Annotated in this window: 57 protein-coding genes (1 of these 57 cut by a window edge); 29 read left to right on the plus strand and 28 right to left on the minus strand. The window is 72.7% G+C overall.

Going from position 1 to position 55591, the window contains the following annotated elements; genetic code table 11:
* The first annotated feature begins 103 nt into the window (after positions 1 to 103).
* Positions 104 to 709 (plus strand): acVLRF1 family peptidyl-tRNA hydrolase, encoded by a 606-nt coding sequence (locus ACFPGP_RS09480; RefSeq protein WP_378589539.1) that lies wholly within the window; start codon positions 104 to 106, stop codon positions 707 to 709.
* 67 nt (positions 710 to 776) lie between these two features.
* Positions 777 to 1682, plus strand: coding sequence for an aminoglycoside phosphotransferase family protein (locus ACFPGP_RS09485; protein WP_378589541.1), 906 nt, complete (start codon positions 777 to 779; stop codon positions 1680 to 1682).
* 26 nt (positions 1683 to 1708) lie between these two features.
* On the opposite strand, the gene ypfJ is transcribed toward ACFPGP_RS09485, so the two are convergent.
* A complete protein-coding gene (ypfJ, locus tag ACFPGP_RS09490) occupies positions 1709 to 2662 on the minus strand; it encodes a KPN_02809 family neutral zinc metallopeptidase (protein WP_378589542.1) in 954 nt (317 codons plus the stop codon).
* Between the two features lie 58 nt (positions 2663 to 2720).
* On the opposite strand from ypfJ, the gene ACFPGP_RS09495 reads away from it, so the two are divergent.
* The 4 genes from ACFPGP_RS09495 to ACFPGP_RS09510 all read left to right on the plus strand — a co-directional run bounded on the left by ACFPGP_RS09495 (position 2721) and on the right by ACFPGP_RS09510 (position 7896).
* Positions 2721 to 4319: an ABC-F family ATP-binding cassette domain-containing protein gene (locus tag ACFPGP_RS09495; RefSeq protein WP_378589543.1), complete on the plus strand. Its 1599-nt coding sequence runs from the start codon at positions 2721 to 2723 to the stop codon at positions 4317 to 4319.
* Between the two features lie 75 nt (positions 4320 to 4394).
* Entirely contained in the window at positions 4395 to 5189 is a 795-nt protein-coding gene (locus ACFPGP_RS09500; protein ID WP_378589545.1) for an enoyl-CoA hydratase/isomerase family protein, read from the plus strand.
* Positions 5190 to 5231: 42 nt separating this feature from the next.
* Positions 5232 to 7115 carry an ABC transporter ATP-binding protein gene (locus ACFPGP_RS09505; RefSeq protein WP_378589547.1) on the plus strand — a complete coding sequence of 628 codons (1884 nt, stop codon included), beginning with the start codon at positions 5232 to 5234 and terminating at the stop codon, positions 7113 to 7115.
* Between the two features lie 25 nt (positions 7116 to 7140).
* The gene (locus tag ACFPGP_RS09510; RefSeq protein WP_378589549.1) at positions 7141 to 7896 is read left to right on the plus strand and encodes an SDR family oxidoreductase; all 756 of its coding nucleotides are present in this window, start codon (positions 7141 to 7143) and stop codon (positions 7894 to 7896) included.
* Here the strand turns inward: ACFPGP_RS09510 and ACFPGP_RS09515 are convergent.
* A complete protein-coding gene (locus ACFPGP_RS09515; protein WP_378589551.1) occupies positions 7828 to 8658 on the minus strand; it encodes an SURF1 family cytochrome oxidase biogenesis protein in 831 nt (276 codons plus the stop codon). The genes ACFPGP_RS09510 and ACFPGP_RS09515 overlap by 69 nt on opposite strands.
* A gap of 76 nt (positions 8659 to 8734) precedes the next feature.
* On the opposite strand from ACFPGP_RS09515, the gene moaA reads away from it, so the two are divergent.
* A complete protein-coding gene (gene moaA, locus ACFPGP_RS09520; protein WP_378590110.1) occupies positions 8735 to 9736 on the plus strand; it encodes a GTP 3',8-cyclase MoaA in 1002 nt (333 codons plus the stop codon).
* A gap of 13 nt (positions 9737 to 9749) precedes the next feature.
* Here moaA and ACFPGP_RS09525 read toward each other — a convergent pair whose 3' ends face one another.
* Positions 9750 to 9968 (minus strand): hypothetical protein, encoded by a 219-nt coding sequence (locus ACFPGP_RS09525; protein WP_378589552.1) that lies wholly within the window; start codon positions 9966 to 9968, stop codon positions 9750 to 9752.
* Between the two features lie 187 nt (positions 9969 to 10155).
* Entirely contained in the window at positions 10156 to 10476 is a 321-nt protein-coding gene (locus tag ACFPGP_RS09530) for a DUF3099 domain-containing protein (protein WP_378589554.1), read from the minus strand.
* Positions 10477 to 10552: 76 nt separating this feature from the next.
* On the opposite strand from ACFPGP_RS09530, the gene ACFPGP_RS09535 reads away from it, so the two are divergent.
* The 3 genes from ACFPGP_RS09535 to fabI all read left to right on the plus strand — a co-directional run bounded on the left by ACFPGP_RS09535 (position 10553) and on the right by fabI (position 12334).
* Entirely contained in the window at positions 10553 to 10765 is a 213-nt protein-coding gene (locus ACFPGP_RS09535; RefSeq protein ID WP_378589556.1) for a dodecin, read from the plus strand.
* Positions 10766 to 10826: 61 nt separating this feature from the next.
* Positions 10827 to 11561 carry a 3-oxoacyl-ACP reductase FabG gene (fabG, locus tag ACFPGP_RS09540; protein ID WP_378589558.1) on the plus strand — a complete coding sequence of 245 codons (735 nt, stop codon included), beginning with the start codon at positions 10827 to 10829 and terminating at the stop codon, positions 11559 to 11561.
* A 2-nt stretch (positions 11562 to 11563) separates the two neighbouring features.
* Positions 11564 to 12334, plus strand: coding sequence for an enoyl-ACP reductase FabI (gene fabI / locus ACFPGP_RS09545; RefSeq protein WP_378589560.1), 771 nt, complete (start codon positions 11564 to 11566; stop codon positions 12332 to 12334).
* Between the two features lie 72 nt (positions 12335 to 12406).
* Here the strand turns inward: fabI and ACFPGP_RS09550 are convergent, their stop codons facing one another.
* Complete coding sequence (locus ACFPGP_RS09550) at positions 12407 to 12883, minus strand: putative molybdenum carrier protein (RefSeq protein WP_378589561.1); 477 nt, start codon at positions 12881 to 12883, stop codon at positions 12407 to 12409.
* 32 nt (positions 12884 to 12915) lie between these two features.
* On the opposite strand from ACFPGP_RS09550, the gene ACFPGP_RS09555 reads away from it, so the two are divergent.
* Positions 12916 to 14604 (plus strand): Mur ligase family protein, encoded by a 1689-nt coding sequence (locus ACFPGP_RS09555; RefSeq protein WP_378589563.1) that lies wholly within the window; start codon positions 12916 to 12918, stop codon positions 14602 to 14604.
* Positions 14605 to 14620: 16 nt separating this feature from the next.
* Here ACFPGP_RS09555 and ACFPGP_RS09560 read toward each other — a convergent pair whose 3' ends face one another.
* Genes ACFPGP_RS09560 through ACFPGP_RS09570 form a run of 3 tightly spaced genes read right to left on the minus strand, consistent with a single transcriptional unit; the run spans position 14621 to position 18923 of the window.
* Positions 14621 to 15136, minus strand: a complete 516-nt coding sequence (locus ACFPGP_RS09560) for a hypothetical protein (protein WP_378589565.1) — start codon at positions 15134 to 15136, stop codon at positions 14621 to 14623.
* A 44-nt stretch (positions 15137 to 15180) separates the two neighbouring features.
* Positions 15181 to 17952, minus strand: a complete 2772-nt coding sequence (cphA, locus tag ACFPGP_RS09565; protein ID WP_378589567.1) for a cyanophycin synthetase — start codon at positions 17950 to 17952, stop codon at positions 15181 to 15183.
* The gene (locus ACFPGP_RS09570; RefSeq protein WP_378589569.1) at positions 17949 to 18923 is read right to left on the minus strand and encodes a cyanophycinase; all 975 of its coding nucleotides are present in this window, start codon (positions 18921 to 18923) and stop codon (positions 17949 to 17951) included. The genes cphA and ACFPGP_RS09570 overlap by 4 nt, the downstream gene beginning before the upstream one ends.
* 33 nt (positions 18924 to 18956) lie before the next feature.
* On the opposite strand from ACFPGP_RS09570, the gene ACFPGP_RS09575 reads away from it, so the two are divergent.
* A complete protein-coding gene (locus ACFPGP_RS09575; protein WP_378589570.1) occupies positions 18957 to 19472 on the plus strand; it encodes a SixA phosphatase family protein in 516 nt (171 codons plus the stop codon).
* Positions 19473 to 19569: 97 nt separating this feature from the next.
* Here ACFPGP_RS09575 and serB read toward each other — a convergent pair whose 3' ends face one another.
* Together serB and ACFPGP_RS09585 are read right to left on the minus strand one after the other, a co-directional pair.
* Positions 19570 to 20802, minus strand: coding sequence for a phosphoserine phosphatase SerB (gene serB, locus ACFPGP_RS09580; RefSeq protein WP_378589572.1), 1233 nt, complete (start codon positions 20800 to 20802; stop codon positions 19570 to 19572).
* Positions 20803 to 20839: 37 nt separating this feature from the next.
* Positions 20840 to 21550 (minus strand): hypothetical protein, encoded by a 711-nt coding sequence (locus ACFPGP_RS09585; RefSeq protein ID WP_378589573.1) that lies wholly within the window; start codon positions 21548 to 21550, stop codon positions 20840 to 20842.
* A 34-nt stretch (positions 21551 to 21584) separates the two neighbouring features.
* On the opposite strand from ACFPGP_RS09585, the gene ACFPGP_RS09590 reads away from it, so the two are divergent.
* Genes ACFPGP_RS09590 through ACFPGP_RS09610 form a run of 5 tightly spaced genes read left to right on the plus strand, consistent with a single transcriptional unit; the run spans position 21585 to position 25725 of the window.
* Positions 21585 to 22385, plus strand: coding sequence for an ABC transporter ATP-binding protein (locus ACFPGP_RS09590; RefSeq protein ID WP_378589575.1), 801 nt, complete (start codon positions 21585 to 21587; stop codon positions 22383 to 22385).
* Positions 22386 to 22412: 27 nt separating this feature from the next.
* A complete protein-coding gene (locus ACFPGP_RS09595) occupies positions 22413 to 22874 on the plus strand; it encodes an NfeD family protein (RefSeq protein ID WP_378589578.1) in 462 nt (153 codons plus the stop codon).
* A 28-nt stretch (positions 22875 to 22902) separates the two neighbouring features.
* A complete protein-coding gene (locus ACFPGP_RS09600) occupies positions 22903 to 24051 on the plus strand; it encodes an SPFH domain-containing protein (RefSeq protein WP_378589580.1) in 1149 nt (382 codons plus the stop codon).
* 10 nt (positions 24052 to 24061) lie between these two features.
* Entirely contained in the window at positions 24062 to 24826 is a 765-nt protein-coding gene (locus ACFPGP_RS09605; protein WP_378589582.1) for a sulfite exporter TauE/SafE family protein, read from the plus strand.
* 17 nt (positions 24827 to 24843) lie between these two features.
* Positions 24844 to 25725, plus strand: coding sequence for an alpha/beta fold hydrolase (locus ACFPGP_RS09610; protein WP_378589584.1), 882 nt, complete (start codon positions 24844 to 24846; stop codon positions 25723 to 25725).
* 21 nt (positions 25726 to 25746) lie between these two features.
* Here ACFPGP_RS09610 and ACFPGP_RS09615 read toward each other — a convergent pair whose 3' ends face one another.
* The 8 genes from ACFPGP_RS09615 to ACFPGP_RS09650 all read right to left on the minus strand — a co-directional run bounded on the left by ACFPGP_RS09615 (position 25747) and on the right by ACFPGP_RS09650 (position 32905).
* Positions 25747 to 26301, minus strand: coding sequence for an RDD family protein (locus ACFPGP_RS09615; RefSeq protein WP_378589586.1), 555 nt, complete (start codon positions 26299 to 26301; stop codon positions 25747 to 25749).
* 102 nt (positions 26302 to 26403) lie between these two features.
* Entirely contained in the window at positions 26404 to 26760 is a 357-nt protein-coding gene (locus ACFPGP_RS09620) for a DUF4267 domain-containing protein (protein WP_378589588.1), read from the minus strand.
* Between the two features lie 79 nt (positions 26761 to 26839).
* Complete coding sequence (locus tag ACFPGP_RS09625) at positions 26840 to 27787, minus strand: alpha/beta hydrolase (RefSeq protein ID WP_378589590.1); 948 nt, start codon at positions 27785 to 27787, stop codon at positions 26840 to 26842.
* Positions 27784 to 28536 (minus strand): gamma-glutamyl-gamma-aminobutyrate hydrolase family protein, encoded by a 753-nt coding sequence (locus ACFPGP_RS09630; RefSeq protein ID WP_378589592.1) that lies wholly within the window; start codon positions 28534 to 28536, stop codon positions 27784 to 27786. The genes ACFPGP_RS09625 and ACFPGP_RS09630 overlap by 4 nt, the downstream gene beginning before the upstream one ends.
* A 7-nt stretch (positions 28537 to 28543) precedes the next feature.
* Positions 28544 to 29323 (minus strand): 3-oxoacyl-ACP reductase, encoded by a 780-nt coding sequence (locus ACFPGP_RS09635; RefSeq protein ID WP_378589593.1) that lies wholly within the window; start codon positions 29321 to 29323, stop codon positions 28544 to 28546.
* 35 nt (positions 29324 to 29358) lie between these two features.
* Positions 29359 to 30729, minus strand: coding sequence for an aldehyde dehydrogenase family protein (locus tag ACFPGP_RS09640; RefSeq protein WP_378589595.1), 1371 nt, complete (start codon positions 30727 to 30729; stop codon positions 29359 to 29361).
* Between the two features lie 7 nt (positions 30730 to 30736).
* Positions 30737 to 32104 (minus strand): glutamine synthetase family protein, encoded by a 1368-nt coding sequence (locus ACFPGP_RS09645; RefSeq protein WP_378589596.1) that lies wholly within the window; start codon positions 32102 to 32104, stop codon positions 30737 to 30739.
* A gap of 45 nt (positions 32105 to 32149) precedes the next feature.
* The gene (locus ACFPGP_RS09650; protein ID WP_378589598.1) at positions 32150 to 32905 is read right to left on the minus strand and encodes a FadR/GntR family transcriptional regulator; all 756 of its coding nucleotides are present in this window, start codon (positions 32903 to 32905) and stop codon (positions 32150 to 32152) included.
* Positions 32906 to 33054: 149 nt separating this feature from the next.
* On the opposite strand from ACFPGP_RS09650, the gene ACFPGP_RS09655 reads away from it, so the two are divergent.
* Genes ACFPGP_RS09655 through ACFPGP_RS09665 form a run of 3 tightly spaced genes read left to right on the plus strand, consistent with a single transcriptional unit; the run spans position 33055 to position 38054 of the window.
* The gene (locus ACFPGP_RS09655; RefSeq protein WP_378589599.1) at positions 33055 to 34635 is read left to right on the plus strand and encodes an amino acid permease; all 1581 of its coding nucleotides are present in this window, start codon (positions 33055 to 33057) and stop codon (positions 34633 to 34635) included.
* A gap of 34 nt (positions 34636 to 34669) precedes the next feature.
* Positions 34670 to 35581, plus strand: coding sequence for a phosphotransferase (locus tag ACFPGP_RS09660; protein WP_378589601.1), 912 nt, complete (start codon positions 34670 to 34672; stop codon positions 35579 to 35581).
* Positions 35571 to 38054, plus strand: a complete 2484-nt coding sequence (locus tag ACFPGP_RS09665; protein ID WP_378589602.1) for a GcvT family protein — start codon at positions 35571 to 35573, stop codon at positions 38052 to 38054. The genes ACFPGP_RS09660 and ACFPGP_RS09665 overlap by 11 nt, the downstream gene beginning before the upstream one ends.
* Before the next feature lie 36 nt (positions 38055 to 38090).
* On the opposite strand, the gene ACFPGP_RS09670 is transcribed toward ACFPGP_RS09665, so the two are convergent.
* The 5 genes from ACFPGP_RS09670 to ACFPGP_RS09690 all read right to left on the minus strand — a co-directional run bounded on the left by ACFPGP_RS09670 (position 38091) and on the right by ACFPGP_RS09690 (position 42331).
* Positions 38091 to 38531 (minus strand): hypothetical protein, encoded by a 441-nt coding sequence (locus tag ACFPGP_RS09670; protein WP_378589603.1) that lies wholly within the window; start codon positions 38529 to 38531, stop codon positions 38091 to 38093.
* A complete protein-coding gene (locus ACFPGP_RS09675; RefSeq protein WP_378589604.1) occupies positions 38528 to 39697 on the minus strand; it encodes a serine/threonine-protein kinase in 1170 nt (389 codons plus the stop codon). The genes ACFPGP_RS09670 and ACFPGP_RS09675 overlap by 4 nt, the downstream gene beginning before the upstream one ends.
* A gap of 85 nt (positions 39698 to 39782) precedes the next feature.
* Positions 39783 to 40730: an ABC transporter ATP-binding protein gene (locus tag ACFPGP_RS09680; RefSeq protein ID WP_378589606.1), complete on the minus strand. Its 948-nt coding sequence runs from the start codon at positions 40728 to 40730 to the stop codon at positions 39783 to 39785.
* A 1-nt stretch (position 40731) separates the two neighbouring features.
* Complete coding sequence (locus ACFPGP_RS09685) at positions 40732 to 41541, minus strand: ABC transporter permease (protein WP_378589608.1); 810 nt, start codon at positions 41539 to 41541, stop codon at positions 40732 to 40734.
* On the minus strand, positions 41534 to 42331 hold the full coding sequence (locus ACFPGP_RS09690) for an ABC transporter permease (RefSeq protein WP_378589609.1): 798 nt from the start codon (positions 42329 to 42331) through the stop codon (positions 41534 to 41536). Before ACFPGP_RS09690 ends, ACFPGP_RS09685 begins: the two co-directional genes overlap by 8 nt.
* Positions 42332 to 42497: 166 nt before the next feature.
* Between ACFPGP_RS09690 and ACFPGP_RS09695 the strand changes: the two genes are divergently transcribed.
* Positions 42498 to 43376, plus strand: coding sequence for a hypothetical protein (locus ACFPGP_RS09695; protein WP_378589611.1), 879 nt, complete (start codon positions 42498 to 42500; stop codon positions 43374 to 43376).
* Between the two features lie 133 nt (positions 43377 to 43509).
* Here ACFPGP_RS09695 and ACFPGP_RS09700 read toward each other — a convergent pair whose 3' ends face one another.
* The gene (locus ACFPGP_RS09700) at positions 43510 to 44028 is read right to left on the minus strand and encodes a CAP domain-containing protein (protein ID WP_378589613.1); all 519 of its coding nucleotides are present in this window, start codon (positions 44026 to 44028) and stop codon (positions 43510 to 43512) included.
* Between the two features lie 507 nt (positions 44029 to 44535).
* Between ACFPGP_RS09700 and ACFPGP_RS09705 the strand changes: the two genes are divergently transcribed.
* Both ACFPGP_RS09705 and ACFPGP_RS09710 read left to right on the plus strand, forming a co-directional pair.
* Complete coding sequence (locus ACFPGP_RS09705) at positions 44536 to 45480, plus strand: hypothetical protein (RefSeq protein ID WP_378589614.1); 945 nt, start codon at positions 44536 to 44538, stop codon at positions 45478 to 45480.
* A gap of 55 nt (positions 45481 to 45535) precedes the next feature.
* Entirely contained in the window at positions 45536 to 46183 is a 648-nt protein-coding gene (locus tag ACFPGP_RS09710) for a class F sortase (protein ID WP_378589616.1), read from the plus strand.
* 2 nt (positions 46184 to 46185) lie between these two features.
* Here ACFPGP_RS09710 and ACFPGP_RS09715 read toward each other — a convergent pair whose 3' ends face one another.
* Entirely contained in the window at positions 46186 to 46710 is a 525-nt protein-coding gene (locus ACFPGP_RS09715) for a YbhB/YbcL family Raf kinase inhibitor-like protein (protein WP_378589618.1), read from the minus strand.
* Positions 46711 to 46848: 138 nt separating this feature from the next.
* On the opposite strand from ACFPGP_RS09715, the gene cobA reads away from it, so the two are divergent.
* The 4 genes from cobA (at position 46849) to ACFPGP_RS09735 (ending at position 50324) form a co-directional block, all read left to right on the plus strand.
* Positions 46849 to 48072, plus strand: coding sequence for a uroporphyrinogen-III C-methyltransferase (cobA, locus tag ACFPGP_RS09720; protein ID WP_378589619.1), 1224 nt, complete (start codon positions 46849 to 46851; stop codon positions 48070 to 48072).
* A complete protein-coding gene (locus tag ACFPGP_RS09725) occupies positions 48072 to 48962 on the plus strand; it encodes a TrmH family RNA methyltransferase (protein WP_378589621.1) in 891 nt (296 codons plus the stop codon). The genes cobA and ACFPGP_RS09725 overlap by 1 nt, the downstream gene beginning before the upstream one ends.
* Positions 48963 to 49093: 131 nt before the next feature.
* Entirely contained in the window at positions 49094 to 49630 is a 537-nt protein-coding gene (locus ACFPGP_RS09730) for a hypothetical protein (RefSeq protein WP_378589623.1), read from the plus strand.
* Between the two features lie 46 nt (positions 49631 to 49676).
* Positions 49677 to 50324, plus strand: coding sequence for a hypothetical protein (locus ACFPGP_RS09735; RefSeq protein ID WP_378589624.1), 648 nt, complete (start codon positions 49677 to 49679; stop codon positions 50322 to 50324).
* 15 nt (positions 50325 to 50339) lie between these two features.
* Here ACFPGP_RS09735 and def read toward each other — a convergent pair whose 3' ends face one another.
* The gene (gene def, locus ACFPGP_RS09740; RefSeq protein WP_378589626.1) at positions 50340 to 50924 is read right to left on the minus strand and encodes a peptide deformylase; all 585 of its coding nucleotides are present in this window, start codon (positions 50922 to 50924) and stop codon (positions 50340 to 50342) included.
* A gap of 112 nt (positions 50925 to 51036) precedes the next feature.
* On the opposite strand from def, the gene ACFPGP_RS09745 reads away from it, so the two are divergent.
* Both ACFPGP_RS09745 and ACFPGP_RS09750 read left to right on the plus strand, forming a co-directional pair.
* Positions 51037 to 52401: an acyl-CoA dehydrogenase family protein gene (locus ACFPGP_RS09745; protein WP_378589628.1), complete on the plus strand. Its 1365-nt coding sequence runs from the start codon at positions 51037 to 51039 to the stop codon at positions 52399 to 52401.
* On the plus strand, positions 52401 to 53624 hold the full coding sequence (locus tag ACFPGP_RS09750) for an acyl-CoA dehydrogenase family protein (RefSeq protein WP_378589629.1): 1224 nt from the start codon (positions 52401 to 52403) through the stop codon (positions 53622 to 53624). The genes ACFPGP_RS09745 and ACFPGP_RS09750 overlap by 1 nt, the downstream gene beginning before the upstream one ends.
* A gap of 3 nt (positions 53625 to 53627) precedes the next feature.
* Here ACFPGP_RS09750 and ACFPGP_RS09755 read toward each other — a convergent pair whose 3' ends face one another.
* Positions 53628 to 55088 (minus strand): LLM class flavin-dependent oxidoreductase, encoded by a 1461-nt coding sequence (locus ACFPGP_RS09755; protein WP_378589631.1) that lies wholly within the window; start codon positions 55086 to 55088, stop codon positions 53628 to 53630.
* Positions 55089 to 55100: 12 nt separating this feature from the next.
* A protein-coding gene (locus tag ACFPGP_RS09760) for a hypothetical protein (RefSeq protein ID WP_378589633.1) crosses the window boundary here: on the minus strand, positions 55101 to 55591 show its 3' portion. 19 nt of this gene lie beyond the right edge of the window; the window shows 491 of its 510 coding nt (coding positions 20-510); its start codon lies off the right edge, out of view — the gene reads right to left on this strand; it ends in the stop codon at positions 55101 to 55103.

Raw genomic sequence — 55591 nt, forward strand, 5'->3', positions numbered from 1 at the left:
CCAACCGCCACCCCAACGTCGTACTCAACACCTCAACCGGCAGCCAGACGAAACATCGAGGCTAACGGCGGGTCAGCGTGAGGGCGCTCGGTACGGTGGCGGCATGGTGCTGGTGCCGGGGGAGCGGATCGAGCGCTGGGTCACCAACTTCTGCGGGCGCCACGGCGAGACCGGTCTGGCCGTCGCCGACGGGGCGCTCACCGGCGCGGCCGCCGATGGGTCCACGTTCGAGGCCCACCTGCCGTTCGGCGCGGCGTACGACGGGCTGCCGGAGCCTGCCGCGTTCGCAGCGGCGGTGACGCGGCCGGAGGAGTGGGGCGTGCTGCTCGTGCGCAAGGGCGGCTTCGCCGTGGCCCGGCTCCGCGGCGCGACCCTGGTCGAGCACAAGATCGGGCAGCGCCACGTGCAGGGCCGCACCAAGGCGGGCGGGCAGAGCCAGCAGCGCTTCGCGCGGCGCCGCGACAACCAGGCCCGGCAGGCCTACGAGGCCGCGGCCGACCACGCCGCGCGGATCCTCGGGGAGCGGGCCGGCCTGCCGGTGGTCACCGGCGGCGACCACGCGGCCGTCGAGGAGGTGCTCGCGGACCGCCGCCTGGCCGGGCTCGTCGTGCACGAGCCGTGGCTGGCGGTGCCCGACCCGCGCCGCGCCGTCCTCGACCAGGCGGTGCTCGACGCGGGCGCGGTGCGGGTCGACGTGGTCAACGCCTGAGGCGACCCGTGGCGCACACGGGCGTCGGTTACCGGTATCCGGGGCGGTGCTCTGTCAGGATGTGCCCATGTGGCAGCCCCAACCCGGGTGGCTCCTGGTACCCGGCGGTACCGGCACGTCCACCGCCGGCATCTGGCGCACCGTGCTCGACGACCGACCGGTGGTCGTGAAGCGGTTCGTGGCCCCGGCCGAGCACGACCCGGTCGAGCTCAGCGACCCGCGACACTTCGCCTACTGGCGGCGCGCGGCCGAGGTCGCGCGCTCGGGCATCGTGACTCTGACCCCCGGCCTGCGGTCGCCCCTCGACGCCGTCGTCGAGGAGGACCTCGAGGGGATCACCCTCACCCAGGACTGGGTCGAGGACGGTGCGGTGAGCGGCCTGCTGGCGGCGCACGCGATGGGCCGGTTCGCCTCCTCCGACCTCGGCGACGCACCCTGGCTGGCCCGCGACCAGCTGCGGGCAAGGATCGAGCGGGTCGAGCGTCGCGGCGGCTGGACCACGCTCGCCCGCACCACCGTCTCCGACGTCGCCGAGCACCTGTGGCAGCGCCGCGAGCGGCTGCTCGACGAGCTCGACGCGCTGCCGCAGGTGCCGCAGCACGGTGACCCGGTGCCCGCCAACCTCCCCGGCCGCGAGGGCGACCACGTGATCGCGATCGACTGGGGCATGCTCGGCCACGGGCCGGTGGGTGCGGACCTCGGCTACTTCATGCTGTCCTCGCGCGAGTCGTTCGAGCCGCTGCTCGACGCCTACCTGATGGGGCTGCCGACCGGGCTCGCGACGGCCGAGCAGGCGACGCTGGGCGCCCGGGTGACCGCGGTGTTCACCGTGCTCACGCGCGCCGACTGGGCGCTGGCCCGGGTCGCCGACGGCGAGGGCGCCCTCGCCGCGAAGTACCGCCACCCCGCGGTCGCGCCGTACCTCCGAGCGCTGCAGCGCCAGTCCCCGCAGATCGAGGCGCTGCTCGCCTGACGCCGGGGCTGTGCCCCGGGCGTGCCCTACAGCTGGCTGGCGGAGAACGTGTCGCAGGCCTCGAGCGTGCCCTGCTGCACCCCGGTGAGGAACCACCGCTGGCGCTGCTCGGCCGAGCCGTGGGTCCAGCCCTCGGGGTTCACCTGCTGACCCGACTGCTGCTGGATCCGGTCGTCGCCGACCGACTTCGCCGCGGCGACCGCCTGGGCCATGTCGTCCTCGGTGATGTCGACCAGCAGCGGTTCCCCGAGCTCGTCGGTGGTCGTGGTCGCCTTGCCCGCCCAGATCCCGGCGTAGCAGTCGGCCTGCAGCTCGAGGCGTACGGCGTCGCTCGTGGGCCCCTGCTGGGTGCGGACCCGACCCATCGTGCCGAGGAGGTTCTGGATGTGGTGGCCGTACTCGTGCGCGAGGACGTAGGGCTCGACGAAGTCGCCGCTCGGGCCGCCGAGGCCCTGCTGCAGCACCTCGGGGAAGAATGTCGTGTCGAGGTAGATCACCTCGTCGGCCGGGCAGTAGAACGGGCCGACGTCCGCCGTGGCCGCGCCGCACGCGGTCGACACGGAGCCGGTGAAGGTCACCAGCTGCTGCTCGGGGTGGAAGGACTCGCCCTGCTGCCGCAGGGCCTGCGACCAGTAGCTGGTCAGCGAGTTCTCGACCGCGACCCGGGCGCAGTCGGGGTCGTTGTTGGCGTCCTCACCGGTCCGGCAGCTGTCGTAGCGGCCGGTGTCGTCGCTGGAGACCCGGCTCGCGTCGAGGCTGTCGTCGGGCAGGGTGAAGCCGCCGGTGCTGTCGCCCACGCACTGGGTCAGCACGATCAGCAGGATCACCACGATCACCGCCCCGATGCCGCCGCCGGCCTTGGTGCCGGTCGGGATCGGGATCTGCATGCCCCCGCCGCCGAAGCCGCCTCCACCGCCGCCGCCACGGCCGCGGTCGGACACGCGGCTGGTGTCGAGCCGGGCCTTGGGGTTGAAGCGCATCGGGAGTCCCTTCCCCCGCGGTCAGGCGCCCGGGTGGCCGCCTAGACTAGCCAGCCTCATGATCACCGCGCAGCACCTGGAGGTCCGCGTCGGTGCCCGCCTCCTCATGGCCGACGTCAGCTTCCGGGTCGCTCCCGGCGACAAGGTCGGCCTGGTCGGGCGCAACGGCGCGGGCAAGACCACCCTCACCCGCATCCTGGCCGGCGAGGGCCTTCCGGCTGCCGGCAAGGTCTCGGCCACCGGGTCGGTGGGCTACCTGCCGCAGGATCCCCGCTCCGGCGACCCGGAGACCCTGGCCCGTGACCGGATCCTCTCCGCGCGCGGCCTCGACGACGTCGTACGCCGCCTGCGCGAGTCCGAGCAGCAGATGGGCAGCGACGACGCGGACGAGCGCGAGCGGGCGATGCGCCGCTACTCGCGCGCCGACGCCGAGCTGCACGCCGGCGGCGGGTACGCCGCGGAGTCGGAGGCCGCCCAGATCGCGAGCAGCCTCGGCATCGAGGACCGCGTGCTCGGCCAGCCGCTGCGCACGCTCTCGGGCGGCCAGCGACGCCGCGTCGAGCTCGCCCGGATCCTCTTCTCCGACGCCGAGACCCTGCTCCTCGACGAGCCGACCAACCACCTCGACGCCGACTCGGTGATCTGGCTGCGCGACTTCCTCGCGGCGTTCAAGGGCGGGCTGGTCGTGATCAGCCACGACACCGCGCTGCTCGAGACCACCGTGAACAAGGTGCTCCACCTCGACGCCAACCGGGCCGAGATCGACGTCTACAACATGGGCTGGAAGGCCTACCTCCAGCAGCGCGAGACCGACGAGAAGCGGCGCAAGCGCGAGCGGGTCAACGCGGAGAACAAGGCCAAGACGCTCACCGACCAGGCCAACAAGATGCGGGCCAAGGCCACCAAGGCCCAGGCCGCGCAGTCGATGCTCAAGCGCGCCGAGAAGCTGATGGCCGGGGTCGAGGCCGAGCGGCAGTCCGACCGCGTGGCCCGGATCGCCTTCCCGAAGCCCGCACCCTGCGGGAAGACGCCGCTGACCGCCGCGGAGCTCTCGAAGTCCTACGGATCGCTCGAGGTCTTCACCGACGTCGACCTGGCCATCGACAAGGGCTCCCGGGTCGTGGTGCTCGGCCTCAACGGCGCCGGCAAGACCACCCTGCTGCGCATCCTCGGCGGCGTCGACCGCCCCGACACCGGCGTGGTCACGCCCGGTCACGGCCTCAAGCTCGGCTACTACGCCCAGGAGCACGAGACGCTCGACACCAGCCGCACGGTGCTCGAGAACCTCCACTCAGCGGCGCCCCAGCTCACCGACACCGAGGCCCGCTCCGTGCTCGGCTCGTTCCTCTTCTCCGGCGACGACGCGTACAAGCCCGCGGGCGTCCTCTCCGGTGGCGAGAAGACCCGGCTCGCCCTCGCCATCCTCGTCGTGTCCAGCGCGAACGTGCTGCTCCTCGACGAGCCCACCAACAACCTCGACCCCGCCTCCCGCGAGGAGGTGCTGGCGGCGATCCGCACCTACGAGGGCGCGATCGTGCTGGTCACCCACGACGAGGGCGCCGTCCACGCCCTCGAGCCCGACCGGGTGCTGATCCTGCCCGACGGCGTCGAGGACCTCTGGAACCCCGACTACGCCGACCTGGTCTCCCTCGCCTGACAGCGCGGCGACCTCCGCGCCGCCACACTGGTCTGCCCCACCGGGGTGGGGGAGCGCGCTCCTAGACTGCGCCCCATGAGCCCCGAGGAGCTGGCCGAGGCCGGCCTGCTGTACGCCGTCGACGGCGCCGTCGCCACGATCACCCTCCACCGGCCGGAGGTGCGCAACGCGCAGACGCCGCGGATGTGGCGGGCCCTGGCGGCGCTGGGCCGGGAGATCCCCGGCGACGTGCGCGTGGTGCTGGTGCGGGGGAGCGGGCACAGCTTCTCGGCGGGCCTCGACCGCGCGATGCTCGACCCGGCCAGCGCTGGCGACGGCACCGAGTCGGTGGCCGGCCTGCTGGCGCTGTCCGACGACGAGGTGTCGGCGACCATCGACGACTACCAGCAGGGCTTCACCTTCCTCCGCGACCCCCGCTTCATCAGCATCGCCGTGGTCCAGGGCTACGCCATCGGCGCCGGCTTCCAGCTGGCCCTCTCCTGCGACCTGAGGGTGCTGAGCGACGACGCCCAGTTTGCGATGAAGGAGTCTGCCCTCGGGCTGGTCCCCGACCTCACGGGAACAAAACCGCTGGTGGAGAGCGTTGGCTACGCCAGGGCACTGGAGATCTGCGTGACCGCGCGCATGGTGGGCGCCCGCGAGGCCGTCGACATCGGCCTGGCGACCGCCGCCGTACCGGCCACCGAGCTCGACGCCACCGTGGGCGACCTCGTCGCGGCGCTGACCGCGCCGATGCCGGGTGCGGCGCGGGGCACCAAGGCCCTGCTGCAGGGAGCAGCAGCCCACGACCTCGACACCCAGCGCCGCCTGGAGCGAGAGGCGCAGGTCGGGCGCTTCCGCGAGCTGGCGGCGCTGCTCGGCGCCGGGTAGGACTGAGGGACCGGGGGAGCCCGGCGACGAGAAGGAGACCGCGTGTCGCTCGGATCGGGGATGGGACCGGCGTGGCGCCACATGCGCACCGACCGGGACGCCGTGGCCAACCGCGTCGAGAAGGGCACCGTGCGGCGCGTGCTGGGCTTCGCGGGGCCGCACAGGGCCCTCATCACCTGGTTCCTGCTGGTGACCGTCGTCGACTCCTGCCTGGTGGTCGTCAACCCGCTGCTGGTCCAGCGCCTGATCGACGACGGCATCCAGAAGGACAACGGCCAGCTGATCACCGTGATCGCCGCCCTGATGGTGGTCGTCGCGGTGCTGGGGGCAGTCCTGTCCGTCGTGAGCGGCTACCTCTCGTCGCGGATCGGCGAGGGCTTGATCTTCGACCTCCGCACCCAGGTCTTCGCGCACGTCCAGCGGCAGTCGCTGGCGTTCTTCACCCGCACCCAGACCGGTGCCCTGGTCTCGCGGCTCAACAACGACGTGATCGGCGCCCAGCGCGCCTTCACCTCCACGCTCTCGACCGTGGTGGCCAGCTCGATCTCGGTGGTCGTCGTGGGCATCACGATGTTCGCCCTCAGCTGGCAGATCACCCTGCTCTGCCTGGCCCTGTTCCCGGTCCTGCTCCTCACCTCGCGCTGGGTCAGCAAGCGGATCGCCGGGCTCACGCACGAGCAGATGGACGGCAACGCCGACATGGGCAACGTGATGACCGAGCGGTTCAACGTCGGTGGCGCGATGCTGCTCAAGCTGTTCGGGCACCGCGAGACCGAGGACGCCCTGTTCGCCACCAAAGCCGCACGCGTGCGCGACCTGGGGGTGCGGATCTCGCTGATCACCCGGGTCTTCGTGGCGGTGATGCTGCTCATCCCGGCGATCGCGACCGCCCTGGTCTACGGCGTCGGCGGGCACCTGGCGGTCTCCGGAGCCCTCACCATCGGCACGCTGACCGCGCTGGCCACCCTGCTGCTCCGGCTGCTCGGGCCGCTGCAGAGCCTCTCCAACGTGCGCATCGACGTGATGACCGCCCTCGTGAGCTTCGAGCGGGTCTTCGAGGTGCTCGACCTGCCCTCGATGGTGCAGGAGGCCGACGACGCCGTGCCGCTCCCGCCGGGGGCCGCCAGCCTGGCCTTCGACCACGTCGACTTCACCTACCCCAAGGCCGAGGACATCAGCCTCGCCTCGCTCGAGGCGATCGCGCGCAAGGAGTCGCGCGAGTCCGGCGAGGTGCTGCGCGACATCACGTTCACCGCTGAGCCCGGGCAGATGGTGGCCCTGGTGGGCCCCTCCGGCGCCGGGAAGACCACCACGACGCACCTCGTCGCCCGGCTCTACGACCCGACCGCCGGCGCCGTCCGGATCGGCGGGCGCGACGTGCGCGGCGTGACGCTGCAGTCGCTCGAGGACACCGTCGGGTACGTCACCCAGGACGCCCACATGTTCCACGAGACGATCCGGGCCAACCTGCTCTACGCACGCCCCGACGCGAGCGACGAGCAGATCTGGGAGGCCCTCGAGGCCGGCCAGATCGCCCGGCTCGTCCGCAGCCTGCCCGACGGCCTCGACACCGTCGTCGGCGACCGCGGCTACCGGCTCTCGGGCGGCGAACGGCAGCGGCTCGCCATCGCCCGGCTGCTGCTCAAGGCTCCGGCGATCGTCGTGCTCGACGAGGCGACCGCCCACCTCGACAGCGAGTCCGAGGCCGCCGTGCAGCGCGCGCTCGACGCCGCCCTGGAGGGCCGTACGTCGCTGGTCATCGCGCACCGGCTGTCGACCGTGCGCAACGCCGACGAGATCCTGGTGCTCGACGAGGGACGCATCGTGCAGTCCGGCACCCACGCCGAGCTGCTGGCCCAGGGCGGGCTCTACGCCGACCTCTACCGCACCCAGTTCGTCGAGGACGCCACGACCGCTCCTGCGTGAGGCCCGGCCCCCTAGGGTCGGGTCCATGGACCTCGAGCTGCGCGACCGCGTCTTCGTCGTCACCGGAGGGGCCCGCGGGCTCGGCCGGGCCACCGCGGAGGTGCTGGTCGCCGAGGGGGCCCGGGTGGTGCTCTCCGGCCGGCACAGCGAGTCGCTGACCGCTGCCGAGCAGGCGCTCGGCGACGCCGCCGTGGGGCTGGTCGCCGACAACGCCGACCCCGACACCCCGGCCCGGCTGCTCCGGGCCGCGCAGGACACCTGGGGCCGCTTCGACGGCGCGCTGATCAGCGTCGGCGGACCGCCCCCCGGCACCGTGTCCGAGACCTCCGACCGCGCGTGGCGTGCGTCGTTCGACGCGGTGTTCCTCGGCGCGGTCCGGCTCGGCCGCGACCTCGGGGCGGCCCTGCCCCGCGGCGGCGCGCTGGCCTACGTCCTGTCCTCGAGCGTGCGCGCCCCGCTGGCGCGGCTCGCGATCTCCAACGGGTTGCGTCCCGGGCTGGCCATGGTCGCCAAGACCCTCGCCGACGAGCTCGGCCCCGCCGGGGTCCGGGTCAACGGCCTGATGCCGGGACGCATCGGCACCGAGCGGGTGGCCGAGCTCGACGCCTCGACCGGCGACGCGGAGGCGTCGCGCGCGGCCGCGATCGCGGGCATCCCGCTGGGGCGGTACGGCGAGCCCGAGGAGTTCGGGCGGGTGGCGGCGTTCCTGCTCTCACCCGCCGCGTCGTTCGTCAGCGGGGCGATGGTCCCCGTCGACGGCGGGATGCTCCGCGCCCTCTGAGGCTCCCCCTGACCCATCGACGCCGCCCCGCTGCTTGCGCCACTCGTCGTAGGCGAGGTAGCAGAAGCCGAAGACCGCCAGCACCCCGAAGAACCACCACTGCAGGCCGTAGAAGAAGTGCGGTCCGTTGTTCAGCTCCGGCAGCTCGGCCGGCTCCAGGGGTTGCTCGGGCTCCGGGTCCTCCGAGCGGAGGTCGAGGAACCCGCCGTACACCTCGCGGTCGAGCGCGGCCCCGATGGCCTCGCTCGAGATCGCCCGGGTGGAGCGGTCGGTGACCTCGGTGCTGTCGCCGGTCGCGTCCACGCGCACCCAGCCGGTCACGGTCACCTCGCCGGCCGGTGGATCCGGCACGTCGGCGGGGTCCGCCGCGGTGTTGCCGGTGGCGACCCAGCCCCGGTCGACCAGCACCGCCGTCCCGTCCTCGGTCACCAGCGGCACGACCGCGTCGACGCCCGAGGCGCCGTCCCGGGTCCGGTAGCGCACGACGACGGTGTCCTCGACGTCGTAGGTCCCGGTCGCCTGCACGACCCGCCACTCGTCGTCCTCGTCGACCTCGCGCCCGGGCGCCAGCACCTGGTCGACCGGGACGACGGGGGCGTTCTCGTTGCGCTCGACGATCGCGTTGCTCGCCTTGCGGTCCTCGAGGCGGCCGAACTGCCACTCGCCGAGCCACCACGCGAGCCAGGCGAGCAGCGCGACGACGATCGCGAAGAGGATCCACCTCCGCGTCGCCAGGAACCGCACCGAACGCCCGCCGCCCACAGGGGGCGAGGCTACTGGTGGCCCCCACGCCGCCCGCCGACGGCTCGGGTTCGTGGGGAGCGACCAGTAGGGTGTGCTGGTGACCACCCACGAGCTCCGCGACCGCTACGGCCGGGTGGCGACCGACCTCCGGGTGTCACTCACCGACCGCTGCAACCTGCGCTGCTCCTACTGCATGCCGGCCGAGGGTCTCGACTGGCTGCCGACCGACGACGTGCTCACCGACGACGAGGTCGTCCGCCTGATCACGATCGGCGTCCAGCGCCTCGGCGTCCGCGACGTCCGCTTCACCGGGGGCGAGCCGCTGGTCCGTCGCGGGCTGGTCGACATCGTCGCGCGCACGCGTGCGCTGGACCCCGACGTCGAGATCTCGCTGACCACCAACGCCCTCGGCCTCGCTCGCACGGCGCAGGCCCTCAAGGACGCCGGCCTCGACCGCGTCAACGTCAGCCTCGACTCGGTGCGACGCGAGACGTTCGAGCAGATCACCCGCCGCGACCGGCTCGACGACGTCGTCGCGGGCCTCGCCGCCGCCCACGAGGCGGGGCTGCAGCCGGTGAAGGTCAACGCCGTGCTGCTGCGCGGCGTCAACGACGACCAGGCGCCCGAGCTCCTCCGCTGGGCGATCGGCCACGGCTACGACCTGCGGTTCATCGAGCAGATGCCGCTCGACGCCCAGCACGGCTGGAGCCGCGAGGCGATGGTCACCGCCGACGAGATCTTCGTCCACCTCGACGCCGAGTTCGACCTGGCGCCGGCGCACGAGCCCCGCGGCTCCGACCCGGCCGAGTTGTTCCTCGTCGACGGCGGCCCGGCGAAGGTCGGCGTGATCGCCTCGGTGACCCGCCCGTTCTGCGGCGACTGCGACCGCGTGCGGCTCACCGCCGACGGCCAGGTCCGCAACTGCCTCTTCGCCCGCGAGGAGTCCGACCTCCGTACGGCGCTGCGGGCGGGGGCCTCCGACGCCGACATCGCCGCCCGCTGGGTGGTCGCGATGCGCGGCAAGCGCGCCGGGCACGGCATCGACGACCCGACGTTCCTCCAGCCCGACCGCCCGATGTCCGCCATCGGCGGCTGACGCCGGCCCGGCCTCAGTCGGCGGGGAGCTCGTCGGCCGGCACCACCTCGCGCAGGAAGCCGCGCGCGCCGAGGAAGTCACCGAGGCTCTCGCGGTGCTCCTCGCAAGCCAGCCAGGTCTTGCGTCGCTCGGGCGTGTGCAGCTTGGGGTTGTTCCAGCGCAGGCCCCACGTCGCGGGCGCGGTGCAGCCCTTCGCCGAGCAGGTGGGCCTGGCCGGCACGTCGTCGCTCACGGACCGCATCGTGCCACCCGGCTCCGGGTACTGCATGGCGGGCCCCGGACGGCCCGAAACGGGCTGAGACGGGCGGTGCCGGACGACCACGGGGGGAGTCGTCCGGCACCGGTGCCGGGCTGAGACGGGGGAGACCCAGCCGGCGACCGCGATTCTTGCACGAGGACGCGGGAAGCAAAAGATCCGTTCAGCGAGTTGTCGAACCGTTTTCCCGGGGCGTTCCGAGCTCACCACGACGGAAATCGGCGTCCCGGAGGTCCAGTTCGTCGGATTTCGTTCCGACGGCGTTGGCCATGACCACGGCGACGTACGGCAGCAGGACGGCGCCGGCCACGAGGACCCAGCGCAGCCACCCGGCACCCACCACGACCGCGCCCACGAAGCACAGGGTGCGGATGGTCATCGAGATCACGTAGCGGCGCTGGCGGGCCGAGATGTCGGCCTGCGGGCTGGTGGCCGCGGTGGTGATGCGGACCGGTTCGTCCGCCTGACCCCGTTGCCACACCATGCGCCCCACTGTACGTCGCTAGCCTAGGGGCTCCAGCGCGGCGGCAAGGGCCCCGCCCCGGCGGCCGGGAGGCCCCATGTCCAACCGCACCTACCGCGTGACCGAGATCGTCGGGACCTCGCCCGACGGCATCGACCAGGCCGTGCGCAACGGCATCGAGCGGGCCGGCCGGACGCTGCGCCACCTCGACTGGTTCGAGGTCACCCAGGTCCGGGGGCAGGTCAAGGACGGCGAGGTCGAGCACTTCCAGGTCGGCATGAAGGTCGGCTTCCGCCTCGAGGACGACTGAACGGCCCGGGGCGCGCCGCCCGGTTTCGGCTACTGCCGGGTAGTCGCTAGCGTCACGTGACGTGAGCGACCCCCAGAACTCGCCCCGGAGCGAGCCCCGATCGGTCCTGGTCACCGGCGGCAACCGCGGCATCGGCCGCGCCATCGCCGAGGCCTTCCTCGCCCAGGGTGACCGGGTGGCGGTGACGACGCGGAGCGGAGGCGCCCCCGAGGGGGCGCTCGACGTGCGCTGCGACATCACCGACCCCGCCGCCGTCGAGGCGGCGTTCGCCCAGGTGGAGGAGGCGCACGGGCCGGTCGAGGTGCTGGTGGCCAACGCCGGCATCACCGCCGACACCCTGTTGCTGCGGATGTCGGACGACGACTGGGCCTCGGTGATCGACACCAACCTGACGGGGTCGTTCCGGCTGGCCAAGCGGGCGAGCAAGGGGATGCTGCGGCTGCGCAGGGGGCGGATCGTCTTCATCTCCTCTGTCGTCGGGCTGCTCGGCTCGGCCGGCCAGGTCAACTACGCCGCCTCCAAGGCCGGGCTGGTCGGCATGGCACGCTCGATCGCCCGTGAGCTTGGCTCCCGCTCGATCACGGCGAACGTCGTGGCGCCGGGCTTCATCGAGACCGACATGACCGCCGTGCTGACCGACGAGCAGAAGGACGCGATCAAGGGGCAGGTGCCGCTCGGGCGGTACGGCACCGCCGACGAGGTGGCACAGACGGTGCTGTGGCTGACCGGCCCCGGCGCGGCGTACGTCACCGGGGCGGTCGTCCCGGTCGACGGTGGACTGGGAATGGGGCACTGAGCATGGGACTTCTCGACGGCAAGCGGATCCTGGTCGCCGGGGTCACGATGGACAGCTCGATCGGGTTCGCCGTGGCACGGGTGGCGCAGGAGCAGGGCGCGACGGTGCTGATCTCCAACTTCGGCCGGGCGCTCGGCATCACCCGACGGATCGCCAAGCGGCTGCCGGTCGAGCCGCCCGTGCTCGAGCTCGACGTGACCGACGACGACCACCTCGCCGGCCTCGCCGACGCCGTGCGCGAGCACGTCGACGGCCTCGACGGCGTGGTGCACTCGATCGCCTACGGCAACCCCGAGACGCTGCTCGGCGGCAAGTTCCTCGAGGGCCCGTGGCCCGACGTCGCCCAGGCGGTCCAGGTCTCTGCCTACTCACTGATGTCGCTGACCAACGCCTGCCGGCCGCTGATGACCGACGGCGGCTCGGTCGTGGGCCTCACCTTCGACGCCACGGTCGCGTGGCCGGCGTACGACTGGATGGGCGTGGCGAAGGCCGGCCTTGAGTCGTGCTCGCGCTACCTCGCCCGCGACCTCGGCCCGGAGGGGATCCGGGTCAACCTGGTCTCCGCGGGCCCGCTGAAGACCCTCGCCGCCAAGGCGATCCCGGGCTTCGAGGAGCTCGAGTCGATGTGGAGCGACCGGGCTCCGCTCGGCTGGGACGAGAAGGACCAGGGCCCGACCGCCAAGGCCGTGTGCGCGCTGCTGTCCGACTTCTTCCCCGCCACCACCGGCGAGATCGTCCACGTCGACGGCGGCTTCCACGCGATGGGCGCCTGACGAGCGAGTCTTCGACAGTCCCCGACGAGCTGGCCCCTGTACTGGCGAGTAAGGGGGCCAACTCGTCGGGGACTATCCGTCGGCGACCTCGTCCAGGAGGGCCAGGACGGCGGCGTGGATGCCGGGGGCGGTGCTCTCCCGCGGCCCGGCGACGTTGAGCACCGAGCCGTCGGGGAGGCTCGACAGCCAGGCGCGGACGGCGGGTGCTTCGTCGGTGCCGGCGAGCAGGTGAGGACGGCTGTGCTGCCGGGCCAGGTCGAGGGTGAGGGCGGTGCCGCCGGTCGGGTGCGCGCCCGGGAGCACGAGCAGGAGGGTGGCGTCGCTGTCGCGCACGTTCCACTCCGTGCGTTGTTCGTACGACGCGTCCGGCGTCTCGCGCAGCGGGTGCTCGGCCAGCACCCCGGGTGGGTCGGGGTGGTCCTCGGCGAGGCCGCCGCGCGGGCACCAGCCTGCGCGGTCGATGCCGCGGTTCCGGGCCCAGTCGAGGGCCGCGCGGTCGGCGCCGGTCTGTCCGCCGGAGACGATGCGGGCGACATGGGGGAGGCTCACGCGGCAAGGCTAGACATCGGTACCGTTCCCCGGTGACCTCCGCACTCGTCGAGCTCCGGGTCCTCGAGGGGCCCAACCTCTACTTCCCGCGGGCAGCGGTGAAGCTGACCCTGGACATCACGCACCTCGCCGCCGCCTCCGACGAGACCGCAGCCCGGCTGGCCCGGAGGATCGGCCTGCGCAACGCCCGTCCGGGTGCCCCGGACACCGGCTTCCGCGCCCGCTTCGCCGCCCGCGCGGTCGGCCGCCTGGTCCGTGCCGTCGCCGCCGAGTCGGGCACCACCCGCCTCGCCGTGCGGGTCCGGCCGACGTCCGACCCGCACGTGCTGGTCGTCGCCTACCCGTGGTCGCACCGCGAGCGTGCCCAGGAGATGGGGCGCGCGGTCGCGGGCGTCCTCGACGCGCTGCCGAGCGCCGACGTCGAGGACGCGGTCGAGGAGGCAGCGGCGCGCGTGCGTCAGAGCCCGCCCGGCGACCGGCCGACGACGCTGACGCCGTCGGTGCCGGTCGTGGCCGTCACCGGCACCAACGGCAAGACCACGACCAGCCGGATGATCGCCCACCTCGCCCGGACGTCCGGCAAGCTCGTGGGCTGGTCGAACACCGACGGCATCTACGTCGACGGTGACCTGGTCGAGGCGGGCGACTTCTCCGGCCCGAGCGGCGCCGGCCGGGTGCTCGCGCACGAGGGGGTGCAGTTCGCGGTCACCGAGACGGCCCGGGGCGGCATCCTGCTCAAGGGCATCGGCCTGACCCGCAACGACGTCTCGGTGGTCACCAACGTCTCCGCCGACCACCTCGGGCTGCACGGCATCGACACCCTCGACCAGCTGGCCGAGGTGAAGTCGGTCGTCCCCCGCATCACCCGCCGCGGCGGCTGGGCGGTGCTCAACGCCGACGACCCGCGGGTCTACGCGATGCGCACCGTCATCAAGGCGCAGCCGTGGGTGTTCTCGCGCGACCCGGACGCGCCGGCGATCCGCGAGGTGCTCAGCGCGGGCGGCCGCGCCACGACGGTCATCGACGGCTGGGTCGCGGTGCTGACGCCCGACGGCGACCCCGACCCGCTGGTCGAGCTCGTCGACGTCCCGATGACCCTGGCCGGCCTGTCCCGCTTCAACGTCGAGAACACCCTGGCCGCGGCCTCGGCCGGCCTCGCCGCGGGGCTGCCCCGCGCCGCCGTCGTCGAGGGCCTGCGCACCTTCCTCCCCGACCCGGAGCACAACCCCGGCCGCATGAACTTCTTCAGCCTGGGCGAGGTCTCCGTCGTCGTCGACCTCGCGCACAACGAGGCCGGGCTCGAGGCGCTGCTGGAGATCATGAACGGCGTACGTCGCCCCGGCGCCCGGCTGCTGCTCGCCGTCGGCGCCGTGGGCGACCGCCAGGACGACCTGATCGCCAAGCTCGGCGAGATCGCCGCCCGCGACAGCGACGTGCTGGCCATCGCCCACAAGGCCCACTACCTGCGCGGGCGCGAGGTCGAGGAGCTCGACGGCCTCCTGCGGGCGGGGGCCGAGCGGGTGGGCGTGACCGACGTCGAGTCGTTCCCCACCGAGGTCGACGGCCTGGCCGGCCTGGTCAAGCAGGCCGAGCCCGGCGACGTGGTGGGCCTGATGTGCCACGCCGAGCGGCAGCAGGTCTACGAGTGGCTCGCCGGGCACGGCGCGACCGCCGACGGCCCGGACGTGCTGGCGGCCAAGGTCCGGGCCGCGCGCGGCTGAGTCGGCAGGTCGGCGCTCAGTGCAGGTCGACCGTGAGCACGACGTGGCGGGTGTGGACGGCGTTGGTGGCGCGGGGGCCGGCGAACACCGAGTTCACCCCGAGGTAGGCCTCGTAGGTGGTGCCGTCGACGAGCTCCGGGGCCAGGAAGCGGACCGTGGTCGACCCACCGTGCGGGGCGCGGGCCAGCGGCAGCTCGCCCGGCTTGACCGTGACCCTCTCGCCCCCGACCTCGCCCACGCGGACCGACACGACGAACGGCCCCGGACCCCGGGTGCGGTAGGAGAACGACGCCTCGACCACGCCGGCGCGGGAGGCGGCGCCCGGTGCCTGGAACTGCAGCGGCGACACCTGGCCGATCCCGCCGGAGTCGCCGTCGTAGACCGCGCTCGGACCGGCGCCGTAGTAGCGGTGGACCCGCTCGACCGGGCCGGGCTGCTCGACGGTGGGCGCGAGCGCCTGGGCGGCGACGAAGCCTCCCGACCCGACGAGGACCAGCACGAGGACGGAGACGACACGGCGACGGAAGCTCATGCCCGACGGTAACCCGCGGCGGAGCGGTCGCAGGCGTGGCGCGGTCAGCTCTCCCCGGGCGCGACGTAGTCGGGATCGGCGGCCGGCGCGTCGACGCTGGCGCCGGCGCCGGCGTACGCCTGGTGCGACCAGTTCTCCAGCTCGGTCATCACCGCGGCGTGCTGGTCGACGCAGACCACGACGAGGTCGCCCTTGTTGGCGCGGCTCATCGCGTGGCGCACGGCGTCGATCTCCTCCAGCACGATCTCGACCTGCTTGCAGCGGGCACCGTCGGCCATGGCCTTGTGCACGCCCTCGCTCACGAGCTCCGCGATGTCGCCGCGCTGGCGGCCGCGCAGCGACTCGTCCTCGCGGATCACGAGCACGTCGAAGTGCTGGGCGGCCACGGAGCCGAGCTCGCGCATGTCCTCGTCGCGCCGGTCCCCGGCGGTGGCGATGATCCCGATCCGCGACGGGCGGGCCAGGTCGTGCGACGACGAGAGCGACTCGCCGACGCGGTCCACGAAGTCGCCGAGCATCCGCATGCCCGGCGCGTTGTGGCAGTAGTCGACGATCACGTTCACGCCGTTCACCTCGACCTCGTTGAGGCGCCCGGGGGAGAGGTAGTAGTTGGTCGAGAACGACCGCAGGCCCTGCCGGATGTCGTGCAGCGGCGCTCCGGCAGCGAACGCGGCGGCGGCGGCCGCCAGCGTGTTCTGGACGTTCATCCGGGCCCGGCCGCCGAACGTCGCCGGCAGCAGGTGGGTCCAGGCGAGCTGCATCTCGCGCCGCCCGTGCTTGACCACGATCATCTCGCCGCGGTCGGAGGGGTTGAGCACCAGCGCCTTGCCGCCGCGGCGGCAGTGGGCCTCGATCATCTCGCGGACCTCGCTGCCCGGCTCCTCCATCGAGAACCACACGACCTGGCCCGAGCAGCGCCGACGCATCTCGCGCACCAGCGGGTCGTCGGCGTTGAGCACGGCGTGGCCGTCGCGCGGGACCGCCTCGACCAGCACCGCCTTGACGTCGGCGAGCTGCTCGACGGTGTCGATGCCGCGCAGGCCGAGGTGGTCGGGCTGCACGTTGAGCACCACGGCGACGTCGTTGCGCTCGTAGCCCAGGCCCTCGCGCAGGATGCCGCCGCGGGCGACCTCGAAGACCGCGAAGTCGACGCGGGGGTTCTGCAGCACCATCCGCGCCGAGCGCGGGCCGGAGGCGTCGGCACGGATCAGCAGGCGCTCGTCGATCACGACGCCGTCGGTGGAGGTCATGCCGACCTTGCGGCCCATGCCCTTGAAGATGTGGGAGATCATCCGCGACGTCGTGGTCTTGCCGTTGGTGCCGGTCACCGCGACGATCGGGATGCGCGAGGGGGCGCCCGGCGGGAACAGCATGTCGACGACCGGCTTGGCGATGAACTGGGGCTCGCCGATGGTCGGGTGGGTGTGCATCCGGAAGCCCGGGGCGGCGTTGACCTCGCAGATCGCGCCGCCGGTCTCGCGCACCGGCTCGGTGATGTCGGGGCAGATGAAGTCGATGCCGGCGATGTCGAGCCCGATCATCCGGGCCGCCTCCTCGGCGATCTCGACGTTCTCGGGGTGCGCCTCGAAGGTGCGGTCGATCGAGATGCCGCCGGTCGACATGTTGCCGGTCAGCGCCAGCTTCACCATCTCGCCCTCGGCGGGCACGGAGTCGAGGCTGTGGCCCTGCCCGGCCAGCACCTCCTCGGCCGCCGCGTCGACCTTGATCCGGGTCAGCACCTTCTCGTGCCCGACGCCGCGGCGGGGGTCGGCGTTGGTGAGGTCGACGAGCTCGCGCACCGTGGAGCTCCCGTCGCCGGTCACGGACGCCGGCACCCGCTCGGCGATGGCGGCCATCCGGCCGTCGATGATCAGGCACCGGTAGTCCTTGCCGGTGACGAACGACTCGACGATCACCCAGCCGCGACGCGACTGCTCCTCCGCGATGGCGAACGCCTCGCGCACCTCGTCGGCGTCCTGGAGGTCGAGGCAGACGCCGCGGCCGTGGTTGCCGTCGAGGGGCTTGACCACCACCGGGAAGCCGATCCGCTCGGCCACCTTCACGGCCTGGTCGGCGGTGCGCACCGACTCCTGCTTGGGCACCGGCAGCCCGGCCGCGCCGAGCAGGGTGGTGGTGAGGTCCTTGTCGGAGGCGATGTCGACCGCGATGGAGGACGTCTCCGAGGTCATCGTCGCGCGGATCCGCTTGGCGTGGACGCCCTGGCCGAGCTGGACCAGCGAGTACTGGTTGAGCCGGATCCACGGGATGTCACGCGAGACGGCCTCGTCGAGGATCGCCTGCGTCGAGGGGCCGAACGCCGTGCGCTGCGCGCGCTTGATGAAGGCCTCGAGCTCGGCGTCCCAGTCGAACTCGGGATCGGCCTGCACCAGGTGGTTGACCAGGCGTACGGCGAGCCGTCCGGCGGCGAGCCCGACCTGCTCGTCGGCGTACCCGTAGACCACGTTGTAGACGCCCTCGCGGCCCTTGACCTGGCGGGTCTTGCCGCGCCGGATGTCGTGGCCGACCTCCTGCTGCAGCGCGAGTGCGCAGTGCTCGGTCACGTGGCCCAGCCAGGTGCCCTCGTGGAGCCGCTCGACGAAGCCGCCGCGACGCCCGCGGGAGCAGGAGTGCTCGCGCAGCCCCGGCAGCATCGTGACCAGGTTGTCGCTGAAGCCGGGCAGCGTGTTGGTGGGGAACTTCTCCAGGGAGCCGAGGTCGACCACCAGGTGGATCGACCTGTCGTAGGACCAGACGTTCGCGCCGCGGTAGACCCGGGTCTCGAGGATGCTGAGGTCGGGCTGGGGGCGTTCGGTCATGCGGTGGCTCCGTCCTGGTGCGGGGGTTCGGTGCGGTGGTGGCGGCGCGCCTGGCGCCGGCGCAGCTCGGCCGGTCCGACGTCGTCGGCGGCGATGTCGCGGGCCATGCGCTGCAGGTCACGGGTGACCTCGGCCAGCTCGGCGGCCTCCTCGGGGTCGTGCCGGGCGGGCTCGGTCAGCAGGACGCGGTCGGTGAGGTCGAAGCGCGACCCCGCCGGGAGCACGTGCAGCACCACGCCGCTGGAGAGCAGCGGGGACGACCGCTTGGCCTCGTAGGCGTTGGTGACGATCCGCGAGGGGTCGAGCACGGTGACCGCGCCGCGTCCGACGACGCGCATGACCTCGTGGCCGTCGCGCTCCTCCACGACGGCCGCGGTGTCCTCGTCGACCCCGATGCCGAGCAGGGACGGCGACTGGCTCACGATCATGAGCAACCGACCGTAGCGGTTGCGCTGGTCGAAGTGCTGGTCGATGACCGAGGACCGGAGCAGGCCGAGACCGGCGGCCACCTGGGTCATCCGCTGCTTGGGCGTCGAGCCGGGGCCGCCGAAGGCCACCATGTGGGAGGACTGGATGCTGGCGCCGGCCGAGGTGCCGGCCACCACCACGCCGCGCTGGTGCGCGGCCACGATCGCGTCACCGAACGGGGTGCCGCACACGACCGCCGAGAGCTTGAGCTGGTTGCCGCCGGTCATGAACACGCCCGTCGCCTTCTCCAGCTCGGCGACGAGCTCGGGGTCGTGGGCGTCCTCGCGGCTCTGGGGCCGCACCGAGACCACCTCGGCGGCCCCCAGCTTGCGGAACAGCGCGTCGTACACCTCGACGACCTCGGGTCCGAGGGAGGACGCGGTGGCGATCACCGCGATCCGGGCGTCGGGTCCGCCGCTCGCCTCCACGAACTCCGTGAGGATCGTGCGCTTGCGCAGCTTGTCCTCGGCGCCGCCGATGATCATGAGAGGTCCCGCGGGCATGACAGGGAGGCTAGGGCATGGAAGGGTGGTCGCGTGCAGTCGCAGCCCCGGCGCCTCCTCGTCGTCCGGCACGCGAAGGCCGAGCAGGAGGGTCCCTCTGACGTCGAGCGCGCGCTCGCGGCGCAGGGCCACCGTGACGCCGCCGCGGCCGGCCGCTGGTGCGCGGAGCGAGGACTCGTGGCCGACCACGCGTGGGTCTCGGCGGCCCGCCGTACCCAGGAGACGTGGGAGGACCTCGCCGCCGCTGCGGACTGGACCGTCGAGGGCTACGTCGACCCGGGTCTCTACGCCGCCGGCGTGGACACCGCCGTCGACCTCCTCCGCACCACCCCGGCCGACGCGACGACCGTCGTGGTCGTGGGCCACAACCCGACCATGTCGACGCTCGCGCAGCTGCTCGACGACGGCGAGGGCGACCCCGCCGCCGAGGAGGACATGGCGAGCGGCTACCCGACCTCCGGCCTGGCGCTCTTCGAGTACGACGGCGCCTGGGCCGACCTCAGCCTGACCTCGGCCCGGTTGGTCGCCTTCCACGTCGCGCGCGGCTGAGCTGGCGGGCCCGGGTGGTCGCGGTTGGTGACCAAACCGCAATTGAAAGCGGTGACGGCGTGCGGTTGGTGACCAATCCGCACACGGCCGACGGAGTTCACACGGGGGGAGCCGGGGTCTTGATGCCCGCCTCGGCGTCGGCCGCGACGATCTCCTCGCGCGAGATGCCGAGCAGGTACATGATCGCGTCGAGGTACGGCACGTTGACGGCGGTGTCGGCGGCGTCGCGCACCACCGGCTTGGCGTTGTAGGCGATGCCGAGGCCGGCGGCGCCGAGCATGTCGAGGTCGTTCGCGCCGTCGCCGATCGCCACGACGGATGCCGTGGGCACCTCGATCTCCGCGGCGAACTCACGGAGCGCGGCCGCCTTGCCGGCGCGGTCGACGACCTCGCCGATGATCTTGCCGGTGATCACGCCGTCGACCACCTCGAGCTCGTTGGCGCGGGAGTAGTGGATGCCGAGGTCGTCGGCGAGCCGGTCGGTGATCTGGCTGAAGCCTCCCGAGACGATGGCGAACCGGTAGCCGAGCCGGCGCAGGGTCCGCACCAGCGTCCGCGCGCCCGGGGCGAGCTCGATCGCGTCGTACACCTCGTCGAGGGCCGACGCCGGCGTGCCCGCCAGCAGCGCGACCCGCTCGCGCAGCGACTGCTCGAAGTCGAGCTCGCCGTTCATCGCGCGCTCGGTGACCTCGGCGACCTCCGCCTCGCAGCCGGCGTGGGCGGCGAGCATCTCGATCACCTCGCCCTGGATCAGGGTGGAGTCGACGTCCATCACGATCAGCCGCAGGCTGCGGCGCAGCAGCGTGGCGGGCTGGACGGCGACGTCGATGCCCTGGCGGGCGGCCTCGCCGGCGAGCATCGCCCGCAGCGCGTCGGGGTCGGAGCCGGAGACGTGCAGGTCGATCGCGGTGACCGGGTAGCGCGCCATCCGTTCGATCCGGTCGATGTTGGCGCCGCTGTCGGCGATCCGGCCGGCGACGGCCGCCATCGCGGTCGCCTTCAGCGGTGAGCCGATCACGGTGACGTGGGAGCGCCCCTCGCGCCGGGCGCGGTTGTCGCCCGTGCCCCGGTCGACCTCGACGTGCATGTCCAGCGCGGCAGCGGCGCGCTCGACCTCCTCGCGCACCCGCCTCCACTCGCGCGGGAGCGTGACCAGGACGCCCAGCACGAGGCGGCGTCGCAGCACGATCTGCTCGACGTCGAGCACCTCGACACCGGCCTGCGCCAGCGTGGAGAAGATCGTGGACGTCACGCCGGGCCGGTCCTTGCCGGTGAGCGTGATGAGGAGGGTCTCCGGCTTGGGGCCCGGTGCCGCGACGGGATCGGTCATGGTGCTCCGAGGGTAGTGCGGCCCACCCGGCGTCCCGTCAGTCCGGCCACATCTCGGGCGAGCACGCGGCCACCAGCGCGCGCCGGCCCGCGTGGGCCAGCGGGCGGAGCGCCGTACGCCGCTGCTCGGCCTCGAGCACGGTCAGCGCGCCGCCGTCGTCGACGAGCGCCAGGTCGACGACCGTGAGCGCGTGCAGGGCGCGCCCCGCGAGCGACAGGCACAGGGACGGTACGCCGGGCGGCGCGGTCACCGCGGACGGCTGTCGCAGGTCGGCGAGCTCGTCGGCGACTTCCGGGCGCCAGCGGGCGACGTCGAGGTCGGCGAGCGCGTTCGCCGTCTCGAGCAGCGCGCGGCGCAGGCCACGGTCGGCCTCGCCGACGTCGGGGAGCTGCCGGCGCTCGGCGGCGTGCACCGTCCAGTCCACGGACCCACCGACGCGCGCCGGCACCAGCCCCCGACCGGCGCCCACCGCGACGACGGCCTCCCCGGCCTCGAGCGCGGCATGGTTGAAGGCGGGCGGGCCGCCGAGCCCGACCGGATCGCCCTCCGCCGGCAGGGCCAGCCCCAGAGCGGTGGCGCCGGCGGTGCGCAACGGCCCCAGACCCACCAGGAACGGGTCGCCGCCGACCGTGTGCACGGCGTCCTCGCCGCGCACCGCGTCGAGCAGGCGGTCGGCGTCCACAGCGCCGCGCAGCCAGGCGGTGCCCCACCACGCGAGACGCGCCGAGTCGGGCAGGGGACGGTTCACGGCGACCGACCCTACGCTCGCTAGTGTGGCGGCCATGCCCGCCGTCCTCGAGCTCGCCGACGTCACGGTGCGCCGGGGGACCGCGACCCTGCTCGACGACGTCACCTGGGTGGTCCGCGACGACCAGCGCTGGGTGGTCCTCGGCCCCAACGGCGCCGGCAAGACCACGCTGCTGCAGGTGGCCTCGGCCCAGATGCACCCCACCGAGGGCGTGGTGGCGGTGCTCGACGAGATCATCGGCATGGTCGACGTCTTCGAGCTGCGCCCGCGGATCGGGCTGACCAGCGCCGCGCTGGCCGAGCGGATCCCGCGCGACGAGGCGGTCCGCGACGTCGTCGTCTCCGCGTCGTACGGCGTGGTGGGGCGCTGGCGCGAGCACTACGACGACCTCGACCACGCCCGCGCCGAGCAGCTCCTGCAGGAGGTCGGCGCCCTGCACCTGCTCGACCGCACGTTCGGCACCCTCAGCGAGGGCGAGCGCAAGCGGGTCCAGATCGCCCGCGCGCTGATGGCCGACCCCGAGCTGCTGCTGCTCGACGAGCCGGCGGCGGGCCTCGACCTCGGCGGGCGCGAAGACCTCGTCTCGACCCTGACCGTGCTCGCCCAGGACCCGACGTCCCCGGCCACGGTGCTGGTCTCGCACCACGTGGAGGAGATCCCGCCCGGGTTCACCCACGCGCTGCTGCTCCGCCAGGGCCGCGTGGTCGCCTCCGGACCGGTCGACGAGGTGGTCACCGAGGCCAACCTCGCGGCGACCTTCGGCATGCCGCTGGTGCTCACCCGCGAGGACGGACGGTTCGCGGCGCGCCGCCGTACCCGCCGGACCGCGGGCTGATCAGGCACCTCGCCCTAGGATCGGTGCATGGACTGGCTGAACGACAACGGGTGGTCGCTGTGGCTCGGCGCCGCGGTGCTGCTCGGCGTGGCCGAGATGTTCAGCCTCGACCTGATCCTGGGCATGCTCGCGGTGGGTGCCCTGGCCGGGCTCGTCACCTCGCTCGCGGGCGGGGCGTTCGTCCTGTCGTTCCTCGTCGCGATCATCACCGCGGTCGGCATGCTGGCCCTGGTGCGCCCGGGCCTCGTCGCCCGGCTGCACACCGGCCCGGACCTCCAGCTCGGCCACGGCAAGCTGGTCGGGCAGCAGGGCGTGGTCACCGAGACGGTCACCGCGCTCGCGCCCGGCCGCATCAGGCTGGCGGGCGAGATCTGGACCGCCCAGCCGTACGACGAGAACATCACCATCGCGCCGGGGGAGACGGTCGAGGTGTTCGAGATCCGCGGGGCGACGGCGTACGTCCACCCGATCCCCCGGCTCGAGTCCTGACCCCCACCCGTCCACGAGAGGAACCCGCATGACTGGCGCCGTGCTCCTGGTGTTGTTCGCCCTGATCTTCCTGTTCGTCGTCGTGCTGCTCGCCAAGACCGTGCGGATCATCCCGCAGGCGCGCGCCGGCATCGTCGAGCGCTTCGGCAAGTACAAGGAGACCCTGCCCGCCGGGCTCAACGTCGTGGTGCCCTTCGTCGACAGGGTGCGCTACCTCATCGACCTGCGCGAGCAGGTCGTGAGCTTCCCGCCACAGCCGGTGATCACCGAGGACAACCTCGTGGTCTCGATCGACACGGTCATCTACTTCCAGGTCACCGACCCGATCGCGGCGACCTACGAGATCGCCAACTACATCCAGGCGATCGAGCAGCTGACGATGACCACGCTGCGCAACATCGTCGGCGGCATGGACCTCGAGGAGACCCTGACCAGCCGCGACCAGATCAACTCCGGCCTGCGCGGCGTGCTCGACGAGGCGACGGGCAAGTGGGGCATTCGGGTCAACCGCGTGGAGCTCAAGGGCATCGACCCGCCGCCCTCGATCAAGGACTCGATGGAGAAGCAGATGCGGGCCGACCGCGAGAAGCGCGCCGTGATCCTCACCGCCGAGGGCCAGCGGCAGGCGGCGATCCTCACCGCGGAGGGGTCCAAGCAGGCCTCGATCCTCAACGCCGAGGGCGACCGCGAGTCGCAGATCCTGCGCGCCCAGGCCGACCGCGAGTCGCAGATCCTGCGGGCCCAGGGCGAGGGGCAGGCGATCCAGACCGTGTTCCAGGCGATCCACGACGGCCGGCCCGACCAGTCGCTGCTGGCCTACCAGTACCTGCAGATGATGCCGAAGATCGCCGAGGGCGACGCGAACAAGGTGTGGGTGATCCCGTCCGAGATCACCAAGGCCCTCGAGGGGCTCGGCTCGTCGATCCACGAGGTCGCCGGTATTCCGAAGCAGGTCGACGGCCCGCGCACCCGTGTCGACATGGGTCCGACCGAGCCGGCGCTGCCCGCCGACCGCGAGCTCTCCGACACCCATGCCAGCGTGCAGGAGGCCATCGCCGCGGCCGAGAGCGCCGCGAACCCCGGTCGCGCGTCTCGCGAAGAGCGGCTCGACGAGGCCCTGGGCGACGCCTCCGCGGGTGGCGCCGACGGGCCGCCGCAGGAGCCGCCGGCCCAGTGACGGGCGCCGCGTGACGCCGTTCGAGGTCGTCGCGATCCTGCTCGCCGGGGTTGCGGCCGGGACCATCAACACCGTCGTCGGGTCGGGGACGCTGATCACGTTCCCCACGTTGGTGGCCTTCGGGGTGCCCCCGGTGACCGCGAACGTCTCCAACACCGTGGGCCTGGTGCCGGGCTCGCTGTCGGGCGCGATCGGCTACCGCCGCGAGCTCACCGGGCAGCACGGCCGGCTGATGCGGCTCGGCTCCGCCTCGCTCCTCGGCGGCATCCTCGGCGCCGTCCTGCTGCTGTGGCTGCCCCCGGCCGCCTTCGACGCGATCGTGCCCGCGCTCATCGCGCTCGGGCTGTTGCTGGTGGTCACCGGCCCGGCGATCTCACGCCGGGTGACCGCCCGCGCCGAGGCCCGGGGCGGGCTCCCGGAGCACGGGCACTGGTGGGTGTGGCCGGCGGTCCTGCTGACCGGTGTGTACGGCGGCTACTTCGGCGCCGCGCAGGGCGTGCTGCTGATGGCCGTGCTCGGCATCGGGATCGCGGACGACCTTCAGCGTCACAACGCGACCAAGAACGTCCTGGCGATGATCGTCAACGGCGTGGCGGCGCTGGTGTTCATCGCCGTGGCCGACGTCGACTGGGCCGTCGCCGGCCTGATCGCGGTCGGCTCCGTCATCGGCGGCCAGCTCGGCGCGGGCGTCGGGCGCCGTCTGCCGCCCCTGGCCCTGCGGGCCGTGATCGTGGTCGTGGGCGTCACCGCCATCGTTGCCCTGCTCGCCGGCTGAGGTCTAGCGTCCCGGCCATGAGCCCCTGGGTGGACGACCGCGCGATCGAGATCGACGGACTGTCCTGGGCGGTGCGCCAGTCCGGCGCTCCCGACGGCCGCCCGCTCGTCTACTTCCACGGCACGCCGTCGTCGCGGCTGGAGACCGCCTTCGCCGACGACACCGCCGCCGCGCTCGGCGTGCGCCTGGTCTCCTTCGACCGTCCGGGGTACGGCGGCTCGGCGTTCGCGCCGTTCTCGCTGGCATCGGTGGCCGTCGACACCGGTCGGATCGCCGACGTGCTCGGGATCGACCGCTTCGCGACGACCGGCCAGTCGGGCGGCGGGCCGTTCTCGCTGGCGTGCGGCGCGGTGCTGGGGGAGCGGGTGACCCGGGTCGGGGTCACCTCCGGTGCCGGGCCGTTCGACCGGGTCCCGGAGCTGATGGCCGCCCTCGACGACAACGACACCGCCGCGGTCGCGCTGCTCCCGGACGCCGAGGAGGCGGCGCAGCAGTTCGCCGTCGGCTTCGAGCCCTTCCGCGAGCTGGCGTCCGCCGACGACGCGACCATCGTCGCCGGCTTCCGCCAGATGTGCAGCAGCCGCGACGGCCGCCTGCTCGACGACCCGCAGGTCGCCTCGGCGATCGCGGCGGGGCTCCGGGCGTCCCTCGTGCAGGGCTGCGAGGGAGCCGGCTGGGACAACGTGGCCTGGGTCGGGCCGTGGGACGTCGAGCTCGACGACGTACGCCGACCCGTCCACCTCTGGTACGGCGACGACGACCCCTTCTGCCCGGCCGTCGTCGGGCCGTGGCTCGCGCAGCACCTGCCCGACGCGACGCTGGTGCTGCGCGAGGGCGAGGGTCACCTGGGCGTGGTCGAGCACCGCGAGGAGGTGCTCACCACGCTCACGAGCGACTGAGCAGCCAGGGGACCAGGGGCGTCAGCCCAGCTTGCGCACGTAGGTGCCGCCGGCGAAGTTGTCGTGCCAGGCCTGACGGTTGACGGTGTCGTTGCTGATGCCGACCGCGATCATGATCACCGCGACCAGCTCGGCGATGCTGCCGACGATGCCGCCGATGATCGGGATGATGCCGAGGACGCCGAAGGCGACCCAGACGTTGCGGCGCACCGCCTGCTCGAGTGTCGGCTTCTGGCCGGTGGGCCCGTAGGTGTGGAGCTTGAGCACCATCTTGCCGACCGTCTGGCCACGGCTCGACTCCATGAAGGCGAAGTAGCCGAGGTAGATCGCGGCGGTCAGGATCGAGGTGACCGCGCCCACCGCGAAGCTGGTCCCGGTGTTCCACAGCATCCCGCCGCTGTCGCCCATGATGGCGCCCACGACGATCGCGCTGACGATGATCCCGTTGACCACGGCGAGGATGACGAAGTCGATCAGGCGGGCCAGGAAGCGGTCGAGCAGCTCGGCAGGGCGTTCGCCGGCGGGTGAGGCGGGCGGCTGGGAGGGCTGGGGCTGGGGCGGCGGTACCTCGGACATGGTTCCTCCAGAAGGACGGACGGGAGCCTTTCCACGGTAGGGCGTGGCGAGGTGCCGCCGTGGGAGGCAGCGAGCCTTCCCGACGGTGGTCTGGACCGACGGTCAGGCCCGACGTACTCCAGCCAGTCCGGCCAGTGCCGCGGCGACGGCCGGGGCGGTGAGCAGGTACGACGTGGTGCGGTCGACCGTGCCGTCCTCCCCGGCCAGCCACCCGGCGGCGGAGTCGGCGACGTCGACCGCGACCCCGGCCATCACCAGCGCCTGCCGCGCGCGTCCCCGGGCCACCAGGGCCGCGGCGCCGAGCATGATCTCGCGGGCGCCGAAGAGCCGGGTCACGTAGGTGAGCTGCGGGTTGGTCACGGGGTCGAGCCGGAACAGCCGTGCCCCCTGCTCGGGGGCCGCGAGCGCCACCCCTCCGATCACGACGCGGGCGGCCGCGAGGCCCAGGGCGGGGTTCATGGCCCGGACCCTAGTGGTCCGACGCGGCCCGTGGGTCGCCGACCACTCGACGGGACGTCACCGCGTGCCCGTCGGCACCTCAGCCGAGGTACGCCGTGGCCCAGCGGCCGAGCTCGTCGTAGACCTCGGCGCGCACCTCCGGCAGGGAGAGCACGACGTCGTGGCGGGCGCCCTCGACGGCGACGTAGGTGACGTGCCGGCCCAGGGCGGGGGCCCACTGGCGGATCTGCGAGACGTCGAGCACGAGGTCGTGGCGGTGCACGTCGTCGTTCATCTCGGCCGGGGCCGCGCTGCGCGCCGACGACAGCACCAGCACCGGACAGGTCAGGTCGAGGCCGCCCTGGAGCCGCGCGTGGCCGAGGCGGATGGCGCGCAGCCACCCGGCGTACACCGTGAAGGACTGCACCGGCTTCCAGTCGAGCTGGAAGTCCCACTCGCCCTCGTGCTCGTGGTGCAGGCTGCGTGTGTAGTAGCCGGAGACGGTGCGCGGGATGACCCGGCGCGGGTTGCGCTGACCGACGGCCTGCAGGATCGCGGTGCCGGGGCCGCGCACCAGCCGTGAGCCGGGCAGGTCGAGCCACGGCGCGTTGAGCACCATGCCGGCAAGCTCCGGCGGGCGGCGCTCGTCGGCCCACAGCGGGAAGGTCAGCCCACCGGTCGAGTGGGCACTCGCGACCACGTGGTCGTGGCCGTCGCGCTCGGCGATCCGCCACCAGGCCGAGTCGAGGTCGGCGTGGTACTCGCGCAGGTCGCTGACGTAGTTGGGCGTCTGGTGCGGGAGGATCGACCGGCCGTACTTGCGCAGGTCGAGCGCGTAGAAGTCGTAGCCCCGCGCGGTCCACCACGCGGCGTACTCGGTCTGGAAGAAGTAGTCGGCGAAGCCGTGCACGTGCAGCACGGCACGCCCGGTCGGCTCGTCGGCCGTCTTGCGCACCAGCGTCGCCACGACGGGACCCTCGTCGTCGGGCGGGAAGCGGATCGTCTCCGCGGTGTACGGCGCGCCCAGGACGTCCTCGTCGTACCTCACGGCTCCATCGTGCCAGCGCCGGCGGGTCCGGCGGTGTCCCTGTCCGCTGCATAGGCAGCGGCGGCGCGCAGCAGCCCGGCGAGGAGGCCGACGTCGGCGGCGGTCTCGGGGTGCCACTGCACGGCGACGCAGAACCGGTCGCCCGGCGCCTCCATCGCCTCGAGCGTGCCGTCCTCGGCGTGGGCCGCGGCCACGAAGCCGGGGTGCTGCACCACCGACTGGTGGTGGTGGCAGTTGACCTCGAGCCCCTGCCCGATCAGTGCGGACACCCGGGTGCCGGCGACCGTGGCGACCGGGATCTTGCCGAAGGCGTCGCCTCCGGGGCTGTGGTCGTCGTGGTTCACCAGCTCCGGGTGGTGCTGGTGGAGGTGGCCGCCCGCGTGCACCGCCATCAGCTGCATGCCCCGGCACACCCCGAGCACCGGCAGCGCGACCGCCTCGGCGGCGTCGAGCAGCGCCGCCTCCCAGTCGTCGCGGTCGGGTCGCCAGTTGGCGGTGTGCGGGTGCGGCTCGGCGCCGTAGCGCGCCGGGTCGATGTCGGCCCCGCCGCTGACCACCAGCCCGTCGAGGCGCCGGACGACGGCGTCGGCGGAGCCGAGCTGGCTCACGGGCGGCAGCAGCACGGGCACCCCGCCCGCGGCCTCGACCGCGGCGGCGTACTGGCTCGGCAGCACGTCTGCGTGCTGCTCCCACACGCCCCACGCGGCCACCTCACGGTAGGTGGTCAGCCCGATGACAGGAGTCGTCACCGCTGCCTCACAGCGGGGTGACGTACGCGCCCGAGATGCCGCCGTCGACGAGGAAGGTGTTCGCGGTGATGAAGCTGGACTCGTCGGAGGCCAGGAACAGCACGGCGTTGGCCATCTCCTCGGGCTCGGCGAAGCGCCCCATCGGCACGTGCACCAGCCGGCGCGCGGCGCGCTCGGGGTCCTTGGCGAACAGCTCCTGCAGCAGCGGGGTGTTCACCGGCCCCGGGCACAGCGCGTTGACCCGCACGCCGTCGCGCGCGAACTGCACGCCGAGCTCGCGCGACATCGACAGCACGCCGCCCTTGGAGGCCGAGTAGGAGATCTGCGAGGTCGCCGCGCCCATCACCGCGACGAACGACGCGGTGTTGATGATCGAGCCCGACCGCTGCTCCAGCATGTAGGGGAGCGCGGCCTTGCAGCACAGGTACACCGAGGTCAGGTTGACCTCCTGCACCTTGCGCCACGCCTCGAGCTCGGTGTCGAGGATCGAGTCGTCGTCGGGCGGGGAGATGCCGGCGTTGTTGAAGGCGATGTCGACCGAGCCGTAGGTGTCCTTCGCCGCCTTGAAGAGCGCGTCGACCTCCTCCTTGCTGGTCACGTTCACGTGCCGGTAGCTGAGCAGCTCCTCGCCGCCGAGCTGGCCGACGAGGGCGTGCCCGCGCTCGTCGTCGATGTCGCCGATGAGGACCTTCGCGCCCTCCTCGACGAAGCGGCGCACGGTGGCCAGCCCGATGCCGGAGCAGCCCCCCGTGACGACGGCGACCTTGCCCTGGAGACGTCCTGCCATGTTCGTTCTCGTTTCCCTTCGGGGTGGGGGTCCTGCTAGTGGGCGATGAAGACGTTCTTCTCCTCGGTGAAGGCCATCGGCGCGTCCGGCCCGAGCTCGCGGCCGAGCCCGGACTGCTTGTAGCCGCCGAACGGTGTCCAGTAGCGCACCGAGGAGTGGGAGTTGACGCTGAGGTTGCCGGCCTCGACGCCGCGCGCGACACGCAGCCCGCGGCCGAGGTCGCTGGTGAAGATCGAGCCCGAGAGCCCGTACTCGGTGTCGTTGGCGCGGGCGACGGCGTCGGCCTCGTCGTCGAACGGCATCACGGCGACGACCGGCCCGAACACCTCCTCGCGCCACAGCGTGTGCGACGGGTCGTCCGTGGTGACCACCGTCGGCGGCACCCAGAACCCGTCCCCGCCGGGCGTGGTGCCGGTGAAGGCGATGTCGGCGCCGGCGAGGTAGCCCTGCACGCGGTCGCGCTGGCCCGCCGAGATCAGGGGACCCATCTCGCTGGACTCGTCGGAGGGGTCGAGCACCCGCATTCCCCGCACCGCGGGCTCGAGCAGGGACAGGAACTCGTCGTACGCCGAGCGCTCGACGAGGATGCGCGAGCGGGCGCAGCAGTCCTGGCCCGCGTTGTCGAAGACGGCGTACGGCGCGCTGGCGGCCGCGGCCGCGAGGTCGGCGTCGGCGAAGACGATGTTGGCGCTCTTGCCGCCGAGCTCGAGCGTCACCCGTTTCACCTGCTCGGCGCAGCCGGCCATGATCCGCTTGCCGACCTCGGTCGAGCCGGTGAAGCAGACCTTGCGCACGAGCGGGTGGGTCACGAACCGCTCGCCGACCACCGAGCCCTTGCCCGGCAGCACGGTGAGCACGTGCTCGGGCAGGCCGGCCTCGAGCGCCAGCTCGCCGATCCGGATCGCGGTGAGCGGGGTCAGCTCGGCCGGCTTGAGCACCACGGTGTTGCCGGCGGCGAGGGCCGGGGCGAAGCCCCAGCCGGCGATCGGCATCGGGAAGTTCCACGGCACGATCACGCCCACCACGCCGAGCGGCTCGTGGAAGGTCACGTCGGTACCCCCGGCGACCGGGATCTGCCGGCCGAAGAGCCGCTCGGGTGCTCCGGAGTAGTAGTTGAGGCAGTCGCGGACGTTGCCGGCCTCCCAGCGCGCGTTGCCCCAGGTGTGGCCGGCGTTGCGCACCTCGAGCTCGGCCAGCTCCTCGACGTGCGCGTCGACCACCGCGGCGAAGCGCCGCAGCAGGGCCGCCCGCTCGCCCGGCGCGATCGAGCGCCACGAGGTGAAGGCCTCGTGGGCGCGCTCGATGGCGGTGTCGGTGCCGGCCAGGTCGGCCTCGGGGACGTCCACGACGGGCTGCGCCGTCGCGGGGTTGATCACGGTGAACACGTCGGTGGACACGTCGGTCATGCCTTCCTCAGAGCCTCTCGAAGCCTCGCTGGAGCTCCCAGTCGGTGACGGCCGCCCGGTAGGCCGCGAGCTCCACGTCGGCCATGTTGACGTAGTGGTCCACGACCTCGTCGCCGAGGGCCGCACGGGTCACCTCCGAGGTGGCGAACCTCTCGCGCGCGGCGCTCATCGTCGTGGGCACCTGCGGCTTGCCCGAGTGGTAGGCGTTGCCGACGAGCTCGTCCTCGAGCGGCAGCTCGTGCTCGATCCCGTGCAGGCCGCCGGCCAGCATCGCGGCCAGCGCGAGGTAGGGGTTCACGTCGGCGCCGGGGATCCGGTTCTCCATCCGGGCGCCCGCGCCGCGGCCCACCAGGCGCAGTGCGCAGGTGCGGTTGTCGAGGCCCCACGCGATCGTCGTGGGCGCGAACGACCCGTCCGCGAACCGCTTGTAGCTGTTGATGTTGGGCGCGTACAGGAGCGTGAAGTCCGCCGCCGTCGCGAGCACGCCGGCCACGAACTGGTCGTAGAGCGGCGTCCGCTCGCCCTTGTCGGCGTCCCAGAACACGAGCGAGCCGTCCTGGCCGCGCAGGGAGAGGTGGATGTGGCAGGAGCTGCCCTCGCGCTGGTTGTACTTCGCCAAGAACGTGATCGACTGGCCGCGCTGGGCCGCGATCTCCTTCGCGCCGTTCTTGTAGACCGCGTGGTTGTCGGCCGTGGTCAGGGCATCGTTGTAGAGGAAGCCGATCTCGTGCTGGCCGAAGTTGCACTCACCCTTGGCGCCCTCGACGTCGAGACCCGCGGCGTACATGTGGTTGCGGATGTCGCGCAGCAGCGGCTCGGTGCGGCTCGTGCCGAGGATGGAGTAGTCGACGTTGTACTGGTTGACCGGCGTCAGGTCGCGGTAGCCGAGCCGGTAGGCCTCCTCGTAGGAGGTGTCGAAGGCGATGAACTCCAGCTCGGTGCCGGCCAGCGCCGTCCATCCGTGGCCGTGCACGCGCTCGAGCTGCTCCTTGAGGATCGTGCGCGGCGACTGCACGACGGGGGAGTGGTCGGGCCACACGAGGTCGCACTGCACCATCGCGGTGGCCGGGTGGTGGGTGAGCAGGCGGATGGTGTCCTCGTCGAGCACGAACTCCATGTCGCCGTAGCCCTTCTCCCACGAGGAGATGGCGTAGCCGTCGACGGTGTTCATGTCGACGTCCACGGCGAGCAGGTAGTTGCACCCCTCGGTGCCGTGCCCGACCACGTGGTCGACGAAGAAGCGGCCGTGCAGGCGCTTGCCCTGGAGCCGCCCCTGCATGTCGGTGAAGGCGACCACCACGGTGTCGACGTCGCCGCGGCGGATGCGCGCGACGAGCTCGTCCATGGTGAGGTGCCGGTCGTTGCGGGTGCCCACGTCTCTCCTCGGGTGGTCGGTCTGTCGTCGGTACGTCGGTCGGGTTCAGCCCACCAGCCCGCGCAGCAGGGCGGCGGTGTCGTCGCAGTGCTCCTCCATCACCGTGCGCGCGCGCTCGGGCGTGCCGCGCAGGATGGCGCGCACCAGGGCCGCGTGCTGGCGGTCGGAGTGGGCGATGTTGGCCTCGTAGACGGGGATCGCGAGCAGCATCTCGTGCAGGGTCGACTGCACCGAGGTCACCGCCTCCACCACCCGCGGTGACCCGCTGAGCGCCGCCACGGTCAGGTGGAAGCGGGAGTCGGCCTGACGGTGGTCCGCGGCCCTCGAAGCCGCGGCGACGTCAGCCAGCGCGTCCTCGAGGAGGTGGCGCTGGTCGGCGCTGAGGTCGGCCTGCGCCGCGAGCTGGGCGCCCCCGGGCTCGACCACGCGCCGGAAGGTGAGGGCGTCGAGCCAGGCGGCGCGTCGCGCGTCGGTGACCCGGGCGGCCTTGCGCGCCGACGGCGTGCGCGGCTTGAGCGTGACCACGGTGCCGCCACCGCGCCCGCGCCTGGTCTCGACCAGTCCGGCTTCCCGGAGCGCCGCCATGGCCTCGCGCAGCGTCGTGCGCGACACTCCCAGCATCCGGGCGAGGTCGCGCTCGGGCGGGAGGAAGCCACCCCGGGGGTAGACCCCGAGGCGGATCGCCGTGCCCAGCTGCTCCACGCACGCCTCGAACGCGTGGTGCCCGCGCACCGGACGCAGGATCGCGGCCGGGAGGTCGTGGCCCGCCTCGACGACGGGGAGGGCAGGGGAGGGCGGCACCCTCGCATCCTCAAGTCACCGGGCAGAAGTGTCAATGGTCCGAGTTCACACCTTTTTTGGGGGGACTTTCGGTGAGCCACTTCACAAGGACACGAACCCGGGTCTAGCCTCCGACCGTTCGCTGCCTCCGTCCCCCGAGAAGGTGTCGCATGCCTGAAGCACACGAACCGATCCACGAGCACCCGCATCTCACCGAGGACGAGAAGCACCTCGCCAAGCTCGGGTACAAGCAGGAGCTGAACCGGTCCTGGTCCGGATTCTCGAACTTCGCCATCTCCTTCTCGATCATCTCGATCCTCGCCGGATGTCTCACGACGTACGGCGCAGGTATCGCCAACGGCGGACCGATCTCGATCTCGTGGTCCTGGCCGATCATCTCGATCTTCATCCTGATCATCGGCTTCACGATGTCCGAGCTGGTCTCCTCGATGCCGACCTCGGGCGGCATCTACTACTGGGCCTCCAAGCTCGGGGGTCCCCGCGCCGGCTTCTTCACCGGCTGGCTGAACCTGATCGGCCTGATCGCGGTCACCGCGTCGGTCGCGTACGGCTGCGCCACGTTCTTCGAGCTGACGTTCCTCGAGTGGGGCCTCTACGACACGTTCTCGCTCAACCGGATCTTCGTGTTCTTCGTCGTGATCCTGGCCTTCATCACGCTCGTGAACATCTTCTCCAGCCACCTGCTGGCGATGTTCAACAACATCTCGGTGTGGTGGCACGTGGCCGGCGCGACGCTGCTCATCCTGGTCCTGATCTTCGTCCCCGAGGACCACCTGAGCGTGTCCCAGGTCTTCACCGACACCTACAACGGGTCCGGGTGGGACGGCGGCTCGACGAGCTCGCTGGCGTTCTTCTTCGTGATCATCCCCTTCGGCTTCATCCTGACCCAGTACACGATCACGGGGTTCGACGCCTCGGTCCACCTCTCGGAGGAGACGCAGGGCGCGGCGAAGTCGGCAGCCCAGGGTGTCTGGCGGTCGATCTTCTACTCGGCCGTCGGCGGCTACGTCCTGCTGCTCGCGGTCACCTTCGCGATCCCCCAGGTCGACGGCCAGCCCGACTACGCGTCCATCCCGGCCGGTGGTGTCGCCTACGTCTTCGACGCCTCCCTCGGGTCGAGCTGGGCAGGCACCCTGCTCTTCATCTCCGCCTCTGCCCAGCTGTTCTGCGCCACGGCCTGCCTGACGTCGACCTCGCGCATGATGTTCGCGTTCAGCCGCGACCACGCCGTGCCGGGGTGGCGGCACTGGTCCAAGGTCAGCTCGACCAAGACCCCGGTCAACGCCGTCCTCTGCGCGGCGGTCATCGGCGGCCTCATCACGCTGCCGGCGCTGAAGTCCGTGAACGGCATCCCCACCGCCTTCTACGCGGTGGTGTCGGTCTCGGTCATCGGTCTGTACTTCTCGTTCGCCATCCCGATCTACCTCCGGTGGCGGCACGGTGACGCCTTCGAGGTGGGCAGCTGGAACAACGGCAACAAGTACAAGTGGATGAACCCGGTCGCGGTCGTCGAGATCCTCTTCGTCGGCTTCATGCTGATGCTGCCGACCTCGCCGTACGGTGCCCCGTGGACGGACGAGTTCACCTGGGCGAGCGTCAACTACGCACCCATCATGACCGTGGGCGTCCTGATCATCCTCTGGATCTGGTGGGAGGCCTCGGCGAAGAAGTGGTTCAAGGGCCCGGTCAAGACGATCGACGACGCGGTCGTCGAGGCGTTCGGCGACTGACCCCGAGGAAGGCAGGAGCCTGACGGACACGGACGTGCCGGATGGAGAGCTGGACGCCCTGCTGGACCGGATCCCGGTCCTGCAGGGCGTCCGGCGTGAGGTGACCGACCTCGACGGCGGGCTGACCAACCGCAACGTCAGGGTCACCACGCCTGACCACGACCTGGTCGTGCGGATCTTCCGCGGCGACGCGGAGCAGCTCGGCATCGACCGCGACGCCGAGCACCACAACAGCCTGGCGGCCGCGGAGGCCGGCGTGGGAGCGCCGGTCGTCGACTACCGGCCCGACCTCGGGGTGCTGGTGATCGGCTACCTCCTGGGGCAGACGCTGGAGAACGCCTCGTTCCGTGACGCCGCCGTGGTGGCGCGCGCGGCCGATGCGTGCCGCCGGCTGCACGCCGGGCCGCGGTTCCGCGGCGACTTCGACATGTTCCGGCGCCAGGCGGCCTACCGCCGCACGGTGGAGGAGCAGGGCTACCGCCTCTTCACGGGGTACGACGACCACGCCGACGCGTGGCGCCGGGTGCGGGCCGCGCTGGCCGTGCAGGCCGGGCCGACCGTGCCCTGCAACAACGACCTGCTGGCCGGCAACTTCGTCGACGACGGCGAACGGATCTGGCTGATCGACTACGAGTACTCCGGCAACAACGACCCCTGTTTCGAGCTCGGCAACACCGCCACCGAGTGCGACCTCGAGCCTGAGCAGGTCGAGGCGCTGACCGTCGCGTACGTCGGGAGGCCCGTGCGGCACCTGCTGGCGCGGGTCAGGCTGCAGTCACTGGTCTCCGAGTACGGGTGGTCGCTGTGGGGTGCGATCCAGGCCGGGGCCAGCGGCCTCGACTTCGACTTCCACGCGTGGGGCCAGGAGCGCTTCGACAAGGCGGCCCGCACCTTCACGTCGCCCATCTTCGACCACCTGCTCGAGGAGGTCGTCCGTGACGACTGACCTGCCCGAGCGGGCCCGCGTCGTCGTGATCGGCGGCGGCGTCATCGGCACCTCCGTCGCCTACCACCTCGCGCACGCCGGCTGGACCGACGTGCTCCTGCTCGAGCAGGGCACGCTGTCCTGCGGCACCACGTGGCACGCGGCGGGCCTGGTGGGGCCGCTGCGCGCGTCGGAGTCGGGCACGCGGCTCGTGCAGTACTCCGCGGAGCTCTACGCCCGCCTCGAGCAGGAGACCGGGCTGGCCACCGGCTACCGCCAGGTCGGCGGGGTGATCGTGGCCCGCACCGAGGAGCGGATGTCGCTGCTGCGCCGCACCGCGGCCAACGCGGCGGCGTACGACCTCGAGTGCGCGCTGCTCACGCCCGACGAGGCGGGGGAGCGGTGGCCGGTGATCGCCACCGACGACCTGCTCGGCGGGATCTGGTTGCCGGGGGACGGCCGGGTCAACCCGACGGACCTCACCATGTCGCTGGCCAAGGGTGCCCGCCAGCTCGGGGTGCGCGTGGCCGAGCGGGTGCGCGTGCTCGGTGTCGACGTGTCCGACGGGCCCGGGGGACGGCGGGTGACCGGCGTCCGGACCGAGCGCGGCGGGTCCGAGCACACCGTCGAGGCCGAGGTCGTCGTCAACTGTGCCGGTCAGTGGGCCAAGGGGCTGGCCGACCAGGTCGGCGTCACCGTGCCGCTCCACTCGGCCGAGCACTTCTACGTCGTCACCGAGGCGGTCGACGGCGTGCACCCCGACCTGCCGATCTTGCGGGACCCCGACGGCTGGACCTACTTCAAGGAGGAGGTCGGCGGTCTCGTCGTGGGCTGCTTCGAGCCCGACGCGAAGCCGTGGCGCAGTCCCGACGACCTGCCGTACCCCTTCGAGTTCCAGCTGCTCGAGGAGGACTGGGACCACTTCGCCCCGATCATGGACCAGGCGGTGCGCCGGGTGCCCGCCCTCGCCGAGACGGGCATCCGCAAGCTCTACGACGGCCCGGAGTCCTTCACGCCCGACAACCAGTTCGTGCTCGGCGAGGCGCCCGGCCTGCGCGGCTACTTCGTCGGCGCGGGGTTCAACTCCGTCGGCATCGCCTCGGCCGGCGGCGCCGGCCGGGCGCTGGCGGAGTGGATCGTCGAGGGTGAGCCGCAGGTCGACCTCGTCGGCGTCGACATCCGCCGCTTCGCGCCGTTCCAGGGTGACGTCGGATGGCTGCGTGAGCGCGTGGTCGAGGTGCTCGGCCTGCACTACGCGATCCCCTGGCCGACCCGCGAGCCGGCGACCGGGCGCGGGCAGCGCCTCTCGGCGCTGCACGAGCGGCTGGCGGCGAAGGGTGCCGAGTTCGGCACCAAGATGGGCTGGGAGCGACCCACGGTGTTCGCGCCCGAGGGCGCCGAGCCCGGAGCCGGCGAGGCCTGCTCGTGGGGCAAGCCGCCGTGGCTGCCCTGGGCGGCGGCCGAGCAGCGGGCCACCCGCGAGGCGGTCGCCGTCTTCGACCAGACGTCGTTCAGCAAGTACGTCGTCGACGGCGAGGACGCCCTCGGCGTCCTGCAGTGGGCGTGCGCGGCCGACGTCGACGTGCCGGTCGGCACGGTCGTCTACACGCCGATGCTCAACGTGCGCGGCACGTACGAGTCCGACCTGACCGTGACCCGGGTGGCGGAGCAGGAGTTCCTGCTCGTCAGCAGCAGCGCCACCACGGTGCGCGACCAGGACTGGATCCGCCGGCAGGCGATGCCCGACTCACGACTCGGCGTCCGCGACGTGACCGAGGAGCACGCGGTCCTCGGTGTGATGGGCCCGTGCTCGCGCGACCTGCTGGCGCGGCTGACCGACGCGGACCTCTCCGACGACGGGTTCCCGTTCGCGACCAGCCGCGAGGTCGAGCTGGGCGGCGCCCGGGTGCGCGCCTCGCGGATGACCTACGTCGGTGAGCTCGGCTGGGAGCTCGTCGTGCCGACCGACAGCGCCGGTGCGGTCTACGACGCCCTGCACGAGGCGGGGGCCGACCTCGGACTCACCGACGCCGGCTACCACGCCATCGAGTCGCTGCGGCTCGAGAAGGGCTTCCGCGCCTTCCCCCGCGAGCTCAACCCCGACGTCAGCCCCGTCGAGGCCGGCCTGGTCTTCGCCACCGGTCTCGAGGGCGGCCCGGACTTCCTCGGCCGTGAGGCCCTGACCGCCTTCCGCGACCGGGTGCGCGCGGGCGCCACCCACCGCCGCGTGGTCTCCGTCGTCGTCGACGACCCCGAGCCGATGCTCTGGGGCGGGGAGCTGGTGCTGCAGGACGGCCACCCCGCCGGTCAGGTCACCTCCGCGGCCTGGGGCGAGACCGTCGGCGCCTGCGTCGGGCTGGCCTGGCTGCGCGTCGACGGCCCCCTCACCGCCGACCGCCTCGCCTCGGCCGCCCGGCGCGGCAGCGGCTTCGAGGTCGACGTCGCCGGCACGACGTACCCGCTGCGCGTCTCGCTGCGTGCGCCCCTGCGCTGACCCGTCGAGGTCGTGAGGTTCCCCCCGGGTCAGCTGTCAGTCGTCGTGGCCCTTGGCCTTGCCGTGCCCGTGCTCGCCGCTGTGCCCGGGGGAGCCTCCCTCCTCGGAGCCCTCGTCGCCGTCGCCCGGTGGCGCGGGGGCGGACGTCTCTTCCGTGGGCGAGGCCGGTGTCCCGTCCTCCGGGGACGGGGAGGACGTCCCGCGGCCGAGCCCGTCGAGGACCTGCGTCGCTGCCGCGAGGATGCGGTCGGCCTGGTCGGTCGTGAGGTCGCCGGCGGCCTCGGCCTGCTTCGTCGCCCGCACGAGCGCCTCGGTGGCCTCCCGGGCCGCGGCGGGGTCACCGCCGGCGACGGCCGCGTCGACCTGGTCGAGCCTCTGGCTCAGCTCCGGAGCCGCCTCGCCGGGCGAGTCTGCTCCGCCGCACGCGCTCACCAGGAGGGCGGCCAGGAGGCCGGCCAACCCTGCTCGGACCCTCACGGGGACTCCACGGCGTCGTGCAGGTCCTGGAGGGGCTGGCGGAGGTTGCGCGGGGTGTCGCTCGGCAGTTCCGCGGGCGAGCCGGAGCCGCCGTCCGCGCTGCCCAGGACCGCGACCAGCAGGATGAGGACCGCCAGTGCCGCGACGGCGGCCACGACGACGCGTGTGTGGTGGGGCAGCGCCAGCACCCGGGCGCGTGCCCGGTCGACGTGGGACGCGGGTCCGGGTCGCGGGGACGGGGGTGCCGCGGTGGGTACGACGCCCGTCAGCAGCCGGGTGGCGCCGGCGCCGGGGTCGGCGTCGCGGTCGGCGTCCCGGTCGGCGTGCCCGACCGACGCCACGTCGGGGTGACGCAGCTCCTGCGCGACCTCGAGGGCCGTCGGGCGTCCGACCGGCTCGCGGCTGGTCATCCGCGTCAGCAGCTCGCGCAGCCGGTGCGGCACCGACCCGGGAACCTCGGGCGGGCGCTGCAGGCGCGCCAGGCCGGACTCGGCCGTGGATCCGGGGAACGCGCGCACCCCGGTGAGGGACTCCAGGACCACCAGTCCCAGGGAGTAGACGTCCGCCGCTGCGGTCACCGGCTCCCCGGCGACCTGCTCCGGTGCGAGGTACGCCACCGTCCCGATCACCGTGCCGGTCCGGGTGTGGCCGGCGACGTCGTCGACGAGGCGGGCGATGCCGAAGTCGGCGAGGCGCACGCGCCGGTGGTCGTCGACGAGCACGTTGGCGGGCTTGACGTCGCGGTGCACCACTCCCTGCCCGTGGGCGTGGGCCAGGGCCTCGGCGACCTGCGCCCCGACCGCGGCGGCATCGGCAGGGTCGAGCGTCCCCTCGGTGAGCACCTGCGCCAGGTTGCGACCCTCGACGAGCTCCATCACCAGGTAGGGCTGGTCGCCGGAGAACCCGGCGTCCAGGACCGTCACCAGGTTGGCGTGCGACAGACCGGCGAGGAGGCGGGCCTCGCTGACGAACCGTTCGCGTCCGGACGAGCCGGGCGGGAGGTCGTCCCGCAGGACCTTGACGGCCACGTCGCGCTGCAGGAGGCGGTCGTGGCCACGGTGGACGTCGGCCATCCCGCCCCGGCCCAGCAGCGGGCCGAGGTCGTAGCGGTCGTGGGGGCTCGTCGACGCCGGGACCTCCGGGCTGTCCGGCCGACTGCTGGGCACGCAGGACTCCTCTCGGGACGGGGACACCACCCGTGGTGGTTCCCGCGGCGCGGCAGTCCCAATCCTGTGACGTGGACCGGTCTGGTCAGCGCGAGTAGAGCTGGCGGATGACGTCCTCGATGTCGGGCTCCTGCACCGACAGGTCGGCGACGTCGTACGACGCGGCCACCGCGGCGACCACGGGTGCGGCACTGGCGTCTGCCGGGAAGCTGAGCCACTGGCGGGGCCCGTCGACGCGCCGGGTGACCGCGCCGGGCACCTCGATCGGGGGTGCTTCGTCGACGAGGTCGACGACGAGGGTGCGGGTCGAGCCGCCCTGGCGGTGCAGGTCGTCGAGGTCGCCGTCGAAGACCTTGGTGCCGTGGTCGATCACGATCACCCGCCGGCACAGCGCCTCGATGTCCTGCAGGTCGTGGGTGGTCAGCAGCAGGGTGGTGCCACGCTCGGTGTTGAGCGTGCGGAGGAACTCGCGCAGGCGGCCCTTGCTGACGACGTCGAGCCCGATCGTGGGTTCGTCGAGGTAGACGATCTCGGGATCGTGCAGCAGCGCGGCCGCGATGTCGCCGCGCATGCGCTGGCCGAGGCTCAGCTGGCGCACCGGGGTCTCGAGCAGGGTGCCCAGCTCGAGCAGGTCCACGAACTCGGCCAGGTTGCGCCGGTAGCGGTCGGGCGGGACGCGGTAGATCTTCTGCAGCAGCTCGAAGGAGTCGCGCAGCGGCAGGTCCCACCAGAGCGTCGACCGCTGCCCGAAGACCACGCCGATCCGCCGCGCCAGCTCGGTGCGGCGCCGGCTCGGGTCGAGCCCGGCCACCTCGACCCGGCCCGACGTCGGCACCAGGATGCCCGTGAGCACCTTGATCGTCGTCGACTTCCCGGCGCCGTTGGGGCCGATGTAGCCGACCATCTCGCCCGCCTCCACGGAGAAGGACACGTCGTCGACGGCGCGCACCTCGCTCCGCTCCCGGGCCAACCCGCGCGCGCGGCGTCGCAGCACGAACGTGCGGGCCAGGTGCTCGACCTCGATCAGGCTCATCTCAGCTCCCGGTGGAGGAGTAGTGGCGGACACCCGCGCGCCAGACCGCGAGCGCGACGACCAGCAGCGCAGCAGCGGCGACGGGGGAGCAGAGCTGCAGCCAGGCCGGCAGCCCGTAGGGGTCCTCGCGTCCGAGGAGGAACAGGCACGGGTACCAGTTGACGAAGGCGACCGGCAGCACGAAGGTCAGCGACTTGACCAGCTCCGCGGGGAAGACCGTGAGCGGGTACTGCGTCAGCGTGTTGCCGCCGTAGGTGAAGGCGTTGGCGAGCTCGCTGGCGTCGGAGGTCCAGAACTGGATGCACGCGAAGCCCACGAACAGCGAGAAGAAGATCACCGAGCCGCTGACCACCATCGCGGCGGCGACCACGACCCGTGCCGGCGTCCAGTCGACGGCCACCCACGCCGCCCACGCGAACACCGCGCCGCCCTGGAGGATCCGCGAGACCCTGCGCAGCGAGAACTCGTTGGCGCACACCTGCACCAGGAGCGGGACCGGCTTGGTCAGCATCACGTCGAGCCGGCCCGTGCGCACGTAGAACCCGATGCGCTCCACGCTGCCCACGAGCAGGTCGGCCAGGCCGATGCCGAGCGCCGTGGCGCCGTACAGCAGGGCGATCTCGCGCAGCCCGAAGCCGCCGAGCTGGTCGACACTGGCGAACATGATCACGATCCCGACGAAGTCGAGGCCGGTGATCAGCGTGCCGCCGACGACGAGCAGGCCGAACGACACCGGGTACGCGAGCGCGGCGCGCGCCCACAGCGTCGCGATGTCCTGGTAGCGGCGCGCGGAGACCAGCAGCTCAGCCACCCTGCACCACCACCTTGCGTGTCGCGGCGCGCAGCACCAGCGAGCAGACCGCGAGCAGCACGAGCAACCAGCCGAGCTGGAAGGCCAGCGCCAGCACGGCGTCCGCCCCGGTGCGCTGGCCGAGCCACAGGTCTGCCGGCACCTGCACGAACGACGCCCAGGGCAGGGCCATCGCGACGGTCCCGAGGGCGCCGGGGAACAGCACCAGCGGCAGCACCATCCCGCTGAAGAACAGCGCCAGCACCCCGCTGAGCATCCGGGCTCCGCTCGCGTCGAGCACCCAGAAGGCGGACGCCGCGACGAGGAAGCGGAGGGTGAAGGAGACGCTGACCGCGAGGGGCAGGCTGAGGGCGAAGGCCAGCCACGACCACGCGCCCGGCGGCCAGGTGAGGTCGAAGAGCACCGCGCCGACCAGCGTCGGGGCCAGGCCCCGGGTCAGCAGGTGGTACGCCGCGCGCCCGAGGTCGCCGGCCCAGTACCAGCCGATCAGGCCCACCGGTCGGTAGAGGTCGAGCGCCACGTCACCGGTGCGGATCCGCTCGGCGAGGTCGTCGGTCGTGCCGCCGCCCCAGAGAGCGACGGTCATCAGCAGTGCCTGGCCGAGCCAGACGAAGGTGACCGCGTCGGACGCGTCGTACCCGCCGGCCGTGGGGTTCTCGTGCCACAGTGCGAGGTAGGTGTAGCTGAAGATCAGGCCGAAGACGGAGTTGGTGAAGATCCCGGCGAGGGTCGCTGCCCGGTAGGTCGAGTAGCGCCGGAAGGTCCGCCGGGCGACCCCGAGCAGCAGCACGTGGCGCCCCTCCGACAATTCTTCCGCAATTTCCCTGACGGGTTGGCTCAATCGTGTTACACCGCGTGCGCGCGAGCCGCAACGATGCAGTGTTCGGTCCGGACCGTGGACCGACATCTTCACACCTCGCCCGGCTCGGCGGGCAACGACCCTAGGGGAATCCGCCTTGTCGGTGCTGTCCACCGTCCAGAAGTCGATCGCGGTCACGGCCGCCGTGGGAGCCGCCGTCGTCGGCGGTGCCATGCTGATGACCGCCACCTCGGCCAGCCAGGCTGTCGAGACCAACACCGGCAACCCGCCGGGCAACAACGGGACCGTCAAGATCGCCGAGGACGGCGACTGGGACGGCATCCCCCAGAACCACCCCCACGTCGGGTGCACCTTCACCGTCGAGTGGTACAACTTCGACGCCAACGTCGTCTCGAACGTGACGTTCGAGATGAAGGCGCCGACCCAGGACGTCGGCCTCAGCGGCACCGACCCCGCCGCCGTGCAGCTCGACGACGACGACGCCGGCGGTGCCGACCCCGACCCGGACGGCATCCAGCAGTACACCCTCGCCTTCGACGGCGCTCCCCACCCGGTGCAGGGCTACCACGTCAAGCTGACGATCAACACGCCCGGCTCGATCGGTGCGGACGTCAAGCACAAGGTGTTCTGGGTGACCGGCTGCGGTGACGAGACCACGTCGACCACGGAGACCTCCGCCACCTCGGTGACCACGGAGACCTCCGCCACCTCGGCGACCACGGAGACGTCCGCGACGAGTGCTACGACGGAGACGACCGAGACCACCGAGACCACCGAGACCACCACCACCGACGAGACGAGCGTGCTGCCCTCGGAGGCCACCGAGACCACCGACCACGCCACCAGCGACACGACCGTCGAGGGTGAGCAGGCGGTCCCGTCGGCGGTCGACGCCGGTCAGTCGGGCCCGGACGGCTCGGGTGACGGCAAGGCCATCGGCGCCCTGGCGCTCCTGGTCGCTGCGCTCGGGGCCGGCATCGTGGGTGGTTCCGTCGCTGCTCGGCGCAGGGCCTGACGGCAGAGCGTCGCGACCGGTGCTGACCCGGTCATGATCCGGACGTGAAATCGGGTCCGGCGGGAGAGCAAGCCTCGTGGGGCTTTCTCTCCCGCCGGACCCTTGTCCCGTCGGTCGCCGGGGTCGGCTCGACTCAGTCGGAGTCGCCGAAGTTGAGGACCGCGAACACGGTGCCGTCGGACTGCACGCGGACACCGGCACCGACCCGCGTTGCTCGAGGCTTCATGATCACGGCCCGGTGACCGGGGGAGTTCAGCCAGGCGCGCACGGCCTGGTAGGGGCGCAGACCCGTGCCACTCACGAGGACCTCGCCGGTCCAGGTGAAGTTGCACTCGTCCAGCACGTAGTACTGGTCGCGGTGGACCAGGCTGTCGATCGTCTTGAGGTGCTTCGACCAACGCTCCGACATCCCGTCGGCGCAGGTCTGGAAGTACTGGACCTGTCGGCGGTCGTGCTTGGCGCGGAACTTGTTGATCTGGTTGATGAGCCGGGTCTCGTACTCGTTGAGGTCGGTCATCGGGTCGTTGGAGGTGCTGGTGGCCGGCACCTTCCACAGCTTGGCGTCGGCCGGGCCGGACACCGCCGTGGTCACGCCGAAGGCCAGGCTGAGCGCGGCCAGCGTGGTGGCCGTACGTCGCAGCATCGCGTTCATCTCGAACCCTCTCCCTGTCAGCCCCCGGGGGGCCTGGTGCCGATCTGACCCGATCGGGCATCTCTCCCTGAGACCCGTCGGTGTCGGTTCCGGGTGCCGGTGCCGACTCCCTGATCATCAAGGGATCCTCAAGGATCTGTCTAGAAAATGCCGAAAAAGATCAACTCTGGTTCAAACCAGAGTCAAGAGACCGGCAGGGGACGGGCCCGTGGAGCCAGGAAGCTCGCGCACACGAGGGGCGAGGCGGTCAGGACCAGTGTGCCCGCTATACCCGCTTTTGCTCGTCAGACCACAAAGAAACCATCAAGTCTTCTCAATTGTTGGTCATGGGTCGAAACTGATTCGGTCAAGAGGGTCGATAAGAGGAAAATCACGCGTGAGGATGGAGGAGCGGCGAGACCTCTCGCTGCTCAACTCCACACCGTCACCGGGTCGCCCTCGCGGCGGCCCACGACCCAAGGATGGTAGGCCGTGCCGGCTCTGACAGTCCTCAAGAGAAGCCTTACCGTGGCGACACTCGTCGCTTCCGCCACTCTCGGTGGCGCCATGCTCATGACCGCGACCACCGCGAACGCCGCGAGTGGCAACGTGGCCCAGTCGGCCACCGACGGCCAGGTCTGCGACGGCCTGGACTCGGGCAAGATCGACACTCCCAGCAACCCGGGCTCCGTCACCGTGACGGCGCCCGACGGCATGCTCATCGACGGGTACTGCGTCAAGGCCGGTTCCGCGCTCCAGGGCGACGGTCCGGTCTACGTCGACGTGGCCCCGCCGCAGAAGAGCATCACCTTCAGCTACCCGGGCGGCAAGGGCATCAGCCACTACTCCGTCTCCTACACGGACGCTCCGCCGAACTCGGAGACCACCGAGTGCGACACCGTCACCGTGACGATCCGTGAGACCGAGCAGGTCCCCGTGACCGAGACGGTCACCGAGATGGCCACCACGAAGACCACGAAGACCGTGACCGCGACGGAGACCGTGACCGAGCCCGGTGCCACCGAGACCGTCACCGAGCCCGGTGACACCGTCACGGTGACGCAGCCCGGCGAGACGCAGACCATCGTCAACACGATCACCCTGCCGGCCTCGACCGAGACGGTGACCCTCCCGGGCACCACCGCCACGGTGACCCAGCCGGGCGAGACCGTGACGGTGACCAACACGGTGACCAACACCGTGACCGTTGCTCCGAGCGAGGCGTCCTCGACTCCGCCGGAGACCACCGAGGTCACGGTGACCGCGCCGGGCAACGACGTCACGGTCAAGGGTGAGCAGGCCCAGGAGCAGGAGGTGCCCAGCCAGGTCGCCGCCGGTTCCGCCGGCAGCACCGACGCCCCGGCGTCGCCGATCCCTGGTGGCAACAAGACCCTGATGCTGCTGGCTCTCCTCGCTGCCACCTTCGGTGCCGGCCTGGTCGGTGCCTCCGTGGCCAGCAAGCGCCAGAGCTGAACACGACCGGGGAGTCATCCCCGTTGGGTACGGTGAAACTGTGCCCGCTCCGACGGTGAGGGAAAAGACCGAGCGCGGCCGCCTGTCCTGGGTGGCCGCGCTCGGGCTTGCCCTCCTGGTGGGCGGCAGCTACCTCTACCTCCACGACTCCTCGGTCGTGGCCGACGCCGAGCCCACCGCCCCGACCACCTCGACCTCACCGCGACCGCGGCAGCCGGAGTCGACCGAGGGCGAGGTGTTGAGCCGGCTCGAGCGGCCCGACTACCGGCCCGGCGTCCCGCACGAGCTGGTGATCGACTCCCTCGGCGTCGACGCCGACGTCGTCCCCATCGCGGCGGCCGGGGACACGCTGGTACCGCCGAGCGACCCGCAGGTGCTGGGCTGGTGGTCGGCCGGCGCCCGCGCCGGGGACCCGGGCAGCACGCTGATCACCGGGCACACGGTGCACACCGGCGGCGGTGCCCTCGACGACCTCGAGCAGGTCGAGCCGGGCGACGAGATCACCGTGCGCACGGGCAAGGGCGTGATCCGCTACACGGCCCAGCGCGTCAAGATCTTCTCCAAGGGCACGCTCGCCCAGGACGCCCAGCGGCTCTTCTCGCAGAGCAGCCCGCAGCGGCTGGTGATCGTCACCTGTGAGGACTGGAACGGCGTCCAGTACCTCTCCAACGTCGTCGTGACGGCTCGCCCCGCGCGCTTCTGAGGTCAGTGCTGGTAGGTGCCGTGGAGGATCGCGCGCCCCGCGGTCTTGAAGGCCAGGTTGAAGGAGACCACCGCCGGCGAGGCGTCCGCGTCGACGCCCAGCGACTCCTCGGTGACGGCGTGCACCACGAAGAAGTAGCGGTGCACCTGGTCGCCCTCCGGCGGCGCAGCGCCCATGAAGCCGTGCTCGCCGCCGTCGTTGCGGCAGTGGAAGGCGTGGCCGGGCAGGTCGCCCGCGGCGGCGCCCGTGTCGAGCGACGTGACGTCGGCGGGCACGTCGACGAGGACCCAGTGCCAGAACCCGCTCGGCGTCGGGGCGTCGGGGTCGAAGCAGGTGATCGTGTAGCTCCGGGTGCCCGCCGGGGCGCCCTCCCACGACAGCTGGGGTGAGGTGTTCCCCTTCGCGGCCACCTGGTCGTCCTTGAGCGGCTGGCCGTCGGTGACGTCGGCGCTGGTGACCGTGAACGACGGCGCGGCCGGGAGCAGGTCGTAGGGGTTGGGGCTCGCCGGACGGTCGAGGCTGCTCATGGGGCTCCTTCGCTCGGGTTCGCTGGCGCGTGGTGGAGGACGTGCGAGATCGAGGTGCACGCTCCCGCCGTCGTCACCGTAGTCCGAGGGGTGAACCGGCGCCACGGCCCGCCGGAGCGGTGCGACCAGAATGGAGCGGTGGACGAGCACCCGACGTACCCCGCGGGCCTGCGCCTCTCGGGGCGCAAGGTCGTCGTCGTCGGCGGCGGCCACGTCGCCCAGCGCCGGGTGCCGGCGCTGATCGCCGCGGGGGCGGAGGTCGTCCTGGTGTCGCCGGTGGTGACCCCGGCCCTCGAGGGCCTCGCCGGGGCGGGCGAGGTGACCTGGCGCCGCCGGCGCTACCAGCAGGGCGACCTCGCGGGTGCCTGGTACGTCGTGGCCGCAACGGACGACCCGGTCGCCAACGCGGCGGTGAGCGAGGAGGCCGAGGGGCAGCGCACGTTCTGCGTGCGGGCCGACGACGCGACGCAGGCGACCGCCTGGACGCCCGCCGTCGGCCGGCACGCCGGGGTGACGGTCGCCGTGCTCGGCAACCGCGACCCCCGCGGCTCCGCCGCGGTGCGCGACCAGATCGTCGAGTGCCTGCGTGAGGGGCGGATCCACCCCCGCGAGCACCGGGACACCACACCGGGCGTGGTGCTGGTGGGCGGTGGCCCGGGCGACCCCGAGCTGATGTCGGTCGCCGGTCGCCGGGCGCTGATGGAGGCCGACGTCGTGGTCGCCGACCGGCTGGCGCCGCGCGAGCTGCTCTCCGAGCTGTCGCCCGACGTCGAGCTCGTCGACGTGGCCAAGCTGCCGCGCGGACGGTCGGCGCTGCAGACCGAGATCAACCGGGTGATCGTCGACCGCGCGCTCGCGGGCAAGCGGGTGGTGCGGTTCAAGGGCGGTGACAGCTTCGTCTTCGGTCGCGGCTACGAGGAGGTCCTCGCCTGCCGCGAGGCCGGGGTCCCGGTGACGGTGATCCCGGGCATCACCAGCCCGATCGCCGTGCCCGCCGTGGCCGGCATCCCCGTGACCCACCGCGGCGTGGCCCACGGCTTCAGCGTGCTCTCGGGCCACCTGCCGCCCGACCACCCCGACTCCCTGGTCGACTGGGGCGCGGTCGCGTCGGTGGAGGGGACCGTGCTGCTGATGATGGCCGTCGAGAACGCGCCCGCGATCGCCGAGGCGCTCGTCGAGGGCGGGCGCGACGCCGGCACCCCCGTCGCGGTGCTCTGTGACGGCACCATGCCGGGGGAGCGCACCGTGCTCGCGACGCTGGCCACCCTCGCCGAGCGGCTGGAGACCGAGCGGGTGCGCCCGCCGGCGGTGATCGTGGTGGGCGAGGTCGTCGCGGTGGCGCACCCGGCACACTTCTCCTGATGGCCACCCTGCTCGACGTCACCGATCCCGCCGACCCCCGTCTCGCCGACTACCGTGACCTGCGCGACGTCGAGCTGCGCAAGGCGCTCGAGGCGGAGCACGGGCTCTTCCTCGCCGAGGGGGAGAAGGTCGTGCGCCGGGCCGTCGAGGCCGGCTACCGGCCCCGCTCGTTCCTGATGGCGCCGCGGTGGCTCGCCGGCCTCGCCGACGTGCTCGGCACCACCGACGCGCCCTGCTACGTGGTCAGCGAGGCGATGGCTGAGCAGGTCACCGGCTTCCACGTGCACCGTGGCGCGTTGGCCTCGCTGGAGCGACAGCCGCTGCCCTCGCTGGACGAGGTGCTCGCGGGCGCCCGCTGGCAGCGGGCGCCCGAGGACGTCGTCGACCACACCGACAACGGCGCACGGGCCGACACCACCGACGAGGGGCCTGCGCGGTCATCGGTCCGCATCGCCGTGCTCGAGGATCTCGTGGATCACGCGAACGTGGGTGCCGCCTTCCGCAGTGCAGCGGCGCTGGGGATCGACGCGGTTCTCCTGTCACCACGGTGTGCCGACCCGCTCTACCGGCGCTCGATCAAGGTCTCGATGGGCGCAGTCCTCCACGTGCCGTGGACCCGCCTCGACCCGTGGCCGGCCGGCCTGGATGCCCTGTCCGCCCGCGGGATCACCCTGGCGGGCATGTCGCTGTCCAGCGACAGCGTCGACCTCGATGCCCTGTCGGCTCAGGGCCACCGTTGGCTCGCCCTGGTGTTCGGCACCGAGGGGGTCGGTCTCACCCTGGAAACGGCCCGTCGCTGCGATCTCCTGGTGCGGATACCCATGGCACGTGGGATCGACTCCCTGAACGTTGCTGCGGCCTCCGCCGTTGCCTTCTACGCGACGCGCTGAGACCCGTCTGCCACCCGCCTCGAAGCGGCTCGTGAAGAGGAAGGGCATTGGCCTCTGGCGATTGCCCCCGCGCGGCGAGAGCCTGAGGGCGTAGCGGATGTGGGCCCGTTTCTTCCCGAGGAGCGTGTGTCATGCGTTCGAGAGGTGAGACCCCGCAGGAGACCTTGGAGCGACTCAATGCCCTGAGCGACTCGCAAGCGACCACGTCACAGCCCCACGCGAGCCCCTCGCCGGCCGAGCGGTCGCGCCGCTGGTACGAAAGGTTCCCGAAGCTCGGCCTGGCCGTCACCGCGGTCCTCGGATTGTTCTTGCTGGCGTCCGGGTCGATGGCCCTTGCCGACGCCGTCCAGATGGGCCGCTTCGGCCAGGCGACGACTGCCGAGGTGCTCGACGTCCACCTGGGCCGGGGGACCAACCGGGTCGACGTGCAGTACGCGGTCGGCGGAGTCAGGTACCGCGGCACCTTCCGTGAGTACTGGACCGCTCCAGAACCGGGGGAGTCGGTCGAGATCGTCTACGACACACGCGAGGTCACCGACATCGACGACTCCCCCCTCACCGGGGCCTACGTCCGTGGCTCCGGGGCGGTCGGGCTCGGCGTGCTCCTCCTCGTCAGGGCCGTGCGGGGCATCCGGCGACTCCGCGGATCACAGTGGCTTCCGAACTGACCCCGTGCCGACCAGCGCCTGCCCGGCGCCTGTCTAGGGTGGCGCGGTGACCGACTACCGCGCCGCCGAGGCCGACTCGCCGTACCACCGCACGCTGCCGATCGGGGAGCGGCTCGACGCCCGGCCCCTGGTCGACTACGCGCTCTCCTGCTTCGAGGAGGTCACGCTCACGCCGCTGGAGCCGATGCTGGTGCCCGAGGAGCCGCGGGCCGGCGAGGTCGACCGCGCCGCGTGCAGCCACTGCCGGCCGACGCCGCACACCATCTGGGCCGACGACCTGTGGCACGTCAACGCGGGCTGGACGCGGATGGGCATCCCGTTCGTCGGCGGCTTCGCACCCAACGCGCACTGCCGGCTCGACGACGCCGAGCCCGAGGTGCTCGCCGCGCTCGGCCCGCTGATGCAGCGGCTCGGCCGCGCCGTGGGCTCGATCCCCGGCGTCGCCCGGACGCACTTCGCGCGCTGGGGCGACGGCTCGGAGCACTTCCACCTGTGGGCCCTCGCGCGGCCGGCCGGGATGATGCAGGGCCGCGGCGCGATGCTCGCCTTCTGGGACGACGTGCTGCCGCCGATGCCCGACGAGCTGCAGGAGGAGCACCTGCGCATCGTCGCCGAGGCGCTGGCCGCGGGCGGCGGCCGGGTGTTCCCGCACGGGCGGCCCGGTCAGGCCCCGGAGGCCTCCGCCGGACAGTAGCCGCCCGGCGGACCGTCAGGCCGGCCAGCCCTCCGGGAAGTCGTCGGCCACCTTGTCGTGGGCCTTCTGGAGCTTCTTGCGCTGCTTGGTCGGCAGCCGGTCGCCGAAGACGGTGCCCAGCGTGTGGTCGGTCTCGTGCTGGAGGCAGCGGGCGAGCAGGCCGTCGCCGGTGAAGGTGACCTCCTGGCCGTCGAGGCCCGTGCCGTGCACGGTGGCGACGTCGGGGCGGGCGCACGACACGAAGGCGCCGGGCAGCGACAGGCAGCCCTCCTCGCCGTCGTCGAGCTGGCGGTCCTTGCCCTCGGGCAGCGTGAGCGAGGGGTTGCACACCACGCCGAGGTGGCGCTCGCCCGCGGCGTCAGGGCAGTCGAAGACGAACACCGCGAGGTCCGCCCCGATCTGGCAGGCGGCCAGCCCGACCCCGTCCGCGGCGTACATGGTCGCGACCATGTCGGCGACCAGGCTCCGCAGCTCCTCGTCGTACGACGTGACCCGGGCCTGCGGGCGGTGCATGACCGGCGTCCCCCAGCGGGTCATCGGACGGACGGTGCCGCCCTCGGGGAGTAGGCCGTACGGCGCGTGGACGGTCTCCTCGGGCATGCGCGGAGCCTAGCGAGGCCGCGCGGCCCGCGACCCGTGTGGTGGGCACCTGTGACCGGGGCCACGGGTGCACCTGTAGCGCTGTGTGTAACTCAGAGTTACATTATCTGGCATGTCCCTGACCAAGAGCCTCAAGCCCGGCGGCAGGTTCGGCCTGGCCTCGACCGAGAGCCGCGACCCGATCGGGTACGCCGTCGCCGCGCTCAACCGGGTGGCGCAGAGCGAGCTGATCGACCGGATCGGCCTGCGCCGGCAGGCGGAGCAGGCGGTGTTCACCGTGACCCGCACCGGCTTCCGGACGATGACCGCGGCGAGCCGCACCTTCGCCCGGGCCGGACGACGCGACGCTGCCGGCGTGCGGGTGCCGGGCGTCGCGCGTCCCGGCACCTTCGACCTCACGCCGACCGAGGACGAGCAGATGCTCGTCGACGTCGCGACGGAGCTGGCCGAGGAGGTGCTGCGCCCGTGCGCGGCCGAGGCCGACGAGGCCTGCGCGGCTCCCGACGCGGTGCTGACGTCGGCGCTGGAGGTCGGGCTCCCGATCCTGGGCGTGCCCGAGGCGCTCGGCGGTATCTCCGAGGAGCGCTCGACGGTCGCCGGCGTGCTCGTCGCCGAGGCGCTGGCGCGCGGCGACCTGGGCCTCGCCGTCTCCTGCCTGGCCCCCGGCGCCGTCGCTACCGCGCTGGGGCTCTGGGGCACCGAGGAGCAGCAGCAGACCTACCTCCCGGCGTTCACCGGTGACGAGGTCCCGGCGGCCGCCCTGGCGCTCAACGAGCCGACCGTGCTGTTCGACGCCCTCGCCCCGGCCACCACCGCGGTGCGCGACGGTGACGGCTTCGTGCTGGACGGCGTGAAGTCCGCGGTGGTGCGTGGCGCCGAGGCCGAGCTCTTCGTCGTCGGCGCCAGCCTCGAGGGGGCCCCGGTCCTGTTCCTGGTCGAGTCGTCGACCCCCGGGCTGAGCGTCGAGGGCGACCCCGCGATGGGCGTGCGCGCCGCGTCGCTCACCCGGCTCTCCCTTTCCGGGGTCCGCGTCGACGAGGGTGCCGTCCTCGGCGCGACCGACGGCTCGACGTACGTCGAGTGCGTGCGGCTCTCCCGCCTGGCCTGGTGCGCGCTCGCCGTCGGCACGGCGCAGGCGGTGCTCGACTACGTGACGCCGTACGTGAAGGAGCGCGAGGCGTTCGGGGAGCCGATCGCGCACCGGCAGTCGGTGGCCTTCAAGGTCGCCGACATGGCGATCGAGCTCGAGGCGATGCGCCTGCTGACCTGGCGCGCGGCCTCCCGTGCGGCCGCCGGCAAGGACGTCGCCCGCGAGGTCGCGCTGGCCCGCCAGCTGTGCAAGGAGCGTGGCATGCAGATCGGCCTCGACGGCGTCCAGCTGCTCGGCGGCCACGGCTTCGTCAAGGAACACCCCGTCGAGCGCTGGTACCGCGACCTGCGCGCAGTCGCCGTCATGGAAGGTTCGGTGCTCGTGTAATGCCCCTCTACCTGGACGACCCGAAGAAGTTCCGCCCGCTCGTCGGGCAGGCCCACCAGGTCGCGATGAACATGCTGCGGCCGATCTCGCGCAAGTACGACCGTGCCGAGCACGCGTACCCCCAGGAGCTCGACATGCTCGCCGCGATGATCGACGGGCTCTCGGAGTCCGGAGCGAACGAGGGCGCCGGGGCTGCCGGTGTCCGCCGCGACGAGTCCGAGGACGCGGGAGACGCCGGCGGCGCGAGGAACGGCGCCAACCTCGCGTCGGTGATGTCGATCGCCGAGATGTGCTGGGGCGACGTCGGCCTCCTGCTGTCGATGCCGCGCCAGGGGCTCGGCAACTCCGCGATCGCCTCGGTGGCGAACGACGAGCAGCTCGCCCGCTTCGACGGCGTGTGGGCCGGCATGGCGATCACCGAGCCGGGCACCGGCTCCGACTCGGCCAACATCACGACGACCGCGGTCCTCGACGGTGACGAGTACGTCATCAACGGCGAGAAGATCTACGTCACCTCCGGCGACCGGGCCGACGCGATCGTGGTGTGGGCGACCCTCGACCGGTCGCTCGGCCGGGCCGCCATCAAGTCGTTCGTGGTGCCCAAGGGCACCCCCGGGATGCGCGTCGACCGTCTCGAGCACAAGCTCGGCATCCGCGCCTCCGACACGGCGACGATCATCTTCGAGGACTGCCGCGTGCCGAGGGAGAACCTGCTCGGGTCGCCCGAGATCGACACCAAGCAGGGCTTCGCCGGGGCGATGGCGACCTTCGACAACACCCGCCCGCTGGTGGCGGCGATGGCGGTCGGCTGCGCCCGCGCGGCACTCGACCTCACCCGCGAGCTGCTCGAGCAGGCCGGGGTGACGGTCGACCACGACCGCCCGGGGATCGTGCAGTCGGCGGCCGCGGCGAAGTTCCTGCAGCTCGAGGCCGACCTCGAGGGCGCCCGGTTGCTGATGATGAAGGCGGCCTGGCTGGCCGACAACCGCAGGCCCAACTCGCTCGAGGCGTCGATGGCCAAGGCCAAGGCGGGCCGGGTCGGCTCCGACGTCACGTTGTCGTGCGTCGAGCTGGCCGGGACGCTGGGCTACAGCGAGGCGGAGCTGCTGGAGAAGTGGTCGCGTGACTCCAAGATCCTCGACATCTTCGAGGGAACGCAGCAGATCCAGCAGCTGATCGTGGCGCGCCGGGTGCTCGGGCTGAGCAGCTCCGAGCTGCGGTAGCCACTACCGGGTGAGCCCCGCCAGGGCGGCGACGTCGTCCGGCGTGGCGAGGTCGGGGACCCCGAGGAAGACCGTGTCGACGCCGACCTCGGCGAGCGCACCCCAACGGTCGCGGTGGTGGGCGACGGTGCCGGCGTGGGTGCGCGCGGCGTACGTCGCTGCGGCGGTGCGTCCGCGCAGCCGCTCGACGCGCGCCCACACGTCGTCGCGGTCGCGCCCGATCACCGGGAGGTCGAGCACGGTCACGCGGACGTCGGTGCCGCGGACCGCCGCCAGTGCCCGCTCGACCTGGTCGGTGCGCACGTTGACGGCGTCGGCGAGGCGCGCGCCGATGCGCAGGGTCCGGGCCCCGGAGCCGCCCACCAGCACGGGCACGTCGTGGACCGGTCGCGGGTACGAGGTCGTCTCGGGCAGGCGGACCCGCTCGCCCTCGTGCTCGCGGGTGCCGGCGGCCCAGAGGGCCCGGCAGGTCTCGATGGTGGCCTCGAGAGTGTCCAGCCGGTCGGCGGCCGGCGGGAAGGCGATCCCGTGGCCCGCGTGCTCGCGCTCCCACCACCCGGCGCCGAGCCCGAGGAACGCCCGGCCCCCGGTGAGCACGTCGAGCGTCGCGGCGGCCTTGGCAGTGACGCCCGCCGGCCGCAGGGTGACGGGGGAGACGAGGGGGCCGAGGTGGAGGCGGGTGCCGAGGCCGGCGACGGCGCCGAGCGTCACCCAGGGCTCGGGGATCGGCTCCCACGCCCGGCCCACCTGGGGGATCTGCACGAGGTGGTCCATCAGGGAGAGTCCCCAGAAGCCGGCCTCGTCCGCGGCCCGGGCCATCGACGTCACCCACTGCCCGGGCTCCTCGCCCCACGGGAAACGCGACAGCTGCAGCACCACGCGGAGGCCCTGTGAGCTGCGGCGGTCGTCGGCGGTGGACGTGCTGGCCGGACGCTCGTGGGGGCCGCGGGATCCCTGCGGGTCCGGGCCCGCGCCCTGCGCGTCGTCGGCGACCGTGTGGACGACGTCCCAGCCCTCGGCCGCGAGGACGGGGCCGACGTCACGGGCCGTGGCGAGCTGGCCGGCGAGGACCTTGGCCGGTACCGGTCGCTCGCGTGCGCCGTTGCGCGCACGGCACCGGGCAGCCCCGGTGTCCATCACCACGGCCACGGCCGGGAGTCCGGCGTCTCGGGCCCGGACGAGCCACGCCGTACGACGAGCGGGGTCGAGGCCGAGGGTGTCGACCACGGTGGTCAGGCCGCGGCCGAGACGCGCGGCGACGATGCGCTCGAGCAGGTCGAAGGCGTCCCCCGACGCGTCGAGGTCGTGGGGCCCGCTGCCCACGACGCCGCGCAGGTCGTCGGAAGAGACGATCTCCTGCGTGCGGTAGCGCGCCCGGGCCCACGTGCTCTTGCCGGCGCCGGACGCGCCGACGAGGACCACCAGGGCCGGGTCGGGCAGCCTCGCGTCGGACGGGTCGGGCACCAGCGGCGCGGGTCAGTCCTGCTCGGCCTCGCGCCGGGGCGGCAGCTTCGCGCCGGGCCCCGGGGGCGAGGTGCGGGCGGCCTTCTTCGCCGGCGGCCGGGCGCTGGGGCGGGGCTGGGCCCGCTTGGCGACCTCGGCCGGAGACGGCGTGGTCGACGGCGCTTCAGGCGACGTCGCGGCCTTCTTCGGTGGGGCCTTCTTCGACGAAGCCTTCGTCGTGGCCGGGGCGGCGCGACGAGGCTTCGGTGCGGGCGGTGCCTCCTCGGACTCCTCGACGTCCTCGACCTCCAAGGAGTCGGGCTCGACCGGCTCGACGAAGGTCGGCTCGGTGCGGCTCGACCCCGGGGCGGGCGGCTGACGGCGTCGCGCCGTGGCGGCGGTCACCGCCGCCTGGCCGCGGACCAGGCCCGCGTGGGCGAGGGCCGCCGCGTGACCGAGCGCCTTGCCGCCGACCGTCACCCCCGCGTGGACTCCCTCGCGGGCGGCGGTGCGGAGCAGGTCGA

Source organism: Nocardioides taihuensis (genome assembly GCF_042657275.1).
GTDB lineage: Bacteria > Actinomycetota > Actinomycetes > Propionibacteriales > Nocardioidaceae > Nocardioides > Nocardioides taihuensis.

Coding starts and splice junctions, on each gene's coding strand:
- ACFPGP_RS09485 (WP_378589541.1), top strand. CDS start 777: ATGTGGCAGCCCCAACCCGGGTGGCTCCTGGTACCCGGCGGTACCGGC.
- ACFPGP_RS09635 (WP_378589593.1), bottom strand. CDS start 29,323: ATGGCAGGACGTCTCCAGGGCAAGGTCGCCGTCGTCACGGGGGGCTGC.
- ACFPGP_RS09595 (WP_378589578.1), top strand. CDS start 22,413: ATGGACTGGCTGAACGACAACGGGTGGTCGCTGTGGCTCGGCGCCGCG.
- ACFPGP_RS09495 (WP_378589543.1), top strand. CDS start 2,721: ATGATCACCGCGCAGCACCTGGAGGTCCGCGTCGGTGCCCGCCTCCTC.
- ACFPGP_RS09750 (WP_378589629.1), top strand. CDS start 52,401: ATGCCCCTCTACCTGGACGACCCGAAGAAGTTCCGCCCGCTCGTCGGG.
- ACFPGP_RS09680 (WP_378589606.1), bottom strand. CDS start 40,730: ATGAGCCTGATCGAGGTCGAGCACCTGGCCCGCACGTTCGTGCTGCGA.
- ACFPGP_RS09640 (WP_378589595.1), bottom strand. CDS start 30,729: ATGACCGACGTGTCCACCGACGTGTTCACCGTGATCAACCCCGCGACG.
- ACFPGP_RS09655 (WP_378589599.1), top strand. CDS start 33,055: ATGCCTGAAGCACACGAACCGATCCACGAGCACCCGCATCTCACCGAG.
- ypfJ (WP_378589542.1), bottom strand. CDS start 2,662: ATGCGCTTCAACCCCAAGGCCCGGCTCGACACCAGCCGCGTGTCCGAC.
- ACFPGP_RS09700 (WP_378589613.1), bottom strand. CDS start 44,028: ATGAACGCGATGCTGCGACGTACGGCCACCACGCTGGCCGCGCTCAGC.
- ACFPGP_RS09500 (WP_378589545.1), top strand. CDS start 4,395: ATGAGCCCCGAGGAGCTGGCCGAGGCCGGCCTGCTGTACGCCGTCGAC.
- ACFPGP_RS09560 (WP_378589565.1), bottom strand. CDS start 15,136: ATGAGCTTCCGTCGCCGTGTCGTCTCCGTCCTCGTGCTGGTCCTCGTC.
- ACFPGP_RS09610 (WP_378589584.1), top strand. CDS start 24,844: ATGAGCCCCTGGGTGGACGACCGCGCGATCGAGATCGACGGACTGTCC.
- ACFPGP_RS09590 (WP_378589575.1), top strand. CDS start 21,585: ATGCCCGCCGTCCTCGAGCTCGCCGACGTCACGGTGCGCCGGGGGACC.
- ACFPGP_RS09570 (WP_378589569.1), bottom strand. CDS start 18,923: ATGCCCGCGGGACCTCTCATGATCATCGGCGGCGCCGAGGACAAGCTG.
- ACFPGP_RS09615 (WP_378589586.1), bottom strand. CDS start 26,301: ATGTCCGAGGTACCGCCGCCCCAGCCCCAGCCCTCCCAGCCGCCCGCC.
- ACFPGP_RS09530 (WP_378589554.1), bottom strand. CDS start 10,476: ATGGTGTGGCAACGGGGTCAGGCGGACGAACCGGTCCGCATCACCACC.
- ACFPGP_RS09600 (WP_378589580.1), top strand. CDS start 22,903: ATGACTGGCGCCGTGCTCCTGGTGTTGTTCGCCCTGATCTTCCTGTTC.
- ACFPGP_RS09745 (WP_378589628.1), top strand. CDS start 51,037: ATGTCCCTGACCAAGAGCCTCAAGCCCGGCGGCAGGTTCGGCCTGGCC.
- ACFPGP_RS09715 (WP_378589618.1), bottom strand. CDS start 46,710: ATGAGCAGCCTCGACCGTCCGGCGAGCCCCAACCCCTACGACCTGCTC.
- fabI (WP_378589560.1), top strand. CDS start 11,564: ATGGGACTTCTCGACGGCAAGCGGATCCTGGTCGCCGGGGTCACGATG.
- ACFPGP_RS09535 (WP_378589556.1), top strand. CDS start 10,553: ATGTCCAACCGCACCTACCGCGTGACCGAGATCGTCGGGACCTCGCCC.
- ACFPGP_RS09620 (WP_378589588.1), bottom strand. CDS start 26,760: ATGAACCCCGCCCTGGGCCTCGCGGCCGCCCGCGTCGTGATCGGAGGG.
- ACFPGP_RS09510 (WP_378589549.1), top strand. CDS start 7,141: ATGGACCTCGAGCTGCGCGACCGCGTCTTCGTCGTCACCGGAGGGGCC.
- serB (WP_378589572.1), bottom strand. CDS start 20,802: ATGACCGATCCCGTCGCGGCACCGGGCCCCAAGCCGGAGACCCTCCTC.
- ACFPGP_RS09730 (WP_378589623.1), top strand. CDS start 49,094: ATGCGTTCGAGAGGTGAGACCCCGCAGGAGACCTTGGAGCGACTCAAT.
- ACFPGP_RS09480 (WP_378589539.1), top strand. CDS start 104: ATGGTGCTGGTGCCGGGGGAGCGGATCGAGCGCTGGGTCACCAACTTC.
- def (WP_378589626.1), bottom strand. CDS start 50,924: ATGCCCGAGGAGACCGTCCACGCGCCGTACGGCCTACTCCCCGAGGGC.
- ACFPGP_RS09725 (WP_378589621.1), top strand. CDS start 48,072: ATGGCCACCCTGCTCGACGTCACCGATCCCGCCGACCCCCGTCTCGCC.
- cphA (WP_378589567.1), bottom strand. CDS start 17,952: ATGACCGAACGCCCCCAGCCCGACCTCAGCATCCTCGAGACCCGGGTC.